The organism is Nocardiopsis sp. LOL_012, from assembly GCF_048060475.1.
Lineage (GTDB): Bacteria > Actinomycetota > Actinomycetes > Streptosporangiales > Streptosporangiaceae > Nocardiopsis.
The window spans coordinates 1-57671 of the sequence record NZ_JBHMIV010000024.1; the positions used below are offsets into that span (position 1 = coordinate 1).

Annotated in this window: 48 protein-coding genes (1 of these 48 running past the window's edge); 14 read left to right on the top strand and 34 right to left on the bottom strand. The window is 71.3% G+C overall.

Annotated elements, in window-relative coordinates; all coding sequences use genetic code 11:
• Positions 1 to 257 precede the first annotated feature (257 nt).
• From ACFHWE_RS15950 to ACFHWE_RS15965, 4 genes are all read right to left on the bottom strand, one after another.
• Positions 258 to 941, bottom strand: coding sequence for a transmembrane transport protein (locus ACFHWE_RS15950; protein ID WP_416602433.1), 684 nt, complete (start codon positions 939 to 941; stop codon positions 258 to 260).
• Positions 938 to 1486: an RNA polymerase sigma factor gene (locus ACFHWE_RS15955; RefSeq protein WP_416602434.1), complete on the bottom strand. Its 549-nt coding sequence runs from the start codon at positions 1484 to 1486 to the stop codon at positions 938 to 940. The genes ACFHWE_RS15950 and ACFHWE_RS15955 overlap by 4 nt, the downstream gene beginning before the upstream one ends.
• Before the next feature lie 134 nt (positions 1487 to 1620).
• Positions 1621 to 1866: a DUF397 domain-containing protein gene (locus ACFHWE_RS15960; RefSeq protein WP_416602435.1), complete on the bottom strand. Its 246-nt coding sequence runs from the start codon at positions 1864 to 1866 to the stop codon at positions 1621 to 1623.
• A 7-nt stretch (positions 1867 to 1873) separates the two neighbouring features.
• The gene (locus ACFHWE_RS15965; protein ID WP_416602436.1) at positions 1874 to 2731 is read right to left on the bottom strand and encodes a helix-turn-helix domain-containing protein; all 858 of its coding nucleotides are present in this window, start codon (positions 2729 to 2731) and stop codon (positions 1874 to 1876) included.
• Between the two features lie 206 nt (positions 2732 to 2937).
• On the opposite strand from ACFHWE_RS15965, the gene ACFHWE_RS15970 reads away from it, so the two are divergent.
• The 4 genes from ACFHWE_RS15970 to ACFHWE_RS15985 all read left to right on the top strand — a co-directional run bounded on the left by ACFHWE_RS15970 (position 2938) and on the right by ACFHWE_RS15985 (position 6835).
• Positions 2938 to 3468, top strand: a complete 531-nt coding sequence (locus ACFHWE_RS15970) for an ATP-binding protein (RefSeq protein WP_416602437.1) — start codon at positions 2938 to 2940, stop codon at positions 3466 to 3468.
• A gap of 471 nt (positions 3469 to 3939) precedes the next feature.
• Positions 3940 to 4158, top strand: a complete 219-nt coding sequence (locus tag ACFHWE_RS15975) for a hypothetical protein (RefSeq protein ID WP_416602438.1) — start codon at positions 3940 to 3942, stop codon at positions 4156 to 4158.
• Positions 4158 to 4715, top strand: coding sequence for a DUF6879 family protein (locus ACFHWE_RS15980; RefSeq protein ID WP_416602481.1), 558 nt, complete (start codon positions 4158 to 4160; stop codon positions 4713 to 4715). The genes ACFHWE_RS15975 and ACFHWE_RS15980 overlap by 1 nt, the downstream gene beginning before the upstream one ends.
• Positions 4712 to 6835: an ATP-binding protein gene (locus ACFHWE_RS15985; RefSeq protein WP_416602439.1), complete on the top strand. Its 2124-nt coding sequence runs from the start codon at positions 4712 to 4714 to the stop codon at positions 6833 to 6835. Before ACFHWE_RS15980 ends, ACFHWE_RS15985 begins: the two co-directional genes overlap by 4 nt.
• A gap of 9 nt (positions 6836 to 6844) precedes the next feature.
• On the opposite strand, the gene ACFHWE_RS15990 is transcribed toward ACFHWE_RS15985, so the two are convergent.
• The 4 genes from ACFHWE_RS15990 to ACFHWE_RS16005 all read right to left on the bottom strand — a co-directional run bounded on the left by ACFHWE_RS15990 (position 6845) and on the right by ACFHWE_RS16005 (position 12065).
• A complete protein-coding gene (locus ACFHWE_RS15990; RefSeq protein WP_416602440.1) occupies positions 6845 to 7318 on the bottom strand; it encodes an SRPBCC domain-containing protein in 474 nt (157 codons plus the stop codon).
• Positions 7319 to 7445: 127 nt separating this feature from the next.
• Positions 7446 to 8243, bottom strand: a complete 798-nt coding sequence (thyX, locus tag ACFHWE_RS15995) for an FAD-dependent thymidylate synthase (RefSeq protein WP_416602441.1) — start codon at positions 8241 to 8243, stop codon at positions 7446 to 7448.
• Between the two features lie 178 nt (positions 8244 to 8421).
• Positions 8422 to 10647: an anthranilate synthase component I gene (locus tag ACFHWE_RS16000; protein WP_416602442.1), complete on the bottom strand. Its 2226-nt coding sequence runs from the start codon at positions 10645 to 10647 to the stop codon at positions 8422 to 8424.
• A 224-nt stretch (positions 10648 to 10871) separates the two neighbouring features.
• Positions 10872 to 12065, bottom strand: coding sequence for an MFS transporter (locus ACFHWE_RS16005; protein WP_416602443.1), 1194 nt, complete (start codon positions 12063 to 12065; stop codon positions 10872 to 10874).
• 418 nt (positions 12066 to 12483) lie between these two features.
• Here ACFHWE_RS16005 and ACFHWE_RS16010 point away from each other — a divergent pair, with 418 nt between their 5' ends.
• The 3 genes from ACFHWE_RS16010 to ACFHWE_RS16020 are packed head-to-tail and all read left to right on the top strand — an operon-like array spanning position 12484 to position 14228.
• Entirely contained in the window at positions 12484 to 13728 is a 1245-nt protein-coding gene (locus tag ACFHWE_RS16010; RefSeq protein WP_416602444.1) for an SDR family oxidoreductase, read from the top strand.
• The gene (locus ACFHWE_RS16015) at positions 13647 to 13853 is read left to right on the top strand and encodes a hypothetical protein (protein ID WP_416602482.1); all 207 of its coding nucleotides are present in this window, start codon (positions 13647 to 13649) and stop codon (positions 13851 to 13853) included. Before ACFHWE_RS16010 ends, ACFHWE_RS16015 begins: the two co-directional genes overlap by 82 nt.
• Positions 13854 to 13892: 39 nt before the next feature.
• Positions 13893 to 14228: a hypothetical protein gene (locus tag ACFHWE_RS16020; protein ID WP_416602445.1), complete on the top strand. Its 336-nt coding sequence runs from the start codon at positions 13893 to 13895 to the stop codon at positions 14226 to 14228.
• Positions 14229 to 14250: 22 nt separating this feature from the next.
• Here ACFHWE_RS16020 and ACFHWE_RS16025 read toward each other — a convergent pair whose 3' ends face one another.
• A complete protein-coding gene (locus ACFHWE_RS16025) occupies positions 14251 to 14577 on the bottom strand; it encodes a rhodanese-like domain-containing protein (RefSeq protein WP_416602446.1) in 327 nt (108 codons plus the stop codon).
• A 115-nt stretch (positions 14578 to 14692) separates the two neighbouring features.
• Here ACFHWE_RS16025 and ACFHWE_RS16030 point away from each other — a divergent pair, with 115 nt between their 5' ends.
• The 4 genes from ACFHWE_RS16030 (at position 14693) to ACFHWE_RS16045 (ending at position 18889) form a co-directional block, all read left to right on the top strand.
• On the top strand, positions 14693 to 15295 hold the full coding sequence (locus ACFHWE_RS16030; protein ID WP_416602447.1) for a TetR/AcrR family transcriptional regulator: 603 nt from the start codon (positions 14693 to 14695) through the stop codon (positions 15293 to 15295).
• A gap of 361 nt (positions 15296 to 15656) precedes the next feature.
• Positions 15657 to 15926 (top strand): hypothetical protein, encoded by a 270-nt coding sequence (locus tag ACFHWE_RS16035; protein ID WP_416602448.1) that lies wholly within the window; start codon positions 15657 to 15659, stop codon positions 15924 to 15926.
• Complete coding sequence (locus tag ACFHWE_RS16040) at positions 15919 to 16524, top strand: DUF6879 family protein (RefSeq protein WP_416602449.1); 606 nt, start codon at positions 15919 to 15921, stop codon at positions 16522 to 16524. The genes ACFHWE_RS16035 and ACFHWE_RS16040 overlap by 8 nt, the downstream gene beginning before the upstream one ends.
• On the top strand, positions 16517 to 18889 hold the full coding sequence (locus tag ACFHWE_RS16045) for an ATP-binding protein (protein ID WP_416602450.1): 2373 nt from the start codon (positions 16517 to 16519) through the stop codon (positions 18887 to 18889). Before ACFHWE_RS16040 ends, ACFHWE_RS16045 begins: the two co-directional genes overlap by 8 nt.
• Before the next feature lie 59 nt (positions 18890 to 18948).
• On the opposite strand, the gene ACFHWE_RS16050 is transcribed toward ACFHWE_RS16045, so the two are convergent.
• From ACFHWE_RS16050 to ACFHWE_RS16060, 3 genes are all read right to left on the bottom strand, one after another.
• On the bottom strand, positions 18949 to 19467 hold the full coding sequence (locus ACFHWE_RS16050) for an RloB family protein (protein WP_416602451.1): 519 nt from the start codon (positions 19465 to 19467) through the stop codon (positions 18949 to 18951).
• Between the two features lie 34 nt (positions 19468 to 19501).
• A complete protein-coding gene (locus ACFHWE_RS16055; RefSeq protein WP_416602452.1) occupies positions 19502 to 20914 on the bottom strand; it encodes an AAA family ATPase in 1413 nt (470 codons plus the stop codon).
• 219 nt (positions 20915 to 21133) lie between these two features.
• Positions 21134 to 21745, bottom strand: a complete 612-nt coding sequence (locus ACFHWE_RS16060; protein WP_416602453.1) for a TetR family transcriptional regulator — start codon at positions 21743 to 21745, stop codon at positions 21134 to 21136.
• An 87-nt stretch (positions 21746 to 21832) separates the two neighbouring features.
• On the opposite strand from ACFHWE_RS16060, the gene ACFHWE_RS16065 reads away from it, so the two are divergent.
• On the top strand, positions 21833 to 22822 hold the full coding sequence (locus ACFHWE_RS16065) for an aldo/keto reductase (RefSeq protein ID WP_416602454.1): 990 nt from the start codon (positions 21833 to 21835) through the stop codon (positions 22820 to 22822).
• A gap of 80 nt (positions 22823 to 22902) precedes the next feature.
• A complete protein-coding gene (locus ACFHWE_RS16070; protein ID WP_416602455.1) occupies positions 22903 to 23382 on the top strand; it encodes a nucleoside deaminase in 480 nt (159 codons plus the stop codon).
• A 182-nt stretch (positions 23383 to 23564) separates the two neighbouring features.
• On the opposite strand, the gene hydA is transcribed toward ACFHWE_RS16070, so the two are convergent.
• The 14 genes from hydA to ACFHWE_RS16140 form a co-directional block, all read right to left on the bottom strand.
• A complete protein-coding gene (gene hydA / locus ACFHWE_RS16075; protein WP_416602456.1) occupies positions 23565 to 24977 on the bottom strand; it encodes a dihydropyrimidinase in 1413 nt (470 codons plus the stop codon).
• Entirely contained in the window at positions 24974 to 25366 is a 393-nt protein-coding gene (locus tag ACFHWE_RS16080; RefSeq protein WP_416602457.1) for a gamma-glutamylcyclotransferase, read from the bottom strand. Before ACFHWE_RS16080 ends, hydA begins: the two co-directional genes overlap by 4 nt.
• Positions 25363 to 26226, bottom strand: coding sequence for an ATP-binding cassette domain-containing protein (locus ACFHWE_RS16085; protein WP_416602483.1), 864 nt, complete (start codon positions 26224 to 26226; stop codon positions 25363 to 25365). Before ACFHWE_RS16085 ends, ACFHWE_RS16080 begins: the two co-directional genes overlap by 4 nt.
• A gap of 2 nt (positions 26227 to 26228) precedes the next feature.
• Entirely contained in the window at positions 26229 to 27101 is an 873-nt protein-coding gene (locus ACFHWE_RS16090) for an ABC transporter ATP-binding protein (protein ID WP_416602458.1), read from the bottom strand.
• Entirely contained in the window at positions 27098 to 27997 is a 900-nt protein-coding gene (locus tag ACFHWE_RS16095) for an ABC transporter permease (RefSeq protein WP_416602459.1), read from the bottom strand. Before ACFHWE_RS16095 ends, ACFHWE_RS16090 begins: the two co-directional genes overlap by 4 nt.
• Positions 27994 to 29058, bottom strand: a complete 1065-nt coding sequence (locus ACFHWE_RS16100) for an ABC transporter permease (RefSeq protein ID WP_416602460.1) — start codon at positions 29056 to 29058, stop codon at positions 27994 to 27996. Before ACFHWE_RS16100 ends, ACFHWE_RS16095 begins: the two co-directional genes overlap by 4 nt.
• 76 nt (positions 29059 to 29134) lie before the next feature.
• Positions 29135 to 30751: an ABC transporter substrate-binding protein gene (locus tag ACFHWE_RS16105; RefSeq protein WP_416602461.1), complete on the bottom strand. Its 1617-nt coding sequence runs from the start codon at positions 30749 to 30751 to the stop codon at positions 29135 to 29137.
• Positions 30752 to 30974: 223 nt separating this feature from the next.
• On the bottom strand, positions 30975 to 32708 hold the full coding sequence (locus ACFHWE_RS16110; protein WP_416602462.1) for a hydantoinase B/oxoprolinase family protein: 1734 nt from the start codon (positions 32706 to 32708) through the stop codon (positions 30975 to 30977).
• Positions 32705 to 34783, bottom strand: coding sequence for a hydantoinase/oxoprolinase family protein (locus ACFHWE_RS16115; protein ID WP_416602463.1), 2079 nt, complete (start codon positions 34781 to 34783; stop codon positions 32705 to 32707). Before ACFHWE_RS16115 ends, ACFHWE_RS16110 begins: the two co-directional genes overlap by 4 nt.
• Positions 34780 to 36066, bottom strand: coding sequence for an amidohydrolase family protein (locus ACFHWE_RS16120; protein WP_416602464.1), 1287 nt, complete (start codon positions 36064 to 36066; stop codon positions 34780 to 34782). The genes ACFHWE_RS16115 and ACFHWE_RS16120 overlap by 4 nt, the downstream gene beginning before the upstream one ends.
• A complete protein-coding gene (locus tag ACFHWE_RS16125; RefSeq protein ID WP_416602465.1) occupies positions 36060 to 37244 on the bottom strand; it encodes an NAD(P)/FAD-dependent oxidoreductase in 1185 nt (394 codons plus the stop codon). Before ACFHWE_RS16125 ends, ACFHWE_RS16120 begins: the two co-directional genes overlap by 7 nt.
• Complete coding sequence (locus ACFHWE_RS16130; protein ID WP_416602466.1) at positions 37241 to 38641, bottom strand: FAD-dependent oxidoreductase; 1401 nt, start codon at positions 38639 to 38641, stop codon at positions 37241 to 37243. The genes ACFHWE_RS16125 and ACFHWE_RS16130 overlap by 4 nt, the downstream gene beginning before the upstream one ends.
• The gene (locus ACFHWE_RS16135) at positions 38638 to 38916 is read right to left on the bottom strand and encodes a (2Fe-2S)-binding protein (RefSeq protein ID WP_416602467.1); all 279 of its coding nucleotides are present in this window, start codon (positions 38914 to 38916) and stop codon (positions 38638 to 38640) included. Before ACFHWE_RS16135 ends, ACFHWE_RS16130 begins: the two co-directional genes overlap by 4 nt.
• Positions 38913 to 39860 carry a dihydrodipicolinate synthase family protein gene (locus ACFHWE_RS16140; RefSeq protein WP_416602468.1) on the bottom strand — a complete coding sequence of 316 codons (948 nt, stop codon included), beginning with the start codon at positions 39858 to 39860 and terminating at the stop codon, positions 38913 to 38915. The genes ACFHWE_RS16135 and ACFHWE_RS16140 overlap by 4 nt, the downstream gene beginning before the upstream one ends.
• A 221-nt stretch (positions 39861 to 40081) precedes the next feature.
• On the opposite strand from ACFHWE_RS16140, the gene ACFHWE_RS16145 reads away from it, so the two are divergent.
• Positions 40082 to 41098 (top strand): LacI family DNA-binding transcriptional regulator, encoded by a 1017-nt coding sequence (locus ACFHWE_RS16145; protein WP_416602469.1) that lies wholly within the window; start codon positions 40082 to 40084, stop codon positions 41096 to 41098.
• Positions 41099 to 41253: 155 nt separating this feature from the next.
• On the opposite strand, the gene ACFHWE_RS16150 is transcribed toward ACFHWE_RS16145, so the two are convergent.
• The 8 genes from ACFHWE_RS16150 to ACFHWE_RS16185 form a co-directional block, all read right to left on the bottom strand.
• Positions 41254 to 45288: an AAA domain-containing protein gene (locus tag ACFHWE_RS16150; protein ID WP_416602470.1), complete on the bottom strand. Its 4035-nt coding sequence runs from the start codon at positions 45286 to 45288 to the stop codon at positions 41254 to 41256.
• A gap of 156 nt (positions 45289 to 45444) precedes the next feature.
• Positions 45445 to 49170, bottom strand: coding sequence for a caspase, EACC1-associated type (locus tag ACFHWE_RS16155; protein ID WP_416602471.1), 3726 nt, complete (start codon positions 49168 to 49170; stop codon positions 45445 to 45447).
• Positions 49170 to 49565, bottom strand: a complete 396-nt coding sequence (locus tag ACFHWE_RS16160) for a hypothetical protein (protein ID WP_416602472.1) — start codon at positions 49563 to 49565, stop codon at positions 49170 to 49172. The genes ACFHWE_RS16155 and ACFHWE_RS16160 overlap by 1 nt, the downstream gene beginning before the upstream one ends.
• Before the next feature lie 42 nt (positions 49566 to 49607).
• Complete coding sequence (locus tag ACFHWE_RS16165) at positions 49608 to 50168, bottom strand: hypothetical protein (RefSeq protein WP_416602473.1); 561 nt, start codon at positions 50166 to 50168, stop codon at positions 49608 to 49610.
• Positions 50169 to 50307: 139 nt separating this feature from the next.
• The gene (locus tag ACFHWE_RS16170; protein ID WP_416602474.1) at positions 50308 to 50589 is read right to left on the bottom strand and encodes a hypothetical protein; all 282 of its coding nucleotides are present in this window, start codon (positions 50587 to 50589) and stop codon (positions 50308 to 50310) included.
• 48 nt (positions 50590 to 50637) lie between these two features.
• Positions 50638 to 50775, bottom strand: coding sequence for a hypothetical protein (locus ACFHWE_RS16175; protein WP_416602475.1), 138 nt, complete (start codon positions 50773 to 50775; stop codon positions 50638 to 50640).
• A 174-nt stretch (positions 50776 to 50949) separates the two neighbouring features.
• A complete protein-coding gene (locus ACFHWE_RS16180; RefSeq protein ID WP_416602476.1) occupies positions 50950 to 53310 on the bottom strand; it encodes a UvrD-helicase domain-containing protein in 2361 nt (786 codons plus the stop codon).
• Positions 53307 to 57671, bottom strand: partial view of a DEAD/DEAH box helicase gene (locus ACFHWE_RS16185; RefSeq protein ID WP_416602477.1) — the 3' portion only. Its footprint extends 2220 nt past the window's final position; 4365 of the gene's 6585 nt are visible here — the last part of the coding sequence; its start codon lies off the right edge, out of view — the gene reads right to left on this strand; it ends in the stop codon at positions 53307 to 53309. The genes ACFHWE_RS16180 and ACFHWE_RS16185 overlap by 4 nt, the downstream gene beginning before the upstream one ends.

The window sequence follows — 57671 nt, forward strand, 5'->3', positions numbered from 1 at the left end:
CCGGGCCCCGGCCGTGTGCGGTGGGTGGGGGGTCGAAGGCGCACGGTGGCTCCTCGGGGGGGTGCGGCCCCCGGGCGGTAGCGGGTCCCGCCCGGGGATCTGGGGGGTTGACTGAGCGCTCCTCAGTCGGCGCGCGCCGTGAACGTAACACGGCTCACACCCACCGCAATCGGCGTAATCACCGGGGAATGCGATCGCTTCGTTCATCGAACGGAGACCGAAACGCCACCGAATCGAGTTCTATTCGGGGTGGAAGCTCAGGTCAGCAGCAGAGCGGCCCCGGCCAGCAGCGCCGCGCCCAGCAGCACGGCGAGCAGGAGGACGGTGCGTCCGCTCGCGCCGCGCAGGCGCAGGGCGAGGGCCAGCGGTCCCAGGGGGAGGTTCCTGTCGGTCTTGTCGTTCATGGCGAGCTCCTCAAAGGTGTGGACGGATTCCGGAGCCGGTCGGGCGGTGTCGTCTCGCAGCGCGTCGCGCAGCCGCAGCAGTTCCCGGCGGCGTGCCCGCGCCCGCGCCAGGAGGAGTCCCGCCGCCGCGATGAGGACGGCCCCGGCCAGGGCGACGGTCAGCGCGCCGGCTGGGGTGGCGCGCGCCGCCGCCAGCGCCGTCCCGGCCACGGCGGTCGCCGAGGTGGCCGCCAGGGCGAGCCCCGAGCCCAGGACCCGGTCCCGGGCGAACATGGGCCGCCGCCTGCTCAGCACCCAGGCGGCGAAGGCGGCCCAGGCCAGCCCGATAGCGATCAGCGCGGCGAAGGCGGCCTGGGTCCGCGCGGGGAGCGTCCCCGGTTCGGTGGCCCACAGCACCGCGATCAGGGCCGCCCCGCACCCGCCCGCCAGCCCCACGGCCACGTGCCGCATCCGGGAGCCCAGCGAGACCTCTGAGGCGAGCGCGTTCCGGAGTTCGCCGGGTACCTCGCGCCGCTCCACCGGGTTCTGCTCGTTCATGACTGGTATCCCCTCTCGACAAGGACGCCGCGCAGCATGCGGCGGGCGCGGTGCAGCCTGCTCTTGACCGTTCCGGGCGGCACGCCGAGGATCTCGGCACAGTCGGCCAGCGGCAGGTCCTGGAGGTGGAACAGGACCAGCACCTCCCGTTCCAGGGGTGGCAGCCCGCTGAGACCGGCCTCGACCTGCATCGCGGTGAGCACGCCGCCGAACGGGTCGTCTCCGGCCGCGACGTCCTCCGGCTCCTCCGCCAGGGTCCGCGGATCCCGGTAGGCCCGCCGCAGGTGGTCGGTGACCGCGCGCCGGGCGATGGTGAACAGCCAGGGGGCGAACCGTTCCGGTCGGCGCAGACGCGGCAGGCCGCGCAGCACGGCCACCCACGCCTCCTGGGCGAGGTCGTCGGCGAGGTCCGAGGAGTCGGCCACGCTGCGCAGGTAGCGCCACAGCGGGGCGTGCCAGCGCTCCACCAGTTCGCGGAACGCCTCGCGCTCGCCGAGCTGGCAGCGCACCACCAGCAGACCGTCACGCCGTTCGTCGCCGCTCACCGCACCTCCCTGTTTCCGTGCCGCCTCTCACCCCGACAGTCGGAGGCGGGGACGGAAAGGTTCACGGCCGTGGCCCAGAGCCGGACACACGTCGAGCCCCGAGAGCGCGACTCTCGGGGCTCGGGCGTCTGGGGTCAGGAGTGGGCGGAGGGGTTCTTGAGGGAGGAGACGAAGGTGCTCCACTCCCCCGAGGCGAAGGTCAGGTGTCCCAGGTCGGGCCGCTTGGAGTCGCGTACGAGAGAACGGAACTCGGTTTCCGCCACCTCGACGCACTCCTTGCCACCGCCGCTGTAGCTGCTCTTCCGCCAACCCGCCACTTCGACGCAGTTGTTGGCCGCGCCGCTGTAGGACGACTTACGGAAGACCAGATCTCTGAGCACGAATACCTCACTCCAACTGCGACATCACCGTCTCCAGGAGCTTGACCGACTCGGCAGCGCTCAAGGCGGAGCCTTGCAGGTGTCCGAAGACAGCGTTGTAGCGCGTCAGCTCTGCCGTTGTCTCCATCATCAAGCTTGCGGTATAGGTCTCAGCGTAGGCCAAACTGGGATCAAGCGCCGCAGGGAAGTCCAGGATCACGAACGAGCCCACGAGCGCCGCGTGTTCACCGGCACCAAAAGGCACGACTTGGATCGTGATGTTGTGCCGAGCGGCCATGTGGATGAGGTGCTGAAGCTGCTTCCGCATGACCTCGGGGCCACCGATCCGGCGGCGGAGCGCTGCTTCATCCAGCACCGCCCACAGCTCAGGCGGGTCGAAGCGGTTGAGAATCTCCTGCCTGCGCAGTCGCGCGGCCACCGCGCGTTCGATGACGTCAGGCTCGTGCACTTGGCCGCCTCTGAACACCGCCTCGATGTACTCGGGTAGCTGGAGCAGCCCTGGCACGACTTGGCACTCATATGTCCGAATTATTCGCGCTTCCGTCTCGAAGTCCGGAAGCAGGTCTGTGAAGACGTCCTTGTACTTACTCCACCAGCCCCGCTGTTTGGCATCCCTGGCCAGCTTTTCCAAAGCCTCACGAACCTTGGGATCGTGCACCCCATAGACCTCACAGAGCACAGCCAGGTCCTGGACGGTGACGTTCTTCCGCTCGCCGAGTTCGATCTTGGTGACCTTGCTCTGCGGCCAGCCTGCTCGCCCCGCAGCCTGCGCGGCGGTCATGCCACAGCTCTCCCGCAACCGCCTCAGCTCGGCCGACAAGCGCCGCCTTCGCACACTCGGGCTGTAGGGCAGACGGTGCTCCATCTCAGGCTCCACCTCGACTAAAGTTTGGATAATCCTTTGATTCTCTTGATCAGCCGAATGATCCATGCAAGCATGATCTTACTGTTCGCTCATCCTATGCTTCCCTCCGTAGGTGGGGATGGTGAACGTGAAAACGGCCCTGCCCGGGTGCGGACACACCCGGGCAGGGCCTGAGCCCACAACCTGAAGAGACCAGGTGAGGACCTGTGAACGAGCGTAGTACCCCCGCCCACTCCCCTCTGAGCGACCCCGGGACGCGGCGCTTCCTGGGCCGCTTCCCGGCCGCGCTGACCTCGGTCGGCGAGGCCCGCCACTGGCTGCGGCAGCGGCTGGACCTGGGACGGGTTCCCGAGACTCCCCGCCACGACGCCCTGCTGATCCTCAGCGAGATCGCCACGAACGCCCTGCTGCACGCCCCCTCGGGACGCACGGGCGGGGGCCTCCTCGTCTCGGTGTTCCTGCACGCGCACGGCCTGCACGTCGCGGTCCGCGCGACCAGCGGTCCGGACATCCCGCACCTGGAGGTCGTGCCCGCCGAACCCGACGCCGAGCGGGGGCGCGGCCTGTTCCTCGTCGAGAGCCTCGCCCACACGTGGGGCGTCGAGCGCACCCGGAGCGGCGGCCCCTGCGTCTACTTCAGCCTGGCCTGGCCATCGCCCCGGCCGGAGCCGCTCCGCACCACCGGCCAGGCCCTCCCCCGTCCCCGGGTCGCCGCCGACGACGTGTGCGGACGGTGAGCCCGGCCGAACACCGACGCTGAACCGATCGGCGCCGCAGCCCCGTGGGCTGCGGCGCCCTACTCAGCCAATGACCATCGGGTACTGGATGCTGGGACTCCACGGCGCGGCGGGGCACGCGCGTGTGACAGCTCAGTTCCTGATGGGAAAGACGCACCATGATGAGGAGAAGCCACCCGTCAGGCTCTCCCCCTGAACCCGTGATACGTGATGGGCTGGAGAGCATGCGTGAGGAAAAGGGCCCCGACGCTCTCAAGGAGACCCACCACAACCTCCAGGGCGCACTGGCCGCCGCAGACATCAAACGGATCGTACGCGCGTCGCATGAGGGCGATGGGGACGAAGTGGAACGGATACGACAAAGATACATGGATGGATAGTCCGTAAGTGGCCATAAGCCCTACGGCACAAGGCTTTCGTGTTAGCTTCGGATCGCCGGTACCACCCTCTGCGATGTCCGATCGGAGCGTCATGGAACTGGAGTTGCTGGCCAAGGACGACAAATCAGGCGGCAAAGGATGCCCGTCCGTCTACCTCAATGACACGGGTGAGTTCGTCGTTCAGGGCACAGCTCTGGACAACGACACCCTGGCGAAATTGCAGAACCCACTACCGGGCGAGACCGCCGTCCGCATCTCACCCGAGGTCGTCCTCAAGGCGGCCGAACTCTACCGACAGCGGCAGGCATGATGGCCTCAGGGAGCACAGCGCGCCCTCTCAGCGAGAGCGAGTTCGACCGACTCTTCGAAGAGTGCCGGTACACGGCCTTCCGTCTGGAGACCCTCCAGGTGTACGACGTCGGCTACGAGGAAGAGGCGTTCCGCCGCTTCCTCAATGACGGCGGCTCGGTCACCAACTCAGCACATGAGGAGTGGGTTCGCCTGGTCAGCGGCGATCGCCGCTTCCGTCGCGTTCATGTGGTGACAGAGCCCTTGACGGACTACGTGCGCTTCGAATCAGTCTGGGCCTACCGGGCCAATGTCAAAGCCGGGGAGGATGTCAACATCCTGCCAGTTACCGAAGGGTCCTGGCCGGAAGGCATCCCTCACACCGATTACTGGCTCTTCGATTCCCATCAGCTCGTACTCATGAGCTACGACCTCGACGGACGAATGCTCACACCCGAACTCGTGACCGATCCTGACCAGGTTGTCGAGGCCAACGTGGTTCGCGACCGGGCCCTGCACGCGTCCATCCCCTTCAGCAAATACCAGAAGCGCTTCGACGACGATATGCGGCCACTGTGACCTCCTCTGACATCGGCGGAACGGCCAACACCTTCGACGGTTCCGCCGGGACCGTAGTACAGGCAGGCGTCGTCCAGGGCGATGTACACATCAACCAGAGGAGCTGGGACCCAGCACCGGTTCCACGACAGCTGCCCATGGGCGCAACAGGATTCGTGGACCGTACCGAGCATCTGAAGGCTCTGGACACGCTCTTCGCCTCAGCTCAGGATTCCGTCGCTGTCGCTGCGCTGGCGGGTCCACCAGGTGTGGGCAAAACAGCTCTTGCTCTGCACTGGGCGCGTGGTGCCCGAAAGCACTTCACCGATGGTGATCTGTACGTCCATCTACACGGACACACCCCGGGCATACGCACCGAGGTATCCCAGGCACTCGGCACCCTGCTTCGAGCCTTGCGAGTGCCGCCTGAGCACATACCGGTGGATCTCGACGGCCGGTCGGCGCTCTACCGCTCTCTCCTCGATGGCAAACGTTTCCTGATCCTCGTCGAGGACGCACTCAACGCCGACCAGGTACGGCCACTGCTGCCCGCCTCTCCTGGCAACATGGTGCTCGTCACCAGCCGTAGCACGCTCTCCGGTCTCATCGCGCGTGACGGTGCACGACGGTTCTCACTGAGCGTGCTCCCAGCGGCCGACTCCCTCTCCTTGCTCAGGCACGCCCTCGGACCGCGTGTGGATACCGATCCGTACCTGGCTCGCCAACTCGCCGAACACTGTGCCCACCTACCGCTGGCTCTGCGAGTGGCGGCAGAGCGCCTCGCCGACCGGCCCGATTCCGGCCTGAGCGATCTCGTCCACGAGTTGGACCGTGAGGAATCCCGTCTGGACGCGCTCTCGGAGGAGGACGAGTTGAGCGACCTGCGCGCCGTCATGGCCGCTTCGTACCGAATCCTCGACGCGGAAGCCGCGCGTTTCTTCCGCCTTCTGGGCCTGCACCCCGGCCCGGAGTTCTCCACCCCGGCCGCCGCCGCGCTGACCGGAGCCGCCCCCACGCAGGCACGCCGCCTCCTGGACCGCCTCACCCGCGCCCACCTGGTGGAACGTGTGCGCGGCGACCGCTACCGGCTGCACGACCTGGTGCGGCTCTACGCCGTGGAACAGGCCCGGGAGGACGGGGAACCAGGGGAAGGCGACCGTGCCGTCCTGCGCGCCGCGCGGTGGTACACCCGGGCGGCGGCACGGGCCCAGCGTGCGGAGCACCCGCACTTCCCCACCGTGGAGGGCGAAGACGAGGGCTCCCCGCTCCCCGAGTTCGCGACCGCGGCGGAGGCGCGGGACTGGTTCGAGGACGAGCGCGCCAACCTGCTCACCGCCCAGCGCACCGCCTTCGACCTGGGCGACGACGGTACGGCCTGGCGGCTTCCCGCGAGCGTCTACCCCCTGTTCGAGCTGCACCGGCACTGGCATGAGTGGCGTGACATGCACCGGCTCGGCGTCCAGGCCGCCCAGCGGGCGGGCGACGCCTTCGGGCTGGCCCGCAACCGCCTGGGGCTGGGCGACGCCCAGTGGCTCCTCGGCGACCTCGACGCGGCGATCGCCGCGTACCGGGCGGCACTCGAAGCCAACACGGCCACCGGTGACCCCTGGATCGAGGGGTTCACCCAGCGCCAGCTCGGCGTGGTGCTCTGGGAACACGGACAGCGGGACGGAGCAGCCGAGGCACACGTGGGACGGGCACTGGAGGTGTTCCGCTCCTCCAGGGAACGGCGCGGGGAGGCGATGGCCCTGCTCAGCCTGGCCGACTTCGCCGCCGACTCCGGCGACCCGGAGCGCGCCCTCACCGACTGCGCGAGCGCCGTCGACGTGTTCGACCGTATCGGCGCGGACTGGAGCACGGCCTGGGCCCGGTGCACGCTCGGCCGTGCCCTCACGGACCTGGGCCGGGCCGAGGAAGCGGTCGGGGTCTACCGGAGCGCCATCGCCGTGTTCGAGGAGCACGGCGACGAGGACAGCCGGGCGGTCGCCCTGATCGGCATGGGCGGGGCCCTCGCCGCGACGGGTGACCCCGGCCGGGCTGGTGAGGCGCTGCGCGCCGCCCTGGACTACCTGCACGACCACGGCGATCCCCGTGCGGACGAGGTCGCCGAGCGCCTACGCGCCCTCGGCTCCGAGCCCTGATGCGGCGCCTCACCCCTCCACGTGGGCGGCGAGGTTGGCCAGGGAGGAGGCGAGCGCCTGCTCGTGGACCGCGTGGTCGATCCCCTCGGGCACACCGGTCGCCGCCACCTCCACCAGCGTCCCCTCCCGCTGCGGGGTGAGGCTCCAGACCATCGTCATCGTGCCCGCGAACGCCGGGTCCTCCGCGTCGAAGTCCACCCGCTGCACCACCCGCTCCCCCGGGACCAGTTCGGCGAACCCGGTCTCGGCGACGTCGCTGTCCTCGGTGCTCTTGCCCCGCCCGGCCTGGGACCCGGGGTAGGTGAGCACCATCCGGTAACCGCCGCCGGGCCGGGGGGCGAACCGGTCGATGTGCCCGGTCATGCCTTCGGGGGGCAGCCACGCCTCCAACGCCTTCCGCTCGGTCATCGCCGCGTAGACCGCGGCGGCGGAGGCCCGGACCAGCCTGCTCGCCCGGTCGACGCGCCGCTCGGTGCCGCCCATACCACTCACTCCCCGATCGCCGTGCTCCGTTCGCCGTCCGGTGACCGAACCTAACGGAGGGCACCGACACACGCGGACCGCCCGACCGGAGGGTTGCGGTGTGGGCGGTTCACGTGCGCGACGGGGCTCAGACCTTGCGCCAGCGGGGCACCCAGGCGCCGTCCTCCACCTCGTAGTCGCCGAACAGCGCGGGCGCCTCCTCCTTGAGGACCTCCCCGATGCGGTGGAAGAGCAGGCGGATCTCCTCCTCGGCGCCCGGCGCGGTGCGCGCCTCCAGGGTGTGGCGCAGGGTGCGCACGTTGGCGGTCCACACCAGGCCGGTGGCCACGCCCTCGGGGGCGAAGCGGCGCATGAACGAGGTCTTGTGCTTCTTCTCCGCGAACTTCACGCCCTGCTCGTCGAGCCCGAAGTGCTCGGCCATCCAGAACTGGAACTCCTCCATGCGCTCCAGCATCTCGGTGGCGCGCTTCATGAGCTCGGGGTCCTCCTCCGCCCACTCGGGGAACCAGAACGGGAGGTCGGTCAGGCGGACGAAGCGCAGCGACTCCTGCGAGACCGCCACCCCGGGGCGGTGCCGAATGATCTCATGGGTCAGCACTCTTGATACGTTGTGCAGTACAAAGCTGAAGCTGACGTGCTCCAGCACGGACCCGTGCAGGCTGGCCAGCAGGTTGCCCAGGTAGGCGTCCTGGTCCTTGCGCACCCGTGTCACGTTCGGGTTCAGCCCCGGCTCCCAGGAGCGGTAGCACAGCCGCCCCGCGAACTCGGCGAGGTTCTGCGCGTCGCCCAGGTGGGCGTCCAGCTCCCCGCGGTCGAAGCGCTCCAGCCACGCCTGGCCGCCGACCTCCCGCAGGTAGTCGGCGATCATGTCGTAGTCCACCTGCGGACGCGATACCAGGCGTACCTGCGGCTCAACCTTCTTCACAGCACCCTCTCCTCATGGCTCCCAGCCCTCGGGCACGCCACGAGGCCGCGGCCTGGGGGTTTCGGCCACGGGAGTGCATGCGGGGCTGGGCCGACTGGCCTTCCCCGAGGTTACACGCCCTGCGGGCGCGTGCTCGGCCCTATCCCCAGAACACGCGCCCACAAGCTCGTGACCTGCGTCAACTCCGGGCGAGCTCCAGCACCCGGGCGACGATGCCCTCCCCCACCGGCGCGGTGAGGATGGACTCCGGGTGGAACTGCACCGCGTACCACCGGGCCGCGGTGTCCTCGATCCCCATCACCACCGGGTGGTCGCCGTCCAGGACCGCCGTGACCTCGAAGTTCTTCACCCCGTCGGGCAGCGCGTAGGTGGAGTGGTAGCGGGCGGCGGGGAACGCACCGTCCTCCCCGGTGCCGCCCAGCAGCGTCCCGCCCTCCCCGGCGGCGGCGCCCACCAGCCTCACCTGGCCGGGCTTGCCGTGGACGGGCTCGTCCAGGGTCCGCAGCGTGCCTCCGGCGTGCTCGACCATCCCCTGCAGCCCCAGGCACACGCCGAACACCGGCAGGCGGCGCGCGGCGAGTTCGTCCAGCAGCGCCGACATCGCGAAGTCGGCGGGCAGTCCCGGGCCGGGCGAGAGCACCACCAGGTCGGGCGCGAAGCGGTCGAGCAGGGCGGGGTCGAACCCGTAGCGGACCGTGGTGACCTCCGCGCCGTGGCGGCGCACGTAGTCGGCGAGGGTGTTGACGAAGGAGTCCTCGTGGTCGACCAGCAGCACCCGCATGCCCTCGCCGGGCCGCTGGACCTCGGACGCGGCGGATGCATAGTCGGCCGAACCGTCGCGGGACGCCTCGGCCCGCTCCCCCAGTTCGAGGGTCTCCAGCAGGGCGCGCGCCTTGAGAAAGGTCTCGCGCTCCTCGGCGTCGGGGTCGGAGTCGTACAACAGGGTGGCGCCCGCCCGCACGGCGGCCACCCCGTTCTGGATGTGGGCGGTGCGCAGGGTGAGGCCGGTGTTCATGGAGCCGTCGAAGTTGACCACGCCGACGGCACCGCCGTACCAGCGGCGGGGGCTGGTCTCGTGCTGCTCGATGAAGCGCATCGCCCACGTCTTGGGCGCCCCGGTGACGGTGACGGCCCACATGTGGCTGAGGAAGGCGTCCAGGGCGTCGAAGTCGCGCCGCAGGGTGCCCTCGATGTGGTCGACGGTGTGGATGAGGCGCGAGTACATCTCGATCTGGCGGCGGCCGATGACGCGCACGGTGCCCGGTTCGCACACCCGCGACTTGTCGTTGCGGTCCACGTCGGTGCACATGGTCAGCTCGGACTTCTCCTTGACGGAGGAGAGCAGCTCCTGGATGTTCTCGGCGTCGCCGATGGCGTCCTCACCGCGTCGGATGGTGCCCGAGATGGGGCAGGTCTCCACGCGCTGGCCGGTACCGGGCTCCCCGGTGACCCGCACGAACATCTCCGGGGAGGCGCCGACCAGGTACTCGCCGCCGCCCAGGTTGAAGAAGAACTCGTAGGGGGCGGGGTTGCGCTCGCGCAGCAGTTCGTAGAAGCGGGCCGGGGAGGAGCAGCGGGCGTAGGTGCGGTGGCCGGGCACCACCTCGAACAGGTCGCCGCGGCGGAACCTCTCCTTGGCCTCGGCGACCACCTCGGCGTACGAGCCGGGCCGGGGACCCTCGGGCACGTGCGCGGCGACCACCGGAGGGGTGGGCTCGGTGGCGCGCTCCAGGCCCTCGGTCGTGGCCTCGGCCCGGTCGCCGTCGGCGGGCACGGTGAACTCGTAGGTGTAGCGAACGCACGTCTCGCGCTTGCGGTCGCGCACCACGATCGCGTCGGGCAGGTGCAGGACCAGGTCGCGGTCCCCGGGGTCGCGGTCGATGTGCTGGTCGATGGGTTCGAACTGGAAGGCCAGGTCGTAGCCGAACGCGCCGTACAGGCCCAGGACGCCGTCCTCGGGAGCGGCCATGGCCGCGACGACGGCGCGCAACGCGGTGAAGACGCTGGGGCGGCGGCTGCGCTCCTCCTCGGTGAAGAACGCGTCCGGGTCGGGTTCGGGGACGGTGAGGGCCACGTGGTCGGGCCCCTGCTCCAGCGGGGCTCCGACGGCGGCCAGCGCCTGGCCCACCAGGGGCAGCAGGACCCGGCCGCGGGCGTTGAGGGCGGTGGCGGTGACCCGGCGGCCGCGCGCGGCCAGCTCCAGGCACGGGTCCACGTACCCCAGGTGCCAGCGGTCGTAGCGGCCGGGGTACTCCATCCCGGAGGAGAGGACGCCGCCGCGCCGTGACTCGACCGAGCGGACGAGGCCGGTGAGCACCTCGGGGTCGCAGTCGGCGGCGGTACGGCGGACGGTCACGCCGCCCTGGGTGCGGTAGGTGGAGACTTGCGCGTCGCTGGGGTTCACGGCGGTTCCTTGAAGGCGCTGGCTGTCGTCGGTGGTCGACCGGGCCGGGGCCGTGAAAGAGAGAACGACCGCCGGTCCGGGGCGGTCGCTGGTTCGGGTATACGAAACGGATGCGCCGCCTAGGTGCGGCGCCACCACTGGGTGGTTCGGGTGTCCGTGGTTCGCATGGCGACGAGTGTAGCGCCTGGCGCGCGCACCCGCCACGGGAGCGCGCCGCCGCGGCCTCACACCCGCGCGGGGGCCTCCTCCCCGGTGCTCCACCAGGACCGCGACCGCCCGCGCAGCGCCCAGGTGGCCGCCGCGACGAGCGCCAGTACGAGGGCCGCGGCCAGGTAGGGGGCCGACGGCGCGAACTGCTGGAAGAGCCAGCCGCCGGCGACCGGCCCGAGGACCCGGGCCCCGGCGTTGACGGACTGCGACACGCCGAAGACCTCGCCCTGCCGGTCCTGGGGCGTCACCCGGGAGAGGGCCGCCATGGTGGTGGGGGCGTTGGTGGCGTTTCCCGCGGCCACGAGCGCGGCGGGCAGGGCCACGTGCCACCAGTCCTGGGACAGGGGGACGAGGCCCGCGCCCAGGGCGAGGAGCAGCGCGCCGGCGGACATGAGGGTGAGCTCCCCGACCCTGCGGGAGAGCCAGCGGGTGGCGGTGAGCTGGACGAGGACGATGAGGACCCCGACGTACATGAACAGCAGCCCGTTCTCCACGGCGCCGAACCCCAGGCGGTCGGCGGTGAAGAGCGGGAACTGGGAGTCGATGAGGGAGAAGCCCACCAGGACCGTCCCGGAGAGGGCGAGCAGGGGCAGCAGGCCGGGCAGGGCGCGGACCTGCGCCCACCGCATGGCGGGACGCGGTGCCCTTCCCCCGCGCGGCAGTGCGGCCAGGGCCCAGACGATGTTGGCGGCGCACAGGAGGGCGGCGGCGAAGAAGGGCCAGCGGTCGTCGCCCAGCGCCACGAGCAGCGAGGCGATCCCGGGACCGAGCACGATGCCCAGGCCGATCCCAGCGCCGACGACCGCCATGCCGCCCGCCCGGCGCTCGGCGGGCAGGGTGTCGGCGACGACGCCTTGGGCGGCGGCGGTGCTCGCGGCGCACGCCCCGGAGAGGATCCGTCCGGCGAACACCGCGATCAGCGATCCGGCCAGGCCCATGACCAGGTAGGCGACCAGGCCGCCCGCCGCGGTGGCGGCGATGACGGGGCCGCGGCCCCAGCGGTCCGAGGCGCGCCCCACGACCGGCGCCAGCAGCAGTTGGGCCAGCGAGTAGCTCGCGACGAGCACACCGATCGTCCCCGGGGAGGCGTCGAACTCACGGGCGTACGTGGGCAGGATCGGGACGACCATCCCGAAGCCGATCATGTCCACGAAGACCGTGATGAAGACGGCGCCGAGCGCGCGTTTTTCGTGATTCACTTCCGGCATCTCTTCTCTCTTCCGCACCGGTCCGGATCTGCGTATTCATTCGGATGAACAGGAGCAACCCCCACCCGAGGGAATCCTGGGAATCCGGTCATAGTAAGGGCGTTAAGCCACCCCGGCCGGACGGGGAAGAGCTGGGGAAACTGGGCATCCAGAAGATATAGAGCATCGCCTCACACGACGTCAACCCTCACCGCACCCAGGCCGGGAACGGGGGCACCGAGACACCCGGTCCGAACATGGGGCCTTCCAAAAATATTGACAGGTGAGAAACCATCTCTACTATGGTTCACCATGCCCAACCCCCAGAATACACTCCGGCACCGCTCGCCGAATAGCGGTCGTCGGCATCACCGGCCATCTCGGCCATGAAATTCTCAGCACCCTGGTCAGATAATTCCCGGATGCGGAATTCGTTCTCATGGCCAGGGCCGATTCCGAAGAGCACCTGCGCGCACGCCTGGACTCCGTGGCGGCGTGGTCGCTCGGCCCCGGCGCGGGCCGGGAACGGAAGCGGCTCACCTATCTGAGGGTGGACCTCTCGCGCCCGGGACTCGGGCTCGACGCCTCCGGGACCACCCTGATGCGCGGTGTGGACGAGGTCTTCTTCCTCGCCTCCAGCGTCTCCTTCACCATGTCCGAGGCGCAGGCCCCGCGCTCCAACGTCGAGACCGTGCGCCACTTCCTCGGCCTGTGCTCCGAACTGCGCGCCTTGGGACGCCTGCGCGCCCTGCACTACGTCTCCACCGCCTATGTCGCGACGACGAAGAAAAGAGTCGCCGCGCCCTCTCCCGCTGACACGGAAGCGCGGTTCAGGAACTCCTACGAGTACTCCAAAGCACTCGCGGAGCAGGAGATCAGGGATTCCGGAATACCCTTCTCCATCTACCGCCCCTCGATCATCGTCGGATCCTCCAGAAACGGCAGGGCCTTCGGTTTCGACACCGTCTACAATTTCATGCGCTCCTACGCCCGGGGCCGGCTCCCCTTCCTGCCCTCCGATCCCGGCCACATCCTCGACATCGTCTGCTCGGACTACGTCTGTGAGACCATCGTCGCCCTGTCGCGAACCCGGATCGGCGAGACCTTCCACATCTGCGCGGGCGATACCGCGCCCACGATCAAGGAGGTCTACGAAAGCATCCGGCGGGCGATCAGCGGTTTCCGGGGCGACGACAGCGGGCTCGAACTGCGTTTCTTCCCTCCCGAACTCGTCGAGGGGATCGACACCGCGCCCCCGGGCCTGGCCTCCTCCCGCCTGCGCGGCGCCTCCCGGCTCATCTCGGCCTACCTCCCCTTCCTGAGCCCCGGTGTGCCCCTGTTCGACATCACGGAGACGGTCGGGGCCACCGGCCTGCGCCCACCGTCGCTGGAGGGGTACGGGGAGCGCGTATGGCCCTACGCGCTGGAGCACGACTTCGGCTCCCCCACGAAGAAGGGGACCGCGGCCGCAGCGGCACGGCGGAGCCGGGCGAGCACGGACCGGCGCACCGATCCGGCGGCGGTCGACGGCTTGCTGGCCCGTACCGCGCGCCCCGCGCCGTGGCGCTCGTCTCGGAGGAGGGCGCGCTCACCTACGCCGAGCTGGAGGCCCGCGTCCACGAGCGCGCCCACGCCCTCGCCGGGAGCGGGATCGTCCCGGGCACGAGGGCGGCGGTGCGGATGAGCCACGACACCGCCTCCGTCACCACGTTCCTGGCGGCGTCCAGGGCAGGGGCCAACGTCCTCCTGCTGCCGCAGGAGGGGGAGCCCCCGGCGGTGGCCCGCCTGGCCGGTTCCGGCCACGGGTAGGGCCTCCCTTTCGTCAGGGGGCGATGCATGATGGCCGTCATGGAACGCTGTGATTTCTGTGATCCGCCCGTCGGCGGCGGCTGCGCGTGCTCGCTCACCCGTGACGGGCGGCGCCCCCGGGGGCAGGGGGCGGGCGCCGCCTCGGGCGACGCCCGCTTCCCGGGCACCACCATCCTCGTCTCCCCCCGGGGCGTGGCCCACCGGCCGGGCTGCCTGCACCAGTCCGAGTCCGAGATCCAGGCGCCGCTGTGGGGCTGGATCGCCGACCCCGAACCGGGGCTGTGGCGGCGCCTGGGCGAGGGCTCCCCCGCCCAGGCCACGCACGGCAACACCGAGCGGGTCGCCACCCGCCGCTGCCAGAGCTGCGACGGCTGAGCGGACTCCCCGCCGGGCGGGGTCAGCCCTTCTCGACGGGGAGTCCGGCGCCCACCCAGTCCTCGATGCCCTCGCGGTACTTGCGGACCCGGGTGTAGCCGAGCCCCTCCAGGGCCGTGGCGACGGCCTGGCTGTTGCCGCAGGCGGGGTTGGAGCAGTACACGGCGATGAGGGCGTCCCTGTCGGGGAGCAGTCCGGCCGCCTGGGCGCCGACCCCGTCGGCGGTCAGCGGGAGTGCGCCGGGCAGGTGCTGCTGCTCGTAGTAGGCGCCGCCCAGGGCGTCCAGGACGGTCACGGTGCCGTCGTCGATGTGCCGCTTGAGTTCGTCGCGACTGATCAGGGCTGTCATTCCACACTCCTTACCGGACCGCGGTCCGGTTGTGTCGACAGAAATCGGACCGAAGTCCGCTTACGGCCGCGAGCCTAACCGGACCAAGGTCCGCTTGTCGAGTAGGGTGGTGCCCGTGAACGACGAGCTGCTCCGCATCCTGCCCCGGCCGCCCCGCGAACGCGCCGACGCCGCCCGCAACCGCACCCGGGTCCTGGAGGCCGCCGCCCGACTCTTCACCGAGGGCGGCGCGGAGGCCCTGACCGTGGACGCGGTCGCCCAGGCCGCCGGCGTGGGCAAGGGGACGGTCTTCCGCCGGTTCGGCGACAAGTCCGGACTGGCCGCCGCCCTCCTGGACCAGCGCGAACGCGAACTCCAGGAGGCGGTCGTCTTCGGCGAGCCGCCCCTGGGCCCGGGGGCTCCCGCGCGCGAACGCGCCCTGGCCTTCTTCGACGCCTACCTGGCCTACCTGGCCGACCACCTGGACCTCGTCCGACTGTCGGAGACCGCCGCCCCGGGCGCCCGCTTCCGCGTCGGCGCCTACGCCTTCTGGCACCGGCACCTGGCGATCCTGTGCGCCGAACGGCCCGACCCCGAGCACCTGGCCCACGCGCTGCTGGGGATGGCCGCCGCCGACCTCAACACCGAGCTGCTCAAGCAGGGCCTGGGGTGGGACCGCATCCGCGCGGGGGTCTCCTCGGCGGTCGGCACCCTGGTCGACCCCTCGCACTCGCCCTGAGCGAGAACGGGGCGGGCGCACCCCCGGAGACCGTAATTCGTGGCGCCACCCGAGAATTAGACACCACCGGTTTCCACGGATAGGAACCACCGATTCATGTGCATGTTCACGTGCATCCACACACCCTTTTCCATGCACACAGAAAAGGCACCAAGGAACTCAACTTCGACCGCATCAAAGCAGGTCAACATACACACAGGGCACATTCATCGCACACCAGACAAGGTGCAGGAAAAACTCTCCACCCCGCACACATCATCGCATTGAACCGACACTCAATGGTGATCTGACATTCCACTCCGCCGTGTTATTTTCTTTGCGTCGCACCCTCCCCCGACCCGGTGCGTACGGAAAGGACGACATGGCACGTCCGTGGGAAGCAGACCCCGGCGCCCGGCCGCTCCGCCGCCTGGGCCGGTCACCCCGGGACCTGGGCAACACCAACAACGTCCGGGGCTGCCCCGACATCTGGGAACTGGACAACGGTGACATCGCCGTCATCGGCCGCGACCTGACCGACCACTACACCGGGCTGCTCCCCTCCGACGCGGCCGTCGACGACGACGAACGGCTCGTCGTCATCCCGCGCAACGTCCTCGTCTCGGCGAAGGCGGACATCCCGGATGCTTGACTCCCTCGCCCGCATGCCCGGCGACCCCCTGGACCTGGACGCCTACGGCGCGGACTTCGACCGCCGTTTCGACGCGCTGCGCGGGGCCGACGCCTGGAAGCTGGAGCGGCTCCAGGAGTTCCACCAGCCGGAGAACCCCAGTTGGATGCGGTACCGCTCGGGTGAGACCGCCGAGGCCCTGCGCATGCTGGAACAGGACCGGCCCGAACTACTGGAGATGTTCGCCGACCTGGAGCGCCGCGGCGCCCGGGTGCTGCGGGTGCGGGTCGTGGAGTGGCCGCTCACCCCCTACCTGCACTGGGAACTGCACTCGCTGCACATCCGCGCCCAGTGCGGCGAACACATCCGGATCGTCGGCCCCGAGGCGCTCACCGGCATGGAGAACGGCGGCCTGTTGCCCGAGGTGGTGACGCTCGGCTCGGAGGCGACCTACCACATCCGCTACGACGAGGGTGTCCTGGCCGGGTGTACGCGCTACACCGATCCGGAGGTCACCGCCGCGTGCCGGAGCGCGATCGCCGCCCTCTACGAGAACGCGGAGCCGATCGCGTCCTTCTTCCCCCGCGAGGTCGCCGCCGCGAAGGCGCCCCGTGCCTGACCACCGCCCCGAGGAGGGCCCCGACGACGGGGCCCGGATCTCCGAGGTGTCGGGAAACGCCGTCCAGGCCGGGCGGGTCCACGGCGGGGTCCACTTCCACACCTCCGACCCCGCTCCGGGGCCGGTCCCCCGCCAGCTCCCGGCCGACGTGCCCGGCTTCGTCAACCGGGTGGGTGAACTGGAGGTGCTCGGCTCGCGGCTGCGCGGCGAGCGGGGCGGGGGCGCCCTCCACCTGATCACCGGCACCGCCGGGGTGGGCAAGACCGCGCTGGCCCTGCACTGGGCGCACCGGGTCAGCCCTCGCTTCCCCGACGGGCAGCTCCACGTCGACCTGCGCGGGTACGGCCCCGGGCTGCCGGCCACCCCGGCCCAGGTCCTGGACCGGTTCCTGCGCGCCCTGGGTGTCCCCGCCGACGCGGTGCCGCCCGACACCGACAGCCGGGCGGCGCTGTACCGGTCACTGCTCGCCGAACGCAGGGTGCTCGTCCTGCTCGACAACGCCGCCTCCGCCGCCCAAGTGCGCCCGCTGCTGCCCGGCGCCTCGGACTCGGTGGTACTGGTGACCAGCCGCGACCGCCTGTCCGGGCTGGTGGCGCGCCAGGGCGCGCGCCGCCTGCCGGTACGCACCCTCAGCCCCGAGCAGGCCGTGGACCTGCTCACCGGGGTGATCGGCGGCCACCGCGAGACCGACACCCCGCACGAGGTCGCCGAACTGGCCCGCCTGTGCGGGCAACTGCCCCTGGCGCTGCGCATCGCCGCGGAACGGGCGGCGAGCCGCCCGCACATGCCGCTGCACGACCTCATCCAGGACCTGCGCGACGAGTCGGCGCTGTGGGACGCCCTGGCGATCGACGACGAGGAGGAGGCCCACGCGGTCCGCTCGGTCTTCGCCTGGTCCTACCGGGTGCTGGACGAGCGGGCGGCACGGCTGTTCCGGCTGCTGGGCCTGCACCCTGGAACGGACTTCGGCACCGACGCGGCGGCGGTGCTGGCCGACACGGCCGAACGGGAGGCCCGTCGGACCCTGGACCTGCTGGTGGGCGCGCACCTGGTGGAGCAGACCGGCCCCGACCGGTTCCGCTTCCACGACCTGCTGCGCTCCTACTCCCAGGCCCAACTGCGGCAGGAGGAGTCCCCCGGGGAGCGGGAGGCCGCGCTGGAACGGCTGCTGCGGTGGTACCTGGCCGGCGCCGACGCGGCCGCCCGCGCCTGCGGCTCCCACCTGCGCCACCTGGCCCCGGAGGACCTTCCCGAGACGGCCGCGCGGAGCTTCGCCGACACCGCCTCGGCGCTGCGCTGGTTCGAACGCGAGCACACCGCCCTCACCGCGTGCGTGCGGGCCGCCGACTCCGCGGGGCTGCCCGGAACCGTCTGGCGGCTGGCCGCGGTGCTACGCCACTTCCACGTCTTCCACGTACCCGCGGCCGAGTGGGAGGCCGCCGGCGCGGCCGGGCTGGCCGCCGCCCGCGACGAGGGCCGGCCGGACGCCGAGGCCGACCTGCTGGAGGCCCTGGGGATCGCCCGCGTGCAGGCGAACCGCGTGGAGGAGGCCCTCGGCCACCACGAGCGGGCGCTGGACCTGCGCCGTGAGGGGGGCGACGCCTTCGGCGAGGCGATGTCGCTCAACGCCCTGGGCCTGGTCCACCTGCGCGCCCACCGCCTGGAGCGGGCACGCCACCTGTTCGGGGAGGCCCTGCGCCTGACCCGCGAACTCGGTGAGCGCCTCTGGGAGGGCATCGCCCTGGGCAACCTGGCCGCGGTGGAGCTGCGCTCGGGCGGGGCCCGGGAGGCGGTGGCGCTGTGCGAGCGGGCGCTGGCCGTGCACCGCGAGACCGGCGACCGGATCACCGAGTTCGCCACCCTGGCCTGCCTGGGGGCTGCCTGGGGCGAGCTGGGCGGGCACGATCGGGCGCTGGAGGTCCTCCAGGAGGCGCTGAAGGCGGCGCGGGACCCGGGCGACCCCGTCCACGAGGGCTACGCCCTGCTGCAACTGGGCCACCTGCGGGCCCGGCTCCGCGAGGCCGACGAGGCCCTGGGCGCCTACCACCACGCCGCCGCGCTGCACCGCCGGGTCGCCGACCGGCGCCGCGAGGCGGAGTCCTTCGAGGGGGCGGGCACGGTCTACCGGGACCTGGGGCTGCGGGAGGAGTCGGCGCGCTTCCTGCACCAGGCGGCGGCCGGGTACCGTGCGTGCGGCGACAGCTGGCGGCTGGCGGTGTGCCTGCACCGCCGGGCCGCCGTGCTGGAGGCGATGGGTGAGGATGCGCGGGCCCGGGAGCACCGGGCCGAGGCGCTGGAACTGCTGGAGGGGTTCGACGATCCCGAGGCGGTGGCGCTGCGGGAGGAGCTCGCCGAACCGGGGTGAGCGGTGGGGCACGAGGGACTGGACATCGGGTGTTTCCGGGTACGCGGGCCCGGAACAGGTCATCCCTGTTCGAGGAGGCCGCGAACCAGAATGTGGATGTTCGTCCAGGGATTCCTGTCTCTCGGGTGGCCCTTGCCCTCATGCCGCTTGTCCAGCAGCTCGGCCCGCCGAATCGCCTCCTGCTGGGGTCGGCCAAGGAAGTGTTGGGGATCGAAGCCCTTACCGGACGTGTAGCAGCATCCCAGACCCCTCATCTTGGCGATGGCCGATTCCGTAGTCAGATAACCGGAATGGTCCCTCTGATGCAGAAACAGCCAGAGTTCGAAACACGGGTTGGCGTAGGCGAGTTCGATTCCGCTCCTGTGCGCCAACCGCATGGCCTCGTCCAGTGAGTCGTGGGGGCGAGGTGCTTCGATGTCGATCACGCACCACACCTCGTCGAACTCGCCGCCCTGCTCCCGGCGCCGCCCGTGTGCGGACTCCTTGCGCTTCTTGGCGTCCAGGACCAGACCGTACGGTTCCCCGTGCTGGTCGCCGAGCCTGATCGACACGTTCGAGAAGCGTAGTTCCTCCCGCATCTTCCGGAAATAGGTCGTACCACCATAGGTGTCCTCACAGAAGATGAGGTACCTGCGCCTGGGGCTTCTCGTGCGAAGATTGCGCGGGCTGAGAGACCTGTCCTGTTTCCGTTTTCTCGACGCCACAACGACACATTACCGCACCTTTGCTGACAAGGCGGGAGAGTTCATCACTGATGGCGTCATCAAAAAACGGCACAGCAGAAAAAGCACCCAAAATATACTTTTTCACCACATCATCGCGATCATCGCGCACTTTGTACTCTCGCAACGCCACCAGCTCGGTGGCTCCGTCCACCCCCTTCTCGGCGAACCAGACCTGATCCCGGGTCAGGTAACCGAAGGAGCGGCGGCTCAGCAGAGTGACGTCGTGGGTGTTGAAGACGAGCTGGGCTCCCCGAGGGTTGGTCTCGGGGTCGGAGAAGAGCCGAACCAACTGGCCGGCCAGGTTGGGATGCAGCCGGGCGTCCAGCTCGTCGACGACGAGTACACGGCCCTCGACCAGGGCACGGACCACCGGGCCGACCAGTTCCAACCAGGTGTGCGTTCCCGTGGACTCCGCGCCATAGGGCAGCTCCACACCGCCTCGGGAGGTCCGGTGCGTGACGACGATCTCGGGCGACTGGCGCCACCCCTGCGGATCCAGCGCCGGACCGTCCGGATCCAGTACCCGGAAACCGGCCGCGAAGTGCGCTGCGGCCTCCTCGGGCATCTCTTTCTCCTCCGCATGGACACCGGTGATCCCCAGGTCCGCGTACTTCAGCAGGAGCGCACACAGTTCCCGCTCCGCACCGGAGAGCATGCGCAGGGTGAGCTCCAGGCGTGCCGGGGCGTTGGCGTCGAACGCCGTGTCCATCCGGTCGAACCAGTCGTAGACACCGGTGAGCAGCGGATGGTTGCCCGCGGCTCCCGCGGAGACGAGGAGGCTGTTGGGCCGCACGGACTCCTTGGCCACTTGGGTCCGGTTTCCGAACCCCTTGCGCAGGCCGGGGCCGATCGAGATCTCTTGCGGGCCCCGGCGTTCGAAGAGCACACGCATGCGCCCGTGGGGCCAGCTATACAGCCACTCGGCGGTGACCGCGTTGTCGTCCACGGCGAAGCCGTACTCGCAGCGGACCCCGTCGCCGTTGACGAAGTCGAAGATGAACTCCGAGGGCCGAGACGCCGAGTCCGCGTCGAGCAGGAAGGGAACCCGCCGGGTACCGCCTCGGGGGTTCCATCCGTTGTGCGAACGCCGGACCGCGTCACGCGCGTAGGCCATCGCCTCCATCAGGTTGGACTTGCCCGAGGCGTTCGCGCCGAGCACCCCGACCACGGGCAGCGCCTTCAGAGCGGTCCCGGGAACGTCCCGCATCGCGAGGTCGCCGTGTTCATCGGCGGCTACCAGGCTCAATTCCTGCTCGTCGCGGATGGACTGCCAGTTCGCCACACGAAACCGCAACAGCACGGACGCCACCTCCAGACTGTCGACGCCTACGAGCCCAACATTAGTTACCGTAACCCGTCAGGCTTACTTTCAAGCATCTTTTCATAGTCGGTTGCGGATTTTATCTCCCCAGGGGCCACCGAGACGAACACTAGGCCACTCATCCATCTTCATGCCGCAATGTTGATACCCGGTCCGCCACCCAGGAGTGATCCGGTAGAGGTGCTCCCCGGGGCGCGGTCAGCGCTCGGTGCCGGGCTCCGCCGACGCGGCGGGGAACAGGCGGCGGACGGCGGCGACGACGGCCGCGCGGCGCTCGGCCCAGAACCTCCCGCGCTCGGAGGGGTCGACGGCGTCGGCCGCGTCGGGCCAGCCGGCCCAGGCGCTGGCGATCTCGTTGACCAGGGCGAGGACGTCGAGCGGGTCCCAGGCCGGGTCCAGGTGCCCGGCCTCCTGTGCCTCGCGAAGCTGTTTGACCTTGTGGGCGATGGTGCGCTGGAGCGGGTCGCCCACCGACGCGGGGGTGCCGGACATCTCCAGGCGGCCCCACACCATGAGGCGGTGGCGCTCGGGGTGGGCGGCGAAGTAGTCGTGTACGCGCCCGGCGTACTCGGGCAGGTCCCTGGGGTCCAGGCGGGTGGCGTCGGCCACCGCGTCGAGTTCGCGCTCGGACACCACGCGGTAGAGGTCCTCCTTCCCGCTGAAGTAGGCGTAGACGCGCTCCTTGCTGGTGCGGGCGGCCTTGGCGATGCGGTCGATGCGCGCCCCGGCGATCCCGTGGCGGGAGAACTCGGCCATGGCCGCGGTGAGGATGCGCTCACGTGTCGAATCGGCGCCGGGTCGGGAGGTCATGGAGACAGACTACCGAACCATCTGGTTCGGCGGGCGGTCCATGCCCTAGGATCAAACCGAACCGTTTGGTTTGATCAAAGGAGCGCCATGGAGCACCGGACACTGGGCGGGCAGGGCCTGACCACCTCGGCGATCGGCTACGGGGCGATGGGCCTGACCGTGGCCTACGGCCCCAGCGACAAGCGGGAGGGCATCGCCGCCGTCCGTCGCGCCCACGAACTCGGGGTCACCTTCTTCGACACCGCCGAGCTCTACGGCCTGGGCACCGGATGCAACGAGAGACTGCTCGGCACGGCGGTCAAGGGCTTCCGCGACGAGGTGGTGCTGGCCACCAAGTTCGGCTTCGACCTGTCCGCGCCGCCGCAGGGGTTCGACTTCGAGCTCAACAGCCGCCCCGACCACATACAGAAGGTGGCCGACACCAGCCTGCGCGACCTGGGCGTGGACCACATCGACGTCCTCTACCAGCACCGCGTCGACCCCGACGTGCCCATCGAGGACGTGGCGGGCGCCGTCAAGGAGCTGATCGAGGCGGGCAAGGTGCGCTACTTCGGCCTGTCCGAGACCGGGCCGCAGACCCTGCGCAGGGCGCACGCCGTGCAGCCCGTCTCGGTGCTCCAGACCGAGTACTCGCTCTTCGAGCGCGACGTCGAACAGCTCTTCCCCGTCCTGGAGGAGCTGAACATCGGCCTGGTGCCCTACTCCCCGCTCGGGCGCGGTTTCATCACCGGCACCGCCAAGCCCGCCGGGCAGTACGAGGGCCTGGACATGCGCAACATCGACCCGCGCTGGCAGCCCGGCAACTTCGAGCGCAACGTCGAGGCCGTGGACCGGCTCACCGACCTGGCCACCGCCAAGCGGATCGCCGTCTCCCAACTGGCCCTGGCCTGGCTGCTGGCCCAGGGCGGGCACATCGTCCCCATCCCCGGCAGCCGCAACCCCAAGCGCGTGGAGGAGAACGCCCGCGCCGCCGAGGTCACCCTCACCGAGGCCGACCTGGCCGCGATCGACGAGATCCTGCCCGAGGGCGGCTTCGGCGACCGCTACCCCCAGCGCTCCATGCCCTCCTGGGTGTGAGCCGCCGGGCACGGATGCGCGCCCGGCGGCGGGCTCCGGGCCTAAGGTGGCCCGGACGGCCGGGAGACGAGGGAGCGGCGATGGTGGACGAGACCGACCTGCGGTACCTGCGGCGCGCGGTGGAGCTGGCCGAGCAGGGCCTGGCCTCCGGAGACGAGCCGTTCGGCTCCGTGCTGGTCGCGGCGGAGGGCACCGTGCTCATGGCCGACCACAACCGGGTGGCCTCCGGGGACGCCACCCGGCACCCCGAGTTCGCCATCGCCCGGTGGTCGGCCACCGCGCTGACCGCCTCCGAACGGGCCGCCGCGACGGTGTACACCTCCGGCGAGCACTGCCCGATGTGCGCCGCCGCGCACGGGTGGGCCGGGCTCGGCCGGATCGTGTACGCGAGCTCCTGCGCGCAGCTCTCGTCCTGGCTGGCGGACTGGGGCGTGCCGCCGGGGCCCGTGCGCCCGCTGCCGGTGCGCGACGTGGTGCCCGGCGCGCAGGTGGACGGGCCGGTGCCCGCCCTGGCCGAGGAGGTCCGGGCCCTCCAGGCGCGCTTCCACGGGAAGGGGTGAGAGGCCGAGGTCCCGGACCTACGGCCTCTCACCCCGCTCCCGCATGACCAGAAGCCAGCGGGCCGGAGGGCACCCAGCCCGGGTGGTCGGCCCGGTTGCGGTTCGGCGGCACCCACGTCGTGCAGGGCTTCCTCCACAGCGCTGCGGGCACCGCCGACGCGGCGGCTTCGACGGTCCGGTGGTCAGAACGCCACAACGGGCCCCGCCGCGAGCGCGCGTCCCTGCGGCCGCGGATCGACCAGTTCGCCGTCGTGGACCACGACACGGCCACCCACCACCACGGTGCGCGGCCGCCCGGTCACCTCCATCCCCTCATAGGGGGTGTAGTCGGTCGCCATGTGCAGGTCCCGGGAGCGCATCGTCCACCGGGCCGAGGGGTCCCAGACCACGATGTCGGCGTCCGATCCGGGCAGGAGGGCACCCTTGCGGGGATAGAGCCCGTTCGTGCGGGCCGGGTCGGCCGAGACCAGCTCCACGAACCGGGTCACCGGCAAGTCCATCCCCGCGACGTAGGTGGAGAAGACCGTCGCGAGCCGGGTCTCGACCCCTGGGAGCCCATTGGGCATGTCCCTCACATCGTGGCGGTTCTCGAGTTTCTGCCCGGTGTCGTAGCAGCAGTGGTCGCTGCCCACCGTCGAGACCTCGCCGGTGAACAGGTGGCGCCCCAGGGCCCGGACCGTCTGGCGCGAGCGCAGCGGAGGGCAGCACACGAACCGTTCGGGGTGTGTCCCGGCGTAGACCCCCTCGTCGAGAACCAGGTGGTGGGCGACCGTCTCGCTGTAGGCGCGCATACCGCGCCGACGGGCTGCGGCCACCAGTTCGACGGCCTCGGCCGTGGACTGGTGGACAAAGTACACCGGTGCCCCGACCGATTCGGCAATGGCCAGTATCTCGGCCACCGAGGCCGTCTCGGCGATCTCGGGGCGGGTGGCGGCCATCCGGGAGGCCTCGACACCGCCTTCCACAGCACACCTGCGCTGCGCCTCGCCGATGATGTGGTCGGCCTCGCAGTGGATCACCACCATCCCGCCGGTCTCCCGCATCGCCTGCATCGTCCGCAGGATCGTGTACTCGTCGGCCATGGACTCGCCGCGGTAGGTGGTGAACATCTTGATCGTGTTGACACCGCGTGCCGCCATCTCGCGGAGCTGATCGGCCGTGCTGTCGTCCCATTCCACGACGCACCCGTGCAGGGCGCTGTCGCACAGCCCCTCCCCCGCGGCGGCCTGGCGCCGCTCCACCTCCCCCAGAGGGCTCTGCCCGGGCCGGGGGATCGCGAAGTCGACGATGGTGGTGGTGCCGCCGAAGACCGCGGCGGTCGTGCACTGGAGCTGGTCGTCCAACGAGGTGTACTCACCCGAGGTGAACCCGACGTGGCAGTGGGGGTCGACCCCGCCGGGCATGACCAGCATCCCGTTGGCGTCCACCTCGTCCGGAGACGAGCCCTTCGGCACGGGGGTCCCCGGGGCAGCCAGGGCGATGACCTTCCCGTCGGAGACGAAGACGTCGGACGGTCCCCGCCAACCGGCGTTGACGACGGTGCCTCCCCGGACCACGAGGTCCACCGGGCCCCGGCATGAAGCCTCTTCCGTCACTGTGCGTTCCTCCGTTCCAGGTGGGAGCGCCAGCCGCCCCGGTCGCTGATGTCGGCCACTCCGGGAGCCTCCAACGCCTCGGCCCGCATGCGCATGGCCAGGGAGCCCGAACCGTCGGCCAGTTCGACGACCCCCAGTTCCAGCTCCGGTGGCTCCTCGGGCAGCAGCCGGTCACGCAGGCGCTCGTACTCGACCTCGTAGAGTTCCCCGGGAACACGGCGGCCCCCTTCTCCGACAGGGTGCAGGCCGGGGAACTCGTCGCGTACGGAGTAGAAGCGGTAGCGCGGTGCCGTTTCGGCCGGCCCCAGGAAGCGGGCCCCCTCCAGCGCATGGCTGATCTCACCGCCAGACATGGCCTGTCCGTTGACGAACATGCGGACCGTGGTCACAGTCCCTCACCTTCCTTCTGTTGTTCGGCCCCCTGTGCTCCGGGCCCGTCCGATCCACGTGCGGCGGCCCGAGCCCGTTCCACCGCCGGGTCGGGGACCGGAACGGCGTCGAGCAGGGACCGGGTGTACGGGTGCCCCGGAGAGCGGTAGATCTGGTCGCGTTCGCCCTGTTCGACCACCCGTCCGGCGTTCATGACGGCTACACGGCCGCAGAGGTGGTGGACGACAGCCAGGTCGTGGGCGATGAAGAGCAGAGCCAGGCCCAGCGTTTCCCTGAGGTCGGCGAACAGGTCCAAGACCTGGGCCTGTACGGAGACGTCCAGGGAGGAGACGGGCTCGTCGCAGATGAGCAGGTCGGGTCCTACCGCCAGGGCCCGTGCGATGGCGATGCGCTGGCGCTGGCCCCCGGAGAAGGAGCGCGGGTACCGGTCCAGGTGCCCGGAGTCCAGGCCCACCGTTTCCAAGAGTTCGACCACCCGGTCGCGCCGCCGGGCCCGGTCGGGTTCGATGCCGTGGACGTACAGGCCCTCCCCCACCAGGTCGGCGACCGTCATCCGGGGGTTGAGCGACGAATAGGGGTCCTGGAAGACCATCTGGATACGGCGGCGGCCACGGCGTCGTGCGCGGGGGGAGGTCACATCCTGCCCCTCGACCAGGATGCGGCCGGAATCGGGGCGCAGCAGACCCGCGATGCAGCGCGCGGTGGTCGACTTGCCGGACCCGGACTCGCCCACGAGCCCCAACGCCTCGCCCCTGCGCACGATGAGGGACACGTCGTCCACGGCTCGACCGCCCCTGCGTCCGGGGAAGGTCTTGACCAGCTTGCGGGCCTCCAGAAGCGGAGGCGGGACCTCGGGCATGCTCACTGCTCCTCCTTCCCCACGGCCGAACGGCGTGGAGCCGGGCCGGATACGCCGCTCAGCCTTCGGCCCGGGCTGTCGTCGATGCGCGGGACCGCGTCGAGCAGTGCCCGGGTGTAGGGGTGGGAGGGACTCCCGTAGATCCGGTCGACGTCTCCCGCCTCGATCAGTTCCCCCTCCCTCATGACGGCGACCCGCTCGGCGAATCCCGCGACGATACCCAGGTCGTGGGTGATGAGCAGGACGGCCATGTCCCTCTCCTCCGCCAATTCCGACAGCAGTTCCAGGACGCGGGCCTGCACACGCACGTCCAGCGCGGTGGTGGGCTCGTCCGCGATGAGGAGCTCGGGGTCCGCGATGACGGCTATCGCTATGACCACGCGTTGCCGCATGCCCCCGGAGAACTGGTGCGGGTAGTCGTCGAAACGCCTCGCGGCGTCGGCCACACCGAGCCGCTCCAGCAGTTCCACGCCCTGGTTTCGGGCCTCGCGGCGTCCCACGCCCCGGAGGCGCAGGGGCTGGGTGATCTGCCAGCCCACCGTCTTGACGGGGTTGAGCGCGGCGAGGGGGTCCTGGAAGACGAGCCCGACGCGGGCCCCACGGAGCCGGCGCACCTGCCCGGACGTCATCTCCAGCACGTTCTGGCTTCCGAGGCGGACAGCGCCCTGGAGGCGTGCCTCGGAGTCCAGGCGCAGGACGGAACGGGCCGTAACGGACTTCCCGGAGCCGGACTCCCCGACCAGAGCGAGCCTCTCACCCCGGGAGATCTCCAGGCTGACCCCCTTGACCACTTCACGCGGGCCCTCCGGTGTCGGGTAGGACACCCGCAGGTCCTGGACGCTCAGCAGTGTCCGGTCTGTGGATCGGTCGCTCATGGGCGGCCTCCCGTCTTCAGCGTGGGGTCGGTGCGCACACGCAGCCAGTCGCCGACGAGGTTGAAGGCGATCGCGGTCACCGCTATGGCCGCTCCGGGGAAGAACACCGTCCACCACGCGGTGATGGCTGTGTCACGGGAGGCGGCGATCATCGCCCCCCACTCGGCTGAGGGCACCTGGGCGCCGACACCGACGAAGGAGAGCCCTGAGATGACGAGCATGACGGCGGACACGTCGAGTGTCGTCTGGACGTAGAGGGGGCTCAGGGAGTTCGGCAGCACGTGCCGGAAGACCAGGCGTGCCGGCGAGACGCCGAGCATGCGTGCGGATTCGACGAACTCGGCGTCACGGACCTCGCGCACCAGGGTGCGCACGAGTCGGGCGTAGCCCGGCCACCAGGTGGCGGCCAGGGCGATCACCGCCGACTGGAGGCTGGGCCCCATGGCGGCCGCCAGGCCCAGGGCGACGATGATCGCGGGCATCGACAGGCCGATGTCGCAGATCCTCATGAGGATCTCGTCGACCACGCGTCGGCCGAGTGCGGCCGCGGTCCCGACCAGGGTGCCGATCACCATGGCCGCGGCGATGACGGCGACGGTGGCCAGGAGCGTGGTGCGCCCTCCGACGAGGAGGCGGCTGAGGATGTCCCGGCCGTTGACGTCGGTACCGAACCAGTGCTCAGCGCTCGGGGGTTGCAGGGCCGCGCCGAGGTCCACCGCGTACGGGGACATCGGGGCGAGGTAGGGGCCCACCAGTGCGAGGAGGACCATGAATCCGGCGAGGCCCACCGCGACGCGGTCGACGATCCCCGTACCGCCGTGCCGCGCCGCACGGCCTCCGGTGCGCAGGACGCGCAGTCCCTTCGAGGGGGACCGGGTCGATGTCGTGGCCGTCATGCGCGCTCCCCTGCGGGGTCGAAGGTCTGCGCCTCGGGTTCGGCGCCGTCGGTGGCCCGCCCCCGGCGCAGGCGGGGGTTGAGCCGCAGTTGGACCAGGTCGACCACGAAGTTGGCCAGGACGAAGACGATCCCGATGACCAGGACGGCGCCGATGACGGCGTACAGGTCGTTCTGGAGGACGGCGGTGACCGAGTATGCCCCCACGCCGACCCGGCCGAAGATGGACTCGACCAGCACGGTGGACCCCAGCATCCAGCCGAGCTGCATGCCCAGGATGGTCGTGGTGGGGACCAAGGCGTTGCGCAGGCCGTGGGAGAGGACCACCCTGCTCTCGGGGGCTCCGGTCGACCGGGCCAGGGTGATGTAGTCGGCGTCCAGTGCCCCGATCATGGTCGACCGGAGTGTGCGGGTGACCACCGCGATGTAGGCGGCGGCGAGGGTGACGGCGGGCAGGACCAGGTGGCGGACGGCCTCACCGAAGGCCGCGGGGTCGCCCGCCAACAGGGCGTCGACCGTGGTCATGCCGGTCACCCGGGGGACCGAGACACCGAAGGGCAGGTGTCCGGCCAGAGGGAACAGGTCCCATCGCGCTGAGAGGAACGCCTGAAGCATCAGGCCCAGCCAGAAGACGGGAAGGGCCGCGCCCAGCAGGGCGACGAGCCGGGCCGCCAGATCGACGGTGCGGCCCCTGCGATAGGCGGAGAGCACGCCGAGCGGGAGGGCCACGGCGACGTTGACGAGCATCGCGGCCAGGACCAGTTCCACCGACGAGGGCAGAACCTGGGCGATGTCGTCGGTCACGGGACGCTGGGTGAAGACCGAGGTCCCCAGGTCTCCCTGGACGACACGGCCGACGTAGGAGACGTACTGCTCGTGGACCGGGGCGTCGAGGCCCAGGCGTTCGCGGGCCGCCTCCACCTGTTCCGCGGTGGCGTTGCGCCCCGCGGCGGCCCGTGCGGGGTCGCCCGGCAGGACCTGGGTCATGAGGAACGTGACAGTGATGAGGCCGGCCAGGACGAGGATCATCATCCCCAGTCTTTGGGCGATGAACGAGAACACCGTGCCTCCCCTCCGGGTGGTGGTTCTATCGGGGTGGGGCGGTGTCGGCCGCGGCCGACACCGCCCGGAGCGGGCCTCAGCCCTTGGTGATGCGGTACACGTCCACGGTCTGGTGGTGGGCCGGGTCGTAGGCGTAGCCGGTGACCCCCTCGCCGACGACGGTGACGTACTGCGGGTTGGACAGCGCCAGGGCCGCGTGGTCCTCGGCGATGATGTCCTGCGCCTCGGCGTAGGCGGCGCACCTCTCCTGCTCATCGGTGCTGCGCTGGCCCAGTTCCACGAGCTCGTCGACCTCGGCGTCGGAATAGCCGCCGAAGTTCATGCCTCCGCCGATGTTGTCCGAGTGGAAGCTCTGGTAGAGCACCGCGTCGGGGTCGGGGAACGCGGGGAAGGTGTAGATCATGCCGAGGTCGGGGATGCTCTCCGGATCCGCGGTGATCTCCACGTACTGGGGATAGGTGATGGCCTGGAGTTCCAGGTCGATCCCGACGTCGGCGAGGTTGGACTGCAGGAGTGTGGCGGCCTGCTCCATCTCGGCGGTGGCCTCCAGGTAGGTCATGGTGAGCGAGACGCCCCCGATGCCCTCCTCCTCAAGGATCTCCCGTGCCCGGTCGGGGTCGTAGGCGGGTTGGAGGACGTCTGCCGAGTGGCAGGGCATCCCGGTGGGCAGGACCCCCTGTGCCGTCTTCCCGGCACCCTTGAGGATGTTCTCCACGTGCTGTTCGTAGTCGTAGGAGTAGGCGAGCGCCTCACGCAGTGCCGCCTGCTCGGTCTCGCCCTTTCCGGTCATGTCGAACAGCGCGTAGAGCTGCACGTTGGTGTCGGCCCGGTCGATGGTGAACCCCTCGTTCTCCATCGCCTCCCAGTCCTGGGGGGAGATGTCCATGGCGATGTCCACCTCGCCCTGCCTCAGGGCCGTGGCCTGGGTCGACGCCTCGGCGAGGTAGCGGAAGACCACACTCTGCGCCTGGCCGTCGATCCCTCCCCAGTAGTCCTCGAAGACCTCGAACACGGCCTCCTGGTTGGGCGTGTACCCGGTGAGCCGGTAGGGGCCCGACCCCGCGTCGTTGGCGGACAGCCACTGCTGCCCGTCGTCGTCGCCCGCGTTCTCCTCGACCAGGTCCGCGTTGAGCAGGTACAGGCGGCTCAGCGCCGACAGGAAGGGGGCACGCGGTTCGGAGAGGGTGATGACGACGTGGGTGTCGTCGACGGCCTCGGCCGACTCGTACCCGGCGAGCAGCGCCGAGACGCCGATCTGGAGGCGGTCGACGCGGTCGAGGGTGTAGACGACGTCGGCCGCGGTGAGGGTGGAACCGTCATGGAAGATCACGTCGTCCCTCAGGGTCATCTCCACGGTGGTGCCGTCCTCGGAGACGCTCCACTCCAGGGCGACGGAGGGTACGAGTTCCCCCTCTTCGAAACGCACCAGGGTGTCGTAGGCGGGGCGGGCCACTTCGTCGACGGTGGAGTTGTTCGCCTGAAGCGGGTCGAACGTCGCCGGAGGTTCGTTCTCGGCGATGATGAGGGCCTGTTCCCGTGCCTGGGCCGACCCGCTCTCCCCACCCGTGGCGCCGCAGGCGGTCAGCAGCAGGACGGTCGAGAGCACGGCCGTGCCCGTGATCGCCCTGCCGCGCGCGGGTCCGTCGAAATGGCGAGGCCTCCCTCGTCGCGGACCGCCGTTGATGTGTCGCACTGGCTTCTCCTCTATCCTTCGGTGCGTGACGGTCTCTCCAGGGAGCGGTCACGCGGTCCCGGTGGTGCGCGTTCTTCGACGCGGGTCTCACCGGCCGGGGCCTGAACGGTGGCCACGGTGCCGCGGATGCCGATCCCGGTCTCCGTGCTCCGTGACGGGTTCCTCCGGGCGGGGCGGGCAGGCCCGCGCCCGGAGGACTCCTGGTACGGTCAGGGCCGTGGGATCAGGGCTCTGACGGCGTGTGCGCCGACCTGTCGGGCGTGGCCTGCCACGTCCCGTCCGGTTCGACCAGCAGTCCGTAGTGCGTACGGGCCGCTTCGGCGGTGACGAGTCCGTTGAGCACGTCCTCCACCACGGCCGCGGGGTCGCGCTCGAAGGGGTGGCCGTAGCCGCCTCCCCCTGCGGTGCGGTTGGCGAAACGCTCGCCGGACTCCATCCGTGCCCGGTACATGCCGACCCTCCTGCTGCGGTCGGTGTCCGGCCACAGCTCCATGTGGCTGGGGTCTGGTTCGTGTCCGCCGTGCAGCGCCCAGGGCCGCGTCTTGCTCTTCTTCTTCATGGACAGGACCTCGCCGGGCGCGGTGTAGCGAACGACGCGCTCGACTCCGAACCCGCCGCGGTGGCGGCCGGGGCCCCCGGAATCAGGGATGAGTTCGAGCTTCTCGTGGAAGAGGGCGGCCTTGTGCTCCAAGACCTCGATCGGGGTGTTGCGGACCGTGGTCTGTGAGGGATGCTGTTGGGCGGTGCCCCCGTCGTGGTCCCGGGCCGCGCCCCATCCGATGCCCTCGTTGTTGCTGACCACGTAGTCCCGCCCCGTCCGCGGGTCGTTCCCCAGCGCCATGAACCCGGGTTCGTCGCCTCCGCTGGAGGCCGGCAGTGTCTGGATGACCCGTGCGAGGGCCTTGTAGATGAGTTCGAAGGCGACGATCGCGCTCCACTGCGTGAAGGTGGCCGACGGATAGACGGCGTGGAAGAAGTTGCCGGGGTCGGCGACGACCCGCAGCGGGCGGAAGTGGCCCGCGTTGGTGGCCTCGTCGGCGGTGGTCAGGCCCTTGAACGCGGCCTTGGCCAGCCCGAGGGTCGAACCGATGGGAAGGTTGACCGGCCCGGCCACGGCCGCGGATGAGCCGTTGAAGTCGACGGTCATCTCCTCCCCCTCGATGGTGACCTCGACCTCGATGCGGATGAGGTCGTCGGTGATGTAGTCGTCGTCGATGTAGTCGACCGCGCGCCAGGTCCCGTCGGGGAGGTTGGCCACCGCGCGGCGGGCGACGCGTTCTCCGTGCTCGATGACCAGGTCGATGGCCTGTTCGACGGTGTCGCCGCCGAACTTGTCCCACACCTGGCGGAGGCGCTCCTCGCCCGTGCGCAGGGCTGCCAACTGGGCGTGGAAGTCGCCGAGGGTGGCCTCGGGAAGCCGGGAGTTGAACCGGATCAGCTCGACGACGTCCCGGACCACCTCCCCGCCGGCGACGATCCGGGTCCCGGGGAAGATGATGCCTTCCTGGTGCATGTCGGTGGAGTCGAGGACGTAGCCGGCCTCCTTGGCGCCCAGGTCCATCCAGTGGGCGCGGACGGCGAGGTAGGCGGCCGGGCCATCGTGCCCGTCCCGGAAGACGGGTGCGCAGAGCATGGCGTCGTAGGAGTGGGCACCGCTCCAGTAGGGGTAGTTCATGAGGTAGACGTCGCCGGGGGCCATCGCCTCGGCGCCGACGTAGTCCACGAGCTTGACCAGGGCGTGGTCGTTGGCTCCCAGGAAGTGGGTGATGCCCGCGGCCTCGGCCATGAGCTGGCGCTTGGAGTCGTAGATGGAGATGCCGAAGTCCAGCACGTCGTAGATGACGGGGTTGAAGGCGGACCTGACGAGGGTGCGGCGCATCTGCTCGGCGACGGAGTTGACGTAGTTGCGGATGACCTCGACGGTGGCGCCGTCCAGCGGTGGTCGCGGGGTGTTCACGGGGTCTCCTTCCCGGTGGCGTCGACGTGCCCGGAGGCCGCGACGAGCAGGTGGCCGTAGGGATCCACGGTGAGGACCTGGTCGCCGAAGAGCACGGTGGTGGCGGTCCCCTCCTCGACGATGGCGGGGCCCTGGATCCTGTGCCCGGGGGCCAGGCACTCTCTGCGGTGGACGGCGAACTCGGCCATGGCACCGGTGGAGATGTCGAAGGCCTTGCGCCCTCCGTGGGGGCGTGCGGGGCCGGTGGCGGGCTCCTCTTCCGTCAGGGCGGGTTTGGGCAGCCGCCCCACGGCCCGCACACGCAGGGTCATCACCTCGCCGGGCTCGTCCATGGCGTGGCCGTAGCGCGACCGGTGGAGGGTGTGGAAGGAGGCGAGCACCGAGGCGGCGGTGTCGCCCGGGGCCAGGTCGATGCCCAGAGTGTGTTCCTGGCCCCGATAGCGCACATCCACCCTGCGCACGAGGTGGCCGCGGGACTCGGGGATGCCCTGGTCCGCCAGGACCGAGTTCGCCTTCTCCTCCAGTTCGGCGAAGAGCGTTTCCAGTTCGGCGAAGCCCCTCTCCTCCAGGGGGCGCAGTACCGTGGTGGAGAACTCGTACTCCAGGTCCGACATGAGCATGCCGAACGCGGAGAAGGCCGCGGGGACGCGCGGGATCACCGTGGTCCCGATGCCCATCTCCCGGGCGAGCATCGGTCCGAGCATGGGACCGGCACCGCCGAAGGCGAGCAGGGTGAACTCGCGCGGGTCGAGCCCCCTCTCGACCGTGATCTCTCTCAGGGCGCCCACGGATCGGGCCATCAGGACGCGGAAGACGCTCGCGGCGGCCTCGGCCGTGTCCACCTCCAGCGTGTCGGCCAGCCGGTCGCGGACCGCGGTGGCCGCGGCCCCCGCGTCCACGTTCATCTTCCCGTCGAGGAACTCGTCCGCGTCGAGGTAGCCGAGGGCCAGCGCGGCGTCGGTGACCGTGGGCTCCGTGCCGCCTTGGCCGTAGGCGACGGGGCCGGGGACCGCGCCCGCGCTGTGCGGACCCACTTTGAGGAGTCCGTCGTCGGTCCAGGCGATGGAGCCTCCGCCCGCGCCGATGGTACGTAGGTCGAAGATGGGGATGAGCAGCGGAAAGCCGTCGATGTCGGCCTCGTGGACCTCGCTGGGCTCTCCGTCCACGATGACGCAGGAGTCGATGCTGGTTCCGCCGACGTCGAAGGACAGCAGGCGCCCGATACCCAGCTCGCGTGCGAGGTAGCTGGCTCCGACGACACCGCCGGCGGGGCCGGACAGGACCGTGGTCAGAGGGGCCGTCCGTGCCAGGTCCGCGGTCATGGCGCCCCCGCCCGAGCGCATGATGTGCAGGGGGTCCGACAGCCCCTTCTCCCGGAGGCCGGTTTCCAGGACGCTGATGTAGTCGTTGAGGACCGGTCGGATGTAGGCGTCCATGACGGCGGTGCTGGTGCGCTCGTACTCCCGGTACTCGCGGGTGATGTCGGTGGACAGGGACACCGACACCCCGGGGAAGGCCTCCCGCAGGATCTCTCCCGCGCGCTGTTCGTGCCCGGGGTGGGCGTAGGAGTGGAGGAAGCAGACCGCGATGGAGGCCAGTCCGTGTTCCTCCACGAGGATCCGGCCGGCCTCGCGGACCGCGTCCTCGTCCAGTTCGGTGACCACCCTCCCCTCGGCGTCGATGCGCCCGGGCACTCCCAGGCGGTGGCGCCGGGGGACCAGGATGGGCGGCGGAGCGTAGGAGAAGTCGTACATGCGGTCGGCGGGGATGGCGGCCCGCGCGATCTCGAAGAGGTCGCGGAACCCCTCGTTGGTGATGATGCCGACGTCGGCGCCGCGGCGTTGGAGAATGGCGTTCAGGCCGAGTGTGGTGCCGTGCACCAGGGCGGACACGTGTCCGAGCCCATCGGCCAGTCCGGCGACCGCCCTCAGGACGCCTTCGGCGGGCGCGGCCGGGGTGGTGGGCGCCTTGTTGATACTGATCTCGCCGGTGGAGTCGTCGTAGGCGAGGGCGTCCACGAAGGTGCCCCCGATGTCCACCGCCAGTCGCACGCGGCGCTCGTTGCCTTGCGTCACTTCCCGGCTCCTTCGGTGATGCCGTCGCGGATGACGTTTCCCGACTGGATCACCAGGGGGATGTCGTGGAGTACCGACAGATCGGAGGTCGGGTCACCGCCGACCGCGATGAGGTCGGCGGCGTAACCCGCCTCGACCCGTCCGATACGGTCGTCGAGGTTGAGCAGAGACGCCGCGTTGACGGTCGCCGCTTGGAGGGCCTCTAGGGGGGACAGCCCCGCCTGGGTCAGAAATTCCATCTCACGGACCTGGGTGATCGTGCCGTCCATGGGTTCGCCGGGCGGGTAGTCGGTACCGGTGACGATGGTGATGCCCGGTGCCTCCGGGTCGGCGGGGTCGGTCCGCCGGGCCGCGGCGGCCCGGCGGATGCTCTCCAGGTGCCCGGGGCCCACCCGCATCGCCAGTTCGATCTGCCACTCGGTGAAGTCGTGCTCGCGCATCCAGTCGGGACAGCGGGTGACGGTGAGCGTGGGGGTGAGGAAGGCGCGGCGGCGTGCCATCTCGGCCACCACGGCGTCGTCGAGGTCGTATCCGTGCTCGAACCCCCGGACACCGCATTCGAGGGCTTCGAGAATGGCCTGCGAACCTCCGGCATGGGCCACGACGTAGGTGTCGTGTTCCCCGGCGGCCCGCACGGCGGCGCGCATCTCCTCCCGGGAGGTCTGGGAACCGTTGAAGGTCTCCCCGAGGTGGGCGATACCGCCGGTGATGAAGATCTTGATGTGGTCGGCGCCGGCGTCCAGTTCGGTCCGGGCGGCTTTGAGGAACTCGTCGTGTCCGTCGGCGAACACGCTCAGTCCGCCCTTGCCGTGGCCCCCGGTGGTCGAGATCGCCTGACCGCCCCCCACGATGCGCGGGGCCGGAGCCCAGCCCTTGGCGGCGGCCTCCCTCAGCAGCAGGTCGGCCCGGTTCTGCTCACCCAGGGTGCGCACGGTGGTGACACCGGCGTTGACGGCGTCGCGGGCCCGGGCCGCGGCGCGCAGGACCGTCGTGGCGGGGTTCTCGTTGTAGTCGGCGGCGTCGAAGGGGTAGAGCACCGACAGGTGCGTGTGGACCGAGATCAGGCCGGGCATCAGGTACCTGCCCCCCAGGTCGAGGACCTCGGCCCCCGGGGGAGCCGGCTCCGGTGTGACGCGGGCGACGGCCCCGTCCCTGAGTTCGACGCTGTGGTCGCGGGCGACGGCGCCGGTGACGACGTCGACCACGTGGCCGCCGGTCAGCCACAGGGATCGCTCCGCCCCGGGCCCTCCGGCTCCCGTGCGGGGACGGTTGTGGTTCAGCACGGTGTGACTCCCTTCCGAGTCGGTGTGAGAGACGCCCGTCCGGTTTCCGTCAGCCGGTCGGGAGAGAACGGGGAGACGTCGACACGGGGCTGCTCTTCGCGGATCAGCCGGCCCAGTGTCTCCCCCCACAGTGGTGCGAAGGTGAACGCGTAGGTCCCCCCGGCGACGTAGAACCCCGGTGCTCCGGGGACCGCGCCGATCAACGGCATCTCGTCGGGGGTCGCAGCTAGAGGGCCCGCCCACATGCGCAGCAGGCGGAGTCCGGAGAGGACGGGCAGGATGCGGGCCGCCTGGGCGACGTTGCCTGTGAGGCTCCGGCTGCTGGCGTGGCTGCGCCCCTCCTGCTCCATCCGCCTGGCGGGCCACCCTCCCCCGATGAGGAGGTTGCCCGAAGTGACCTGCTTGACGGACATGCCCTCACCGATGTGCTGGACGAGGTGGTGGAGCAGGGGCCGCTCCCGCACCGTCGCGTGCATCTGGATCGCCACGGGGGACATCCGAAGCCGGATACCGGCCATCGCGCAGACATCACCGAGCCAGGGACCCGCGACGTTGATCACCACGGGGGTGTCGTAGCGGCCCGCGGGAGTCTCCACCCTCCATCGCGCCCCCCGTCGTTCCAGTCCGGTGACGGGCGTGAACGCCCGGACCTGCGCCGCGTTGCGGCGGGCCGCCGCCAGGTAGGCGGGGGCCACCTTGAGCGGATTGGCGTAACCGTCGTCGGGGCACCAGGTGGCGGCCTCGACCGTGGGGCCGAGCAGGGGAAGCGCCTCCCGCGCGGCGTCCCCGTCCAAGACCTCGGTGCGCAGTCCGCTCTGCTCCTCCCAGAGGTGTTTGGTGCGCAGCTCCGCACACTGCCCGGGTGTTTCGGCGACCATGAACCCGCCGTTGCGGCGGACCTCCAGGTCCGCGTCGAGACGTTCCTCCGCCTCGGCCCACAGGTCGCCCGATGCCTTCTGGGCGGGGAGCAGGGCTCGGCTGTCCAGGGGGACGGACTGGCCTGGGCGGCGCGTGTGGACCGCCTGGATGTGCAGGTTGCCCGCGGTGGTCCCCGATCCCTCCCTGTTGGGGGCTCCGCGTTCCAGGACGAGCACTGACAGGCCCGATTCGGCCAGGTCGAGGGCGGTGGCGGCGCCCAGGACCCCTGCCCCGATGATCACCGCGTCGAAGCCGGTCACGTTTCCTCCCCGAAAGCTCTCAGGTGCAGGACGGTCGAGAGCGGCAGCGGGCGCAGGGGGACCCGTGCGGGGACGGCTCCGGCCCCTGTACCCCGGTCGCGCAGAGCGTCGAGTGCGGGCCCGCACTCGCGTGACTGGCAGGGGCCCATCCCGGCCCGGGTCGAGCCCTTCAGCGCCGGGACGTCCGACCCCCCGGGCAGGGAGGCCGCGGAGCGCAGGGTGTCGGCCGTGACGCATTCGCAGCGGCAGACGAGGGTGTCGCCGGGCAGCCCGGCGGCCAGTTCCGCGGTCAAAAGCGCCGGATCCGGGTACAGGCGGGAGGTCAGCTCGTTGAAGCGGGCCAGGGAGGCCAACCGGGCGGTGACCGCCCTGCGGGAGCGGCGGCCGATGGGCCGCCCCCGCGCGGCCAGGATGTCGAGGGCCGCCGCCCGGCCACGGATCAGGGCCGTGGGTGCCCCGGCGACCCCGGCCGCCTCACCGACGACGTGCACCCAGGGGACCGAACTGCGTCCAGCGGCGCTGAGGAGGGGAAGGGGGTCGCCCGTGTCCGGGCTCCGCCCCATGTCACAGCCGAGGAGCTGGGCCAGGTCGGACTGGGGACGGAAGCCGTAGCCGACGCAGAGCACGTCGGCCCCGTGCCGACCCACCACCCGGCGGGGGTCGGAGCGCCGCACCAGGGTGACCTCCCGCACCCGTTCGTGACCGGATGCCTCAGCGACGACGGTGTCCTGGTGCAGGCGCACCCCGTGCCGTGCCAAGCGCGCGGTGTACGAGGCCAGTTCGGCCAGGCGCGCGGGAAAGCGCAGCGCGCCCAGGGCGGCGGGCCGCGGGGTATAGGGGCGGCCCGCCTCGGCCACCGCCAGGACCCGCACACCCCGCTCCAGGAGAGCGCAGGCCACCGGCAGGAGGAACGGACCGGATCCGGCGACGACCGCGCTGCGCCCCAGCTTCACGCCCTCGGCGCACATGTGCTGGGCCAGGCCGGGTGTGACCACGCCCGGGAGCTGCCAGCCGGGGAAGGGCACGGAGCGTTCGTAGGCCCCCGTGGCCACGACGATCCGATCGGCGCGGACGATCACGGGATCGCCGTCGGGCCCGGCCGCCAGCAGGCCGCGGCGGTCGTCCTCCACCCCCCAGACGGTGTGCCCGGAGAGTACGCGCACGCCGCAGGCACGTACGCGGGCGATCAGCCGAGCCCCGGCAGGGCGGTGGTCGCCGATATCCCGGACGACCTCGGGCCCGGGGCTGCGGTAGTACTGTCCGCCGGGCGCGCTCTGCTCGTCCAGGAGCAGGACCTTCAAGCCCGCCCGTCCGAGTTCGAGCGCGGCCGCGAGTCCCGCCGGCCCGGCCCCGACGATGGCGACATCGGCCGTGCGGATCGTGGTCGGCGGCGTCACGGTCCCACCTCCCCTGCGGAGGTGTCGATGCTCATGCCCTCGCGCACCCGCTCGATGCAGGCTCGGACGGCCGGTCTGCCGTCGACGGTGACCTCGCACTCCAGGCACACCCCCATGCCGCAGTAGGGTCCGCGGGCCGTGCCGGACACCGGGTCGGTCCGGAAGTCCCAGCGCCCCTGTTCCAGGAGGGCAGCAGCGACGCTGGTGCCCGGTCGGATGCGAGCCGACCGGCCATCGATGGTCACGGATACACGCGGGACGGTCCGCTTCCTCATCTGTCCTCCCCCCGGGTCGGGGTGAGTCCGGCGGCGGTGAGCGCCGAGCGCAGCCGTTCCAGGTCGTCGGGGTCCGTTACCGGAAGGAGCGGGGGGCGGACCGTGCCGCCGGGGTGGCCGAGCAGGCCCATGACCGCCTTGAGCTGGGAGATGGGGGAGGCGATCCGACCGCTGTAGTCCGGGTTGACGAGTGCGGAGGAGAGGGCCGTGTAGCGATCGATCCAGGCGGCCGCCCGTTCCGTGTCCCCGGCGAAGAACGCCTCGTAGGCGGGCACGGCGTAGGGGGCGCCCAACCCGCCTCCATCGATGTTGCCGTCGCCGCCCAGACCCGCGAGGACCGCCAGCCCCCACCGGTGCAGGAACGAGCCGAAGACGCGTGCGCGGTCGGCGACGGACTCCACCGTGGCGCTCATGCGCATCCGGTCCCCGGTGCTGTCCTTGACCGCGACGACCGCCGCGATGTCGCAGAGCCGACGGATGAGGTCCTGGTCCGCGGCCAGGTCGACCGCCACGCCCCGGGGCCAGTTGTAGACCATGAACGGTAGGTCTGTGGCGGCCGCGACCTCTGTGTAGAAGGCGAGAATCTCCTCTGGGGTGGGGTGGACGTAGGGCGGAGGGGTGGCGAGGACGCCGTCCGCCCCGGCCTCGGCGGCGTGGCGGGCCAGTTCCGACGCCTCTCCCGGGGTGTAGGCGCTCACCCCCACGATGACGGGGACGCGTCCGGCCACCTCACGGACCGCGCTTGAGGCCACGCGCTTCCGTTCGGCGGCGCTCTGACTGAACCACTCCCCCGTGCTGCCGTTGACCAGGATCCCGTGGACCCCTTGGTCCACGTAGAGACCGAGGAGGTCCCTCCATGCGCCTTCGTCGAAGGCGCCGTCGGCGTCGAAGGGTGTGGGTGCGGCGGTCCAGTACCCCCGCCAGTCCACGTCGGTGCGGTCCATGCGCGTGCCTCTTCCGATTCTCCGTCCCCAAGATCCCAGGTCAGGTCCTTGGGATCGATTGCACTATGTTCAGCACCGCGCCACCGGAAAGTCAAGGGAGAAACATTGATTTAACCTGAGGAAACAAGGAGACGGACCCTCGCAGGGGTTCACACTTGGATACTTTGAGCTAGGATTCCTGCAATCGATCTCATAAAGTTGCACCTCAGCGAGGGGAAGATATGGCGGTCACTCTCAAAGACGTGGCCACGGCGGCAGGGGTGTCGCGGAGTACCGCGTCCCGGGCCCTGAGCGGGTCGGAGCTGATCTCCGAAGCCACCAGGGCCGTGGTGGAGAGCGCCGCGCTCAGGCTCGGCTACCGGCCCAACCGGGCCGCCAGCGCGCTCCGTTCCCGCCAGTCGCGCCTCGTCGGCCTGGTGATGAACAACCTGATCAACGCCTCGTTCCACACCATCGCCGAGGTCGTGCAGAAACGCGCCGCCGCGGCCGGCTACCAGGTGATCCTCTGCATCACCGACGCCGACCCCGGGAAGGAGCGCACGGTCCTGCGCATGCTCTCCGAGCACAGCGTCGACGGCGTCGTCGTCATCGGCACGGGGGACAACGCCGACCTGTGCGACGAGCTGATGGTCTCGGGGACGGGCGTCGTCAACGTGATCCGGGCACCGAAGAACGGACGGGCCCCCTCGGTCCTGGCCTCGGACCGCGAAGGAGCGCACGCGGCGACCCGCCACCTGCTGGAGCTGGGCCACCGGCACATCGCCTACGTCGGAGGCCCCGGCTCGGCCAACTCGGGCCGGGAGCGCTTCGCCGGCTACGAACAGGCGCTGCGGGAGCAGGGACTGGAGGTCGACCCCGAACTGGTCGAGCGGGGCCCCTTCACCCCGGAGTTCGGCACGAGCGCCGCAACCGCCCTCCTCGACCGCCGACCGGACGCGACCGCGCTGTTCGCCGCCAACCACGAGGCCGTCTTCGGGGTCCTGCCGACCCTGATCGGCCGGGGTCTGCGGATACCGCACGACCTGTCCCTGGTCTGCCACGAGGACATCCTCTGGCTGCGCAGTTGGCAGCCGCCGGTGACCGTGGTGGACAACGGCGCGGCCGAACTCGGCCGCCTGTGCTTCGACCTGCTGCTGCACCAGATGCGCGAGGGCACGCAACCGGACGAGACCTCGGGCAGGGTCTACCGCGTCGGTGCGAACCTGGTGGAACGCGAGTCCTGCGCCGCGCCCTCCTGAGCCCCGTCCAAGGGTTCGCTGTCCGCCCCGCACGCGGCCGGGACTGCGCGGAGGCCCGCACGGGAAGGGGTGGGACCCGGGTGGGCCCGGCTCCGCGTATCGCGGAGATCCGTGTCCTCACAGGCATTCCACACGCACCGGAGCGGGCACGCCCCTCAGCGGCCGCGGCGGGCACGGGCAGAACGTATCGCCCGGGTGAGCGCGTCCTCGATGCGCTTGCCCTTGCGCCGGAACCGCAGGAAACACATGGCCTCCCGCAGGACCTCGTCCTCCGTACGCAGTAGTCCGTCACTCTCGATCCAGGCCGCCAGGGCGACCAGGTCCCGGGGCCGGTACTCGGTGATCGGCAGCCCCGGCGGCAGGGAGGGGGCAGGGCCCTGCCGCTGAGACGGGGACGCGGCCGAGGGGGCGTGCGCCGATCCACCGGTGCTCCCCCCGACCGGCCGGGTTCCCCGGTCCCCGTCCTGCCGGCCCGCACCCGCCGGTCCCGTCCCGTCTCCCCCGCCGTGCTCGTCGGCGGCACCGACCGCCCGGTCGTAGGCCAGGCGTGCCTTGGCCACCTCGCCGACCGGGTCACGGAACCAGTCGGTGGACCAGATCCGGTGGAAGGTCCACCCCAGGTTCTCCAACTGCTGCTGGCGCAGCCGGTCGCGGTCGCGCGCCGAGGCCGAGGAGTGGTAGGAGGCGCCGTCCGCCTCGATGGCCAGCACCATCCGGCCCGGCTGGTCCGGATGGGCCGCCACGAAGTCGATCCGGTACCCGACCACACCGTACTGGCAGGTCAGCGGAATGCCCTCGGCGGTCAGACGGTCGCGTACGTCCACTTCGAAGGGGTTGAGTTCGGGCTTCTCCTCCAGGGCCGCACCCAAGTCGCTTCCCCCGGACTCGGCGAACTCCAGGTAGCGGCGCAGGAGCTTGGCGCCCTCGGCGTTGAGGCGGCCGGGGTCCAGGTCCCGGCTGCCGAAGGAGCTCACCAGGGTCATCCGGCGCTTGGCCCGGGTCACGGCGACGTTGAGACGGCGCTCTCCCCCCTTGAGGTTGAGGGGCCCGAAGTGGTGGCGCATCCTCCCGTCAGTGCCCTTGCCGTATCCGAGGGAGAGGATGACGGCGTCGCGCTCGTCTCCCTGCACACGCTCCAGGTTCTTGACGAAGAAGCGCTCGCGGCGGTCCTCGGCGAAGAACCCCGCCAGGTCGCGGCGCTGGGCCAGGGCCCGGTCGAGCGCAGCCTCGATCCTCTCCGCGTGCTCGATGCCCATGGTGATCACTCCCAGGGACTCTCCGGGACGGGATTCGGCGTGTGCGATCACCTCCTCCACGACTTTACGCACCTCGGCAGTGACCGACTTCTCCTGGCCCGGGTCACCAACGTCCCCGACCAGGATGTGGCGCACCGCGCCCTCCTCCTCCGCGCCGGGGAAGGTGGTCAGTGAGCGGTCGTAGACGTTGGCGTTGGAGAAGGCGATGAGCCGCTCGTTGCGGCTGCGGTAGTGCCAGCTCAGTGCCCGGCTGGGCAACAGGGGGTGGAGCGCCTCAAGGACCGAGTCGAAGCCGGAGGTGAAGGACAGGTCGTCGTCCTCCTCGGCCTCCTCCCTGGCTCCGGCGAAGAAGGCCGTGGGCGGCAGTTGGCGGGAGTCGCCCGCGACGACGACCGTGTCGGCCCGGGCGATGGCCGGAACCGCGTCGGCCACGGGGATCTGGCTGGCCTCGTCGAAGACCACCACGTCGAAGAGGCGCCGTGCGGGCAGGAGTTGGCTCACCACCAGCGGTGACATGGCCCAGCAGGGTTTGAGCGCGAACAGGGTCTGCTCGGCCTTGCCCAGGAGATCGCGGACCGGCATGTGGCGACGGCGCAGACTCGCCTGCTTCTTGATCAGGGTCCGCTGTTGCGGGTACGCGTCCAGGACCTCGAATAGGGTCTCGGCGGTCCGGCGCAGGACCCGCTGGGCGTTGCGGCGCAGATGTTCGCTGTCGGTCTCGGCGAACTCCGCCACCGTGGTGTTGAGACTGGTGCCGTCGAACGCCCCGTATCCGGGATCGGCGGCGCCGACCCGCTCCAGGATGGAGGAGTACCAGACGTGGTCGAAGCGCCGCACGGCCGCCGGGCCGTCGGCACCGCCGATCTCGGGGGAGCGCAGTTCACGTATCAGGGGTTCCAGTCCGTGGCGGACCAGCATGGAGTGCAGTTCCATCATCCGGGGGCGGCCGTGCGCGCCCGGCGCGTCGCGGGAGAGCCTCGTCAGGAGCGCCTCCAGGTCGGTGAAGGGGGCCTCGTGTGTGGAGACGTCGTCGGGCAGGACCCGCGCCAGGGCGGCGAGTGCGCGCGTGCACTGGCCGAGGGCCTCCTCCAGGTCCGGCAGCGTACCGATCGGACGCGGTTCTCCCCCGTCGGTGCGCTCCGCGTGCCACTCCCGCCGGGCCTCGCGGGCGCGGTGAAGGGCCTCCACCCACGCTCCGGCGGACTTGCGGACCGTGGTCCATCCGCGTGCGCGGCGGCGCAGTCGGCGACGCTCCGACCAGTTCAGCGGGGGGTCGAGGGGCTCGCTTCTGCGCAGGTCCCTGCTGAAGGCGTGGAGGAAGCGGTCCAGATCCTCCTCGAACACCTGCGGTCCCAAGTCGTCGGCGGTGTCCTGGACCCTGCGCAGGAGCGCGCGGGTCGTCTCGCACTCCTGCGGTGTCCCGGGGCCGCGCAGTCCGCACGCGTCAGCCGCGGCCCGAGCGGTCTCGCGGAGGCGGGGAAGCAGCCGTGTACGCAGATCGCGGACCGTGTCCAGGGCCCGCTGCGCGTCGGATCCCCTGGGCAGGTCCGCCCGGGCCCATTCCGACACCGCGTCGGCACGAACCCCGCCGCGGTCCACGTACTCGCGCAGGGCCTCGCGCGCGGCTTCGGCGGTCCGCGCGGTGAGCCCTTCCAGAACGGGGAGGGGAAAACGCAGTTCCGAGGCGTGTCCGGCCAGTCCCAACAGGGCGGCCTGGGCCTGAAACACGCTGACACGCCAGGGTACCCGCGGTTCATGCATGGTCCGGGTGTGGCGGGAGAGCGCTTCGCGGCGCTGTTCGAGCGCATGGTGCACCCCGGCCACGTCCGGTTGCCGGGTCCGCGCGGCACGTTCCAGAGTGGCTCCCAGGTCCTGGGCGATGCGGCGCCGGTCCGAGGTCCCACCGTGGATGTCCATGACCAGGTCGGCGAGGCCGACGTGGTGCATCCGCGACAGCACCGCGTCGATGGCGGCACGCTTCTCGGCCACGAACAACACCCGGCGGCCCCGTGCCATGAGCGAGGCGATGAGGTTGGCGATGGTCTGGCTCTTGCCGGTTCCCGGCGGCCCCTGGACGACCAGGTGCTGACTCCGGACGACGGCGTTGACCACGGCGCTCTGGGAGGAGTCGGCGTCCAGGACCAGGAACTCGTCCTTGGGCGCGTGAGCGTCCACGGGCGTCTCCGGGTGCTCCGCGGCCACGGCCCGCTGCGCTGTCGGGGCCCCCGACAGCGCCGCCACGACGTCGTGGGAGGCGAGCAGTTCCCCGGCGTTGTCCAGGTCGGTGACCATGGGGAGCTTCGCGTAGCTGAAGGTCCCCACCACCACACGGGGCTCGAACCGCAGGCCGGGGACGCCAGGGGCCCGTTTCGCGAGCCGCTCGGAAACGGACGCCAGGGAGATCCGTCCGTCCGTTTCGAGCAGGTCGGTGAAGTCCCCGGTCTCGACCGAGGCGGCGAAGGAGGTCCGCAGTACGTGCAGGAGCGCCGGGTTGACCTCGGTCTCCTCTCTCAGGGTGAGGGTGAACTCGCCGCGCTCCTGGGCGGGTTCGACGGTCGCCGCCCGGAGCAGGACCGGGGCCTGCGGCCTCCTGCGCTCCTCCTCCCAGACGGCCATCCCCTCGGCCAGGTAGCACGTCCAGACGCCGCGCTCCTCCTCGAACTCGACGGTCCGTTTGCGGATGGCGAGTGCCCTCTTGCGCGCGGCGTCAAGACCGTCGGGGAAGAGGCGCCCGAGCGTGACGGTCCTTCCCATGAACAGGGTGTCCAGGGCCCGGGCGTCCGCCTCACCCAGGTCCAGGGTGCCGACCTTGAGGTCGCGAAAGTACAGCAGCGTGTTGCGACCGCCCGCGTCGAAGAGGTCGGCGCGCCAGCGCTTGGCGGCCTCCGCCACCAGAGGGGAGGGGTCGGCGGAACCGTCGTGGGTGAAGGGCATACGGCCATCCTCTCTGACGTATCGCCGCCTCTCGGGATACGTGACCTCATCGGGATGTGGTGGTGAGCTTTTCGTCCCGTCGCGCCGTGCGCCGGGTCGGCCGCGCCGTTGCTTCGAGAGCACGGCCAATCCCGCCCGCCGGCCGTCGGAGCACGGTCAACCGAGGAGCCGGGAGGCCACCGCATCAGGTTCGGACAGGCACCGCCACGCGGGAACCCGTACCGTGCGCAGGCCCGAGACCGCAGCGAACAGGGCGGCCCTGTCGAGGGTCCGCTGCAGGGTTCGGCCTGGGGCGGAAGAAGCGGTGCCGCCGAGACCGGCACCGTCGACGATCACCGCCGTCTCCTGCGCGGTAACGGCGACCAGCAGATCACAGACATAGCCCTGAACGCGGTGGCGGGCCTTCACCTGAGCCCCTCGACCGGTGAGAGCGTCGAACAGTCGGCTCTCGGCCTCGCCGAAGCCCGGTCCGGTTCCGGGCACTGGCTCGGCCGCGAGATCGGCGAGCAGCCCCCCTTGCTCGGACCAGTACTTCCGGTCGCCGACGACGTAGAGCCGTGACCGGGCCCGGGTCACCGCGACGTTCCACAGGTTCTGCTGCCGCAGTGCCCATCGGCCGCTACTGCTGTGCACCCCCGTGGCCGCGGCCGGGGAGACGACGACCACGTCCCGCTCACCGCCCTGGAAGCGGTGCGCCGTGCCCACCCTGATGCGTTCGAGGGCGCGTGGGCCGAGGGCGCGCTCGATCTGCCGTACCTGGGCGGCGAAAGGCGACACCACTCCGATGCTCGCCCGCTCGGGCAGTGCCCGCCAGAGTTCGCGCAGAAGGTCGACCACCGCCTCCGCCTCCCGCTGGTTGCGGCAGGAGCGGCCTCCGGGGCGTTCGCAGTCGCCACGCACGTCGACCCACTGGACGGCCGGTTCGTGCGGGGCGGCCAGAGCCGCCGTATCGGTGCGCACGGCCAACCGTTCACCATAGAAACGCCGGTTCACCGAGGCGACGATGTCGGGGTGGCACCGGTAGTGCTCGTCCAGCCAGAGCACCTCACCACCACCGGCGACCAGCGCGGAGGCGGCAGCGTGATAGGCGGAGGAGCCGGTGTAGGCCAGGGAGCGCTCCTCGGTCTCGGCGGGGTCCAGTCCGTGGGCGGCATGGATCCTGCGATCGTCCTGCGGTGTCAGAGTGCTGACCGGCTGGAGTTGGTGCGGGTCGCCGATCACCAGTGCCCGTCGCGCCCGGTAGAGCAGCGGGAGCAGGTCCGCCACGGTGCACTGGCTGGCCTCGTCGACCACCACCAGGTCGAACAGGGCGGGCTCGGGGGGAAACACCCCGCGGACCGACCTGGACGTGGTGGCCCAGGCCCGGACCACACGCACCAGGGCCTTGGTGCCCTTCCAACCGCTCTCCCCCGAGGCCAGATTGCGGAGCCTGTCCTCGATCGCGGTCCTGCCGAGGGCCAGGGACTCGGCGACCCGGCCCAGCAGGAACTCTCGGCTCACCTCGCGCCGCTGTTCACGCAGTGCGCGTACACGCTCAGAGCTCTCCTCCGGGGACGGTAGCCCGCCGCCGCGTTCGAGAAGGTCCCTCCACTCGCGCTCGACGTCCAGAAAGGCCAGAACCTCGGCGAGATCCTGGTCGGTGCCGGTGATCCCGAGTCCCCGGCGCGTCCGCCAGCGGTGCCACCAGCCGAGCCAGCGCGACTCCAGCGCCGCTTCCACCCTGTGGATCCAGTCCCGCACCTGCCGTGCGCCCTCGAAGGCAGCGGGGGTGACACCGCGGGGCAGGCACGCGATCCGCCGGTCACGGGTCCCGGCCAGCAGCGCCAGGCGCCTCTCGTTCTCCTCGACTTCGGACAGGGCGTCGTGGGCCGCTTCCAGCCCTCGCTGGCAGGCGGCCAGGTGTGCGTACGCGGTGGCGGTGTCGACGGGCTCCCACTCCGCCGCGAGCAGAGCGTTGAGGATCTCCGGTTCCCTTGCCCGCCTCTCCTGGTTGCCGGTACGCACCATCAGATCCACTGGGGAGCCGAGCCGGTTGACGCGGGTGGCCACCTCGTCCACGGCGGTGTTGTTGGTCGAGGCGACCAGGACGGACTGCCCTGCGGCGACGGCGGTGGTGACCACCGAGGTGATGAGTTCGCTCTTGCCCGTGCCGGGAGCACCGGTGGCGACGGTGAGCGCCCTGCTCATCGCCGAAGCCAGGATCTCCTCCTGGGCGCTGTTGCTCCGACCGGTCACCACGGGCGGGACGGCCCCGGACGCGCTGAGGGCGTGGCGGGGATCGGAGAGCGAGGCGAGGGCGGTGCGGGGGATGGCGTCAAGCCGGATCCCCTTACCGCCCCCGCCGTGATCGAGGTCCCCGACAAGCTGTTTGACCGCCGTTCCGGCGGGATCGGCACGGTAGAGGACGGCGGCGTTCTGGGCGCCCCGGCGCGCGCCGTGCCGCACGTCGACGGAGTCGCGCAGTTCACCGGCCACGAGGTCGTCCACCCTCGGCAGACCGAGGCGGGAGCACACGACGCGTGCTTTGTCGGCCAGACCGGCGACGCCGCTCCCCCGCCAGTCGGCCTCGAACCAGGCGGCCAGTTCCTCGACGTCGCTCTCGTCGAGGTCGGCGGCGGAGACCAGCAGCTCCCGGTTGAGTTCGGGTTCACCGACCGGGACGAGGAAACGCCCGCCGGGCCCCTCCGCCATCTCCACGTCCATCACGATCAACGGGGCGAGTTTGGCCTTCCTGCGCCCCCTCCCAGGGGAGGGGGACGGGTCGAAGAGCACCGCCGGATAGCCGTAGCGCAGGGGGGCACCCTCCTTGGCGGCCTCCCGGGCGAGCCCCTCGGCCCGGCCGACGAGCGGCCACTGCTCCTCAGCGCCGCTGAGCAGGGGCTCGGAGCCCGTCTCGCAGACCGTCACATCACGGCCGTTGGCGTCGGGCAGTTGCTGGAGAACGCTCTGCCTGACCAGGCAGTCGCGCTGGTAGTCGAGAAAGGCGTCCCAGCGCCATCCCGAGGCCTCACCTCCGCTCACCCCCGCGGGAGGCGTTGCGGGTCCTGTCCGCCGCCCCTCGGCGTCGCGCCCTCCCACCGTCTCGGCGTGCCCGCCCGGACCGGACCAGCGGTCGGGCCCCGCTTCCCCGGGCAGGGCGGTCGCCGTGGCCGCCCCGGTGTGCCGGGCGAGTGCCAGCGACCCCCGCACTCCGAGGGTGGACACGGTGACGCGCTGACCGTCCACGTGGTCCACCTCGCGGTGAACGTACTGGTAGAGGTCGACCGCGTCGATCCAGCCGTCGCCGTTGGCGTCGGGCGCGGCACCGGAGAGCCCCCGTACGACCGAAGCGCTGAAGGGTGAGGGGCGCACCCCGTGGGTGTTGTCCCCCTCCCTGGCCTTCTCCAAAGCGCCGGAAGCGGCGATGACGTAGGTGCCCGCTCCGTCGCTGAGCTGGCGTTCGAGGTCGAGGGGGTCGTCCTCGGCGGAACGGGTCGCGAATCCGTCGGCGAAGGCGCCCCCGTGGCAGCAGTCCAGCAGGAGCACCTTGCTGCGCGTCCTGGAGTCCTCCAGCATGCGTTTGAGGACTTCGGCCGAGATCGCCGTGCTCTCCAGGCGTCGGTGCCGGGTGTCGCGGAAGGCCAGGTGCAGTCTGCCCCGCTTGTCCTTGAGCCCGTGTCCGGAGAAGGAGACCAGCACGAGGTCGCCGGGACTGCCCTCGGCCAGGGCCGCCTCCAGCGTCTCCATGGCCTCGGTGCGCGTGGGGTCGACGAGCGCCTCGACGCGGTCGTAGTGGCCGTTGTCCCTCAGGGCCCGGTCGAGTTCCCTGACGTCGGCCCGGGGCGAGTACAGGTCGTCGAACTCTTCGTAGCGGTTGACACCGATGAGGATGGCCGTACGCATCAGGTGTCGGATTCCTCGGGGCCTCCGGTGACGGAACGTCCGGCGTCGGGGCGCAGGGCCCGGACGTAGGTCTCCACGTCACCGGGCGCCACGGTCCCCTGCACGGTGACCCTGGCCCCCTCGACCTCGACCGTCACCGACCTCTGGCCGCTCTGCTCGATCCAGGCGCCGATGAGGGTGACGGCGTGGGCGAGCACGGGTTTGAGCAGGACACCGGTCACCAGGACGGCGCCGGCGACGGTGGCCGGATCGGCCGAACGCGTACCGGCCACGGACTCCCCCTCGACGGGGCGCACCTCATCGACGTCCAGGTCCTCCAGGAGGAGGACCAAGTCCCGAGTGTACTGTTCGGCCTCCTCCTCCGTGACGTCGTCCAGGAAATCGATACCGGCCACCAGGCCACCCGAAAGATGCACTCGTCCGCGCTCCCGTTCCCATCACTCGGCGGCCGTACCGTCACGGCCCGCCGACATCGCGCCACGGAAGGTTCTACCAATCGGACCCCGGGGTCCGCCGGAGAATCGGGCCCCCTGGCCGCTTCCGGCCACGTCGGGGGACAAAAGTCCCCAGAGCGACGAACAGGACGAGACGTCGGCTCCCCGGGTACGCGGTGTCCGCTGCCTGCCCGAACGGAGGAAGTCCGCCACGGCCAGGACCGGAAGCAGGCCGTGCAGACACACCGTCGCCACCCAGACCAGTGCTCCATCCGAAGGGGACAGGGGACGATGGGGCAGGACGACCGCCAGGTAGACCACTGCGGACACCAGCGGGGCGGTACAGGCCGCGTCGCGCGGGGCCTCCCAGCCCGCCGACCGTCCGCGCAGTACCAGCACCGCCTGGCCGAGACCGCACAGCAGGGCCGACTGGACGGTGAAGTACAGCAGGAAGAAGGTCGGGTCGACCCGCTGGAGCATCTGGGCGCACACCCCGGTCGCGGCCACGGCCACGGCCGTGATCCGGATGGTGCGCGAGGCGGTGTCGGGGGTGTCCTCGGACATGGCCTCTCCGCGTGTAGGGGCTCGGGGGCGAAGGCGGGCACCGACGACCGAACAGAACTCGGACGGGACCGCCTCCACCGCCCGGTGCGGGAGCTGTCGCGGCGGCCTGGAAGCGGTCCTCTGTCGGAAGGCCGCCGTCTCACCCCTCCACGTTCCGAGCCCCCGGGTCGCTCCCCGTACGCACGAGCTCGGCGAGGCGCCATGCGGCATCGTTGCGCCAGAGATCACAGAAGGTCATGAGGGCACCCAAGGTGTTGCGCAGGTCCTGTGCCGCGGCCTTGCGGGGTATATCGGTGCGCAACCATTCGACCCTGCGCATGTGCCGACGGTCCTCGGGCGCCCGGGGAGCGAATTCGTAGTCACCCGTGACCCGGCCGATCGCGGTCGTGGACTGCTTCTTGTTCTTGAGTAGAAGGACCACCAGGTCACCGGTCTGGATCTTGCCCCAGAAGGCCCAGAGTTGGCCCGCCTAGTTGCGGATGAGGCCCTGGCGCTCGCCCTTGTAGGCCTGTTCTGCGACTTCGACCATCCGGGATCGGCTGTCCACCGCGGTCAGATCCCCCACCTCGTTGAACCCCCGCCGACCACGCCGCCTCGGAGCGCCCATCCCTCGCGTTCCCCGTCTCTCCCCGCCCGAGCCAGCCAGGCCGGCGTCTCCGTCTGGACGGCTTCCGCCGGGACACCGGGAAGGATCGCGGTGACCTGCCCGGCCACCTCCTCGATCCACGACACCGCGGCCTCCGCCTCGGAGGCGGCACCCCGGACCGCGCTCCTCCCATCACTACAGCAGGGCACCCGGGGGCTTGAACAGGCCGTCGCCCAGGTCCGGTGCCTCCTCCTCCGCGGCGCGGCGCGCACTCCGTGCCGCCAGTTCGGCGGCGTTGGGCGGCAGGAACCGGCTGGGCTCGCCGTGCCAGGACAGCAGCAGCGAGTCCCGCGCGCGGGTGGCGGCCACGAACAGCAACGACCGCGCCTGCTGGAGCTCCCTGCCGTACCGGGTGGCGTCCGTGTCCTTGTAGCGTTCCACACCGGCGTTGGGCACCAGGCCCTCGGTGAGGCCCGCGACCACCATGTGCTGGTACTCCAGCCCCTTGAACCGGTGCAGGGTGCCCACGTGCACGGACTCCTCGTGCCCCTTGGGCGGCCCGTCCGAGCCCAGCGAGACCGCGCGCACCCCGGCCCGCACCAGCTCCCGCTCCACCTCGCCGACCATCCCGCGCGTGGGGACGGCCACGGCGATGGAGGCGGCCCTGCCGTCCCGCTGTGCCCGCTCCTTGAGGGCGCCGACCCGGGTGGCCAGCGCCGCGGTCTCCCCCTCCCAGGTGGCGGCGCCGTGGAAGTCGGGGCGGGGGCCGCGCAGCACCGACCGGTAGCCGCGCAGGGTGTCGGTGCCCTCGTCCAGGTCGTCCCAGGTCTCCTCGCCGAGCAGGCCGAGCGCCGAACCCAGGATCTCCCGGGTGGTGCGGTAGCTCAGGGTGAGCCGGGAGGAGCGGCCGACGATGTTGACGCCCAGGCTGCCCAGGGACACCCGGTTGCCGTAGATGCGCTGGTGGGTGTCGCCGACGAGGAAGATGTCGTCGTCGGTGTGGTCGACCATGGCGCGCAGCAGCGTCCAGTGGGCGGGGTTGAGGTCCTGGGCCTCGTCCACGACCACGTGTTCGTAGCGGAAGCGCAGGCTGGCGTGGGACTGGTCCATGCGGTGGAGCATCTGGCCGCCGTGCTCGGCCTCGCGCCGCCGGTTCTCGGCGATCTTGGCCGCACGGCCGGACTCGGCCTGGGCGGCGGCCTCGGCCACCTGGCGGAAGGTCCACAGGCCCTTGTCCTGGAGGCGCATGGTGAGGCGCTCCACGAGCTGCCAGATCTCGGCGCGCTGGGCGCGGCTGACCCGCTGCCCCCGCCCGGCGCGGCGCGCGCGGAAGTACTCGGCGCGGGTGCGCACGCCCTGGCCGAGGATCACCTCGCTCCACTCGGCGTGGAGGAACTCGGCGTCCCAGTCCTGTTCGCCGAGTTCGAGCAGCATGTCGCGCCACTCGCGGATCACCTGGTGGTCGCCGACCGTACGGCGGCGCCGACGGTCCTGCCCGGTCTCACTGACGATCCGGGAGGCGAGCGCGTCGATGTTGACCACGTCGACCCGGTCCAGGAGCTGCTGTCCGCCCAGGTCGAGCAGGCGGGCGCGCAGGTCCGCGGCGAGGTTCTTGTTGAACGTGGTGAGCAGGACGGGTTTGGTGAAGCCGGGACCGAGCCGGTCGACGAGGTACTTGACCCTGTGCAGGGCGACGATGGTCTTGCCGGTTCCGGGGCCGCCGCTGACGCGTGCGGGGCCCTTGTAGGCGCGGTGGACGAGCCTGCGCTGGGTGGGGTGGAGGAAGACCTTCCACGCGGCGAAGTCGTCCTCCAGGACGACCTGGAGATCGGTGTCGGAGGTGGTGACGCGGGTGGCGGGCCGGGCGAGCGCCGCGAGGTAGTCGGTGGTGTCGACCGGCTCGGCGGCGGCGACGGGGCGGGTGACCTCGTCCATCACCTCGTCGTAGCCGCGGCCGTCGGCGAGGGCGAGCAGGACCTCCTCGGTGTGCCGGGGGGCGTACTCGACCAGGCCGAGGAGTCTGCTCTCGGTGGTGATGGACAGCGCGAGGGAGACGAGGCCGTCGGCCACGCCGAGGTCGCGGAGCTGGTCGGCGGTGTAGTCGGCCAGCAGGGGGCGCGGCCCGGCCGGTTCGGGCTCCGGTTCCGCGACGGGCTCGGGCGCGGGTTCGGCCGGGGGCGTGTCGGCGCCGGCGGGGCCGGTGGCCTCGGCGGAGGCGACGAGGTCGAAGATCTCCAGGGCGCCGGTCACCTGGTTGATCCCGAACCGGAACCGCTCCAGGTGGTCGTAGACCTGCCCTCGGGGGCGCAGGGCCACCAGGAGGTAGTCCTGGCCGCCGACGTGGAAGAGGATCGCGCGGTAGTCGTCGGTGACGCGGGCGGAGAACAGCCGGTCGTGCCCCTTGAGGGGCTTGAACCGCAGGCCGGGGGTGTCGGGGTTCTCCCGGAACCTGTACTGGAAGTCGTACAGCGCCCCCTTGACGTTGCGCGGGAGCTTGCGGATCTCCTTGTCGGCCTTGTCGAGCAGCCTCAGTGTGGCCTTGTCCTGCACGCTCATCCCCTCGCGCTCGTCTCGTCGTCGGCGGCCAGTACGCTGACCAGCTCGGACACGTCCCATTGGGCGGCCTCGGCCACGTGCCAGCCGTCCTCGGCGTAGGCGGCCTCACCGCGCTCCTTGTCGGCGGCGTTGCCGTGGAGCCGGGCCGAGAGCACCACCGCCACCTTGTGGTCGGGCCAGGCCAGTTCGGCGGGCCACATCCCGCTGCCCAGCTCGTAGCCGACCTCGGGGGCGGGTACGCCGCGGTCGGCGAGTTTCCCGGCCAGGGCGGCCAGGCCGGGCTCGTCGGGGTCCATGAGGTCGTTGACCTGGACCCAGGCGGGGTCGACGGTGATCCGCACCCGGTGCGCGCCGTCGGAGGGCTCGCCCCCGGCGAGGGTCTCGACGAGGGTGGCCAGGCCCTCCTCCAGGTCCGCGCTCTGGACGCGGGTACTGGCGAGGGTGTCACCGAACAGCTCCTCGGTCTCGTCGGCCTCCATCGCCCGCCGGGCGACCGAGTCGTCGAGCCCGTCGCCGCCGACCGCCGACAGGACGGACACGTCGAGGTGGTCGAGGGCGCTGAACGCGAACTGGCCGCCGTCGCCGCCCGGTCCGGCGAGGAACTGCACGAGGTTGCCCCAGTACAGCCACGCCTTCCAGCGCTGCCGGTGGGCGTCGAGGCCGGCGGTCAGGGTCTCGGTCCGGTCGTCGAGGACCGTGAAGGCGCTCAGGGCGGTGCCCTGCTCCTGGCGGGCCACGACCACCAGCGTGCACCCGGCGTCGTCGGTGCCCCGGACCAGTGCGCACCCCTTCCCGGGCAGGGGGCCGGGCATCGGTTCGCCGCGCAGGACGGGGCCGATGTGCGGGGTGACCTCCACCGCCCCGCCGCGCGTGTCCTCTCTCCCGGGCTTGCCCATCATGCCGGAGACGGCCATCTCCACCCGCCTGCGCCACGCCTCGCGGTCGGGAGCACCGAGGTAGGCGAACAGGGCCTCGGCCGGGCTGTTCCACACCACCGAGTCCAGTTCCTCGGGGTCGCCGCCGCGCTTGCGGTAGGCCTCCCGCAGCGGTTTGCGCACGTTGATCCCGTAGGGCGGCCAGACCGGGTGCTTGACGTCCTTGCCGTCGAGGTGGTCGAGGTCGTCCCAGGTGAGCTGGAAGACGGTGATGCCGTGGGCGCGCAGCCGGGCGCGCTTGTCGGCGTCGTCGGCGATCCGGTTGTGCTCGGGCGAGGCGTGGTAGGTGTAGCCGTCCAGGTAGAGGGCGACCTGGTCGCCGCTGGTGTCGGTGCGGCGGAACACCACGTCGGGCCGGGTGCCCCTGATGGTGTTCTGGAACAGCACCTGCCACTTGACCACTGCTTCGTCGGGGCCGACGAGCTTCAGGGTGGCGGTGCGGCGGCCGTCGACGCGCGCGCCGAGTTCGAAGGCGCGGCGGCTGCCGGAGCCGCCGGCCCAGCGTTGGAGGGCGTCGAGGAAGCGGGCCTCCAGTTCGCTCTCCACCTGGTCCCACAGGGAGATGTCGTCGGTGCGGGCGATGCCGTCGGTCCTCCAGTCCCGGAGGAGGTCGTCGAGCATCTCCTCGGCCAGGGCGCGGTCGGCGTGGGGGAAGCCGCGGTCGTTGACGTGGGCGAGCAGGCAGCGGTGGCAGGCGGTGCGGCCCTCGCTCTCCTTGCAGGGGCAGTGCGCGACGACCCGGTGGGCGGCGGTGAGGATCTCGCGGATGCCGTCGGCGCCCGAACGCGGGTCGAGGTAGCCGCTGCCGCCGGGCAGGGTGTCGTGGATGACGAGGTAGCGGCGCTGGTGGCCGGTCTCCCGGTCGGGCATGACGGCGAGGGTGGCGTCCAGGTGGTCGAGGGAGCCGCCGTAGACACGCGCGAACCCGGCCATGAGTGCGGCCTTGAAGCTGACGATGCGCTCCTCGGTGTGCACGGTGGCCACTGGCAGCAGGATGCGCAGCGCCTCGGTGCGCAGCGTGTGGGCGAGGACGATCCGCTCGTGCTCGACGCGGTCGCCGCGCCGCTGGCCGCACCACGGCCGGTGGTAGCCGGGCCGGGAGTCGTAGGAGCTGCCGAGCAGGTCGCTGACGGCCTCGCGCGGCTCGTCGGCGGTGGCGCCGCCGCAGGCGCGGCACACGTGGAAGGGCGCGGGGACGACCTCCCTGCCCGCGAACGTGGCGGTGGCGGTGCGGTTCATGCGCAGCGCACCGAGGTTGAACCGGCGGATCACGGCCCGGCGGGTGAACTCCACACCGAACACGCGCGTGGCGTGCCGCCAGGCGCCGGGGGCGATCGCCTCGTCGGGGATGTCCACGGCGGTGGCGGTCTCGTAGTAGACCCGTCGGCGCTCGTCGTGCTCGTCGCGGATGAGGGCGTCGTCGCGCCGGTCGCGGGCGTGGACGCGGGTGGGCTCCAGGACGCGGTAGAGGCTGGCCCGGTCGGCGATGGCGGCGTTGTCGCAGCGCGGGCAGGGCGCGGTGTCGGCGGCGGCGTTGGAGGTGCGCACGTACCCGCAGGCGGGGCAGACACGCCAGTCGCGCCAGGCGGGGCGGTGCATGGAGCCGATGTCGAGGCCATCGACCTCGTGCCGGTAGCCGCGCACGTAGTAGTGGTTGCCGGGCGCGAAGTCGGTGAGGGCGCGCACGGCGGGCCGCCGGTACTCGCGCACCTCGCTGCGGAACTCGCGGTCTCCCTCGGCGCCCGCCTCCTCCCAGGTGAGGGTGGCCTCCAGTTCGGTGGCGCTGTCGACGAGCGAGTAGTTGGGCAGCAGGCCCAGGTCGACCAGGCAGCCGTGGGCGCTGGTGCGGCCGATCTCGCCGATGCGTTTCCGCACGGCGCCGCGTTCGGCGCGCAGGGCGCGTTTGCGGCGCTTCTGCTCGGGGTCGGAGTCGATGAGGGCGTCGATGGAGGAGCTCACGGCCTCCACGCGTTCGCGCAGGTCGCGCAGGCGCTCGGCCCAGACCTCCTCGACCCGGGCGACGGCCTCACCCAGTCCGGCGGTGGCGTGGTGGCGCAGTTGGTCGGCGGCGACGCGGTCCACGCCCTGCCCGGCGCCGCCGAACAGGTCGAGGAACCCGGCGGCGAGCCGGTCGCCGCGGGCGAGGGCGCTCTCGGTGAAGCCGCGCAGCCAGCCGATGTCGCCGAAGAGGTCGGCGGCGCGGCCGGGCAGGGCGGGCACGCCTGGGAGGTCGCCGCGCGCGGCGAGGTCGAGCAGGTGGGCGGTGTACTGGCGGCGCAGGATCTCCACGGCGGAGGGGAAGCTGCCGGGCGGGGCGATGCGCCCCGCGATCATGTCGAGGGGCTCTTCGAGGTAGTAGCGCTCGCGGGCGCGGCGGCCGACGAGGGTGAGCAGGAAGGCGTTGCCGGAGCGGCGTCCGGCGCGGCCGGCGCGCTGGACGTAGTTGGCCGGGCCGGTGGGCAGCGAGCCGAGGACGACGGCGGACAGGGCGCCGATGTCGATACCCAGTTCGAGGGTGGGGGTGGCGGAGAGGACGTTGGGGTCGGTGTAGCGGGTGCCGCGCTTGAACGACTCCTCCACCCTCTCGCGCTGGGCGCGGGTGAGCTGGCCGGTGTGTTCGGCGGTGGTGACGCGGAAGGGCCGCGCCTCCCGGTAGAGGCGACGGTAGTAGTCGTCGAGGAAGCGGCGGTCCTCGTCGGGGGTGAGGCGGCCCGTGCACCGGTAGCGGGGGCAGGCGGCGGCCGCCCAGTCGGCGGTCTCCTCGGGGTGGGCGGTCTGGCGCCAGTTGCACACGTGGCAGCGCAGGCCGCCGCCGACGACGGCCTCCTCGTCGGCCAGGGCGCGCACCTGGACGTGGCCGGGGGTGAGCCCGTAGACGTTGACGCCCGCGTCGGTGCCGGTGCGGGTGAGGACGCCCTCGTCGTGGAGCAGGTCGAGGAGGCGGCCGAGGTAGCGGGTGGCCGTGTCCGGCCTGACCTGGAGGCAGCGCACGGTCCAGTCCTGGTACCAGTTGCCGCTCCCGGCGATGGAGTCGAACTCGCTGCGCTCCTTGCGCTGGTCGGTGAGGAAGCGCGGGGCGGGCAGCCCGCCGCCGCCCCTGGGTCTGGGGAAGGCGGGCATGCCGTCGGGGCGTCGTCCCCAGATGGTGCCGAAGCGGCGGGTGCCGACGTTGGCCGTCCAGGGCTCCAGCCAGTGGTGGCTGATCCCGCCGCGGGTGCGCAGGCGTTCGAGGAGGCCGCGCACGTAGCCGCGGAGTACGGCGGGGTCGGGCCGTGCGCCGAGCTGGGCACCGCTGTGCTGGAGCACGTCGGCGGCCAGGGCGGCGACGTGGTCGGGCCGGTCGAGGTGGACGCGGGCGGCGGCGGTGCGGGTGAGTTCGAGGGTGCGGCCCTGGCGGGAGCGCAGGCCGAACTCCAGGACGGCGGT

Excerpts from the sequence above, each read along its gene's own strand:
- ACFHWE_RS15950 (WP_416602433.1), bottom strand. The coding sequence starts at position 941 with ATGAACGAGCAGAACCCGGTGGAGCGGCGCGAGGTACCCGGCGAACTC.
- ACFHWE_RS15965 (WP_416602436.1), bottom strand. The coding sequence starts at position 2,731 with ATGGAGCACCGTCTGCCCTACAGCCCGAGTGTGCGAAGGCGGCGCTTG.
- ACFHWE_RS15975 (WP_416602438.1), top strand. The coding sequence starts at position 3,940 with ATGGAACTGGAGTTGCTGGCCAAGGACGACAAATCAGGCGGCAAAGGA.
- ACFHWE_RS15980 (WP_416602481.1), top strand. The coding sequence starts at position 4,158 with ATGGCCTCAGGGAGCACAGCGCGCCCTCTCAGCGAGAGCGAGTTCGAC.
- ACFHWE_RS15990 (WP_416602440.1), bottom strand. The coding sequence starts at position 7,318 with ATGGGCGGCACCGAGCGGCGCGTCGACCGGGCGAGCAGGCTGGTCCGG.
- ACFHWE_RS16005 (WP_416602443.1), bottom strand. The coding sequence starts at position 12,065 with ATGCCGGAAGTGAATCACGAAAAACGCGCGCTCGGCGCCGTCTTCATC.
- ACFHWE_RS16010 (WP_416602444.1), top strand. The coding sequence starts at position 12,484 with ATGGCCAGGGCCGATTCCGAAGAGCACCTGCGCGCACGCCTGGACTCC.
- ACFHWE_RS16020 (WP_416602445.1), top strand. The coding sequence starts at position 13,893 with ATGGAACGCTGTGATTTCTGTGATCCGCCCGTCGGCGGCGGCTGCGCG.
- ACFHWE_RS16025 (WP_416602446.1), bottom strand. The coding sequence starts at position 14,577 with ATGACAGCCCTGATCAGTCGCGACGAACTCAAGCGGCACATCGACGAC.
- ACFHWE_RS16035 (WP_416602448.1), top strand. The coding sequence starts at position 15,657 with ATGGCACGTCCGTGGGAAGCAGACCCCGGCGCCCGGCCGCTCCGCCGC.
- ACFHWE_RS16040 (WP_416602449.1), top strand. The coding sequence starts at position 15,919 with ATGCTTGACTCCCTCGCCCGCATGCCCGGCGACCCCCTGGACCTGGAC.
- ACFHWE_RS16050 (WP_416602451.1), bottom strand. The coding sequence starts at position 19,467 with ATGCGGGAGGAACTACGCTTCTCGAACGTGTCGATCAGGCTCGGCGAC.
- ACFHWE_RS16060 (WP_416602453.1), bottom strand. The coding sequence starts at position 21,745 with ATGACCTCCCGACCCGGCGCCGATTCGACACGTGAGCGCATCCTCACC.
- ACFHWE_RS16065 (WP_416602454.1), top strand. The coding sequence starts at position 21,833 with ATGGAGCACCGGACACTGGGCGGGCAGGGCCTGACCACCTCGGCGATC.
- ACFHWE_RS16070 (WP_416602455.1), top strand. The coding sequence starts at position 22,903 with ATGGTGGACGAGACCGACCTGCGGTACCTGCGGCGCGCGGTGGAGCTG.
- ACFHWE_RS16085 (WP_416602483.1), bottom strand. The coding sequence starts at position 26,226 with ATGCCCGAGGTCCCGCCTCCGCTTCTGGAGGCCCGCAAGCTGGTCAAG.
- ACFHWE_RS16090 (WP_416602458.1), bottom strand. The coding sequence starts at position 27,101 with ATGAGCGACCGATCCACAGACCGGACACTGCTGAGCGTCCAGGACCTG.
- ACFHWE_RS16095 (WP_416602459.1), bottom strand. The coding sequence starts at position 27,997 with ATGACGGCCACGACATCGACCCGGTCCCCCTCGAAGGGACTGCGCGTC.
- ACFHWE_RS16135 (WP_416602467.1), bottom strand. The coding sequence starts at position 38,916 with ATGAGGAAGCGGACCGTCCCGCGTGTATCCGTGACCATCGATGGCCGG.
- ACFHWE_RS16140 (WP_416602468.1), bottom strand. The coding sequence starts at position 39,860 with ATGGACCGCACCGACGTGGACTGGCGGGGGTACTGGACCGCCGCACCC.
- ACFHWE_RS16145 (WP_416602469.1), top strand. The coding sequence starts at position 40,082 with ATGGCGGTCACTCTCAAAGACGTGGCCACGGCGGCAGGGGTGTCGCGG.
- ACFHWE_RS16150 (WP_416602470.1), bottom strand. The coding sequence starts at position 45,288 with ATGCCCTTCACCCACGACGGTTCCGCCGACCCCTCCCCTCTGGTGGCG.
- ACFHWE_RS16155 (WP_416602471.1), bottom strand. The coding sequence starts at position 49,170 with ATGCGTACGGCCATCCTCATCGGTGTCAACCGCTACGAAGAGTTCGAC.
- ACFHWE_RS16165 (WP_416602473.1), bottom strand. The coding sequence starts at position 50,168 with ATGTCCGAGGACACCCCCGACACCGCCTCGCGCACCATCCGGATCACG.
- ACFHWE_RS16175 (WP_416602475.1), bottom strand. The coding sequence starts at position 50,775 with ATGGGCGCTCCGAGGCGGCGTGGTCGGCGGGGGTTCAACGAGGTGGGG.
- ACFHWE_RS16180 (WP_416602476.1), bottom strand. The coding sequence starts at position 53,310 with ATGAGCGTGCAGGACAAGGCCACACTGAGGCTGCTCGACAAGGCCGAC.